The organism is Pseudomonas endophytica (assembly GCF_001411475.1).
GTDB lineage: Bacteria > Pseudomonadota > Gammaproteobacteria > Pseudomonadales > Pseudomonadaceae > Aquipseudomonas > Aquipseudomonas endophytica.
Genome location: NZ_LLWH01000112.1, coordinates 114,529 through 164,699, shown reverse-complemented (window position 1 = coordinate 164,699; position 50,171 = coordinate 114,529). Strand labels below are relative to the sequence as shown.

Annotated in this window: 44 protein-coding genes and 4 tRNA genes (1 of these 48 running past the window's edge); 26 read left to right on the top strand and 22 right to left on the bottom strand. The window is 53.4% G+C overall.

Going from position 1 to position 50,171, the window contains the following annotated elements; translation table 11 throughout:
* Positions 1–425, top strand: a 425-nt coding sequence (locus AQS70_RS09120) for a DUF1289 domain-containing protein (protein ID WP_055102485.1), incomplete at its 5' end; no start/stop codon positions are given.
* Positions 426–477: 52 nt separating this feature from the next.
* On the opposite strand, the gene AQS70_RS09115 is transcribed toward AQS70_RS09120, so the two are convergent.
* Positions 478–1,341 (bottom strand): universal stress protein, encoded by an 864-nt coding sequence (locus tag AQS70_RS09115; RefSeq protein ID WP_055102484.1) that lies wholly within the window; start codon positions 1,339–1,341, stop codon positions 478–480.
* Between the two features lie 220 nt (positions 1,342–1,561).
* On the opposite strand from AQS70_RS09115, the gene AQS70_RS09110 reads away from it, so the two are divergent.
* The 5 genes from AQS70_RS09110 to AQS70_RS09090 all read left to right on the top strand — a co-directional run bounded on the left by AQS70_RS09110 (position 1,562) and on the right by AQS70_RS09090 (position 7,116).
* A complete protein-coding gene (locus tag AQS70_RS09110; RefSeq protein ID WP_055102483.1) occupies positions 1,562–2,170 on the top strand; it encodes a MiaE family protein in 609 nt (202 codons plus the stop codon).
* 192 nt (positions 2,171–2,362) lie between these two features.
* On the top strand, positions 2,363–2,836 hold the full coding sequence (locus tag AQS70_RS09105; RefSeq protein ID WP_055102482.1) for a MarR family winged helix-turn-helix transcriptional regulator: 474 nt from the start codon (positions 2,363–2,365) through the stop codon (positions 2,834–2,836).
* Entirely contained in the window at positions 2,833–4,302 is a 1,470-nt protein-coding gene (locus tag AQS70_RS09100) for an efflux transporter outer membrane subunit (protein WP_055102481.1), read from the top strand. The genes AQS70_RS09105 and AQS70_RS09100 overlap by 4 nt, the downstream gene beginning before the upstream one ends.
* 15 nt (positions 4,303–4,317) lie before the next feature.
* A complete protein-coding gene (locus AQS70_RS09095) occupies positions 4,318–5,523 on the top strand; it encodes an HlyD/EmrA/EmrK family protein (RefSeq protein ID WP_055102480.1) in 1,206 nt (401 codons plus the stop codon).
* A gap of 63 nt (positions 5,524–5,586) precedes the next feature.
* Positions 5,587–7,116: a DHA2 family efflux MFS transporter permease subunit gene (locus AQS70_RS09090; RefSeq protein WP_055102479.1), complete on the top strand. Its 1,530-nt coding sequence runs from the start codon at positions 5,587–5,589 to the stop codon at positions 7,114–7,116.
* A gap of 125 nt (positions 7,117–7,241) precedes the next feature.
* Here AQS70_RS09090 and lpxH read toward each other — a convergent pair whose 3' ends face one another.
* Together lpxH and AQS70_RS09080 are read right to left on the bottom strand one after the other, a co-directional pair.
* Positions 7,242–7,997 (bottom strand): UDP-2,3-diacylglucosamine diphosphatase, encoded by a 756-nt coding sequence (lpxH, locus tag AQS70_RS09085; RefSeq protein ID WP_055102478.1) that lies wholly within the window; start codon positions 7,995–7,997, stop codon positions 7,242–7,244.
* Entirely contained in the window at positions 7,994–8,497 is a 504-nt protein-coding gene (locus tag AQS70_RS09080; protein WP_055102477.1) for a peptidylprolyl isomerase, read from the bottom strand. Before AQS70_RS09080 ends, lpxH begins: the two co-directional genes overlap by 4 nt.
* Positions 8,498–8,771: 274 nt before the next feature.
* Between AQS70_RS09080 and AQS70_RS09075 the strand changes: the two genes are divergently transcribed.
* Positions 8,772–10,469 (top strand): glutamine--tRNA ligase/YqeY domain fusion protein, encoded by a 1,698-nt coding sequence (locus AQS70_RS09075; RefSeq protein ID WP_055102476.1) that lies wholly within the window; start codon positions 8,772–8,774, stop codon positions 10,467–10,469.
* A gap of 21 nt (positions 10,470–10,490) precedes the next feature.
* A complete protein-coding gene (gene cysS, locus AQS70_RS09070) occupies positions 10,491–11,873 on the top strand; it encodes a cysteine--tRNA ligase (protein WP_055102475.1) in 1,383 nt (460 codons plus the stop codon).
* Between the two features lie 115 nt (positions 11,874–11,988).
* Here cysS and folD read toward each other — a convergent pair whose 3' ends face one another.
* Complete coding sequence (folD, locus tag AQS70_RS09065) at positions 11,989–12,843, bottom strand: bifunctional methylenetetrahydrofolate dehydrogenase/methenyltetrahydrofolate cyclohydrolase FolD (RefSeq protein WP_055102474.1); 855 nt, start codon at positions 12,841–12,843, stop codon at positions 11,989–11,991.
* Positions 12,844–13,123: 280 nt separating this feature from the next.
* Between folD and AQS70_RS09060 the strand changes: the two genes are divergently transcribed.
* The 10 genes from AQS70_RS09060 to AQS70_RS09015 all read left to right on the top strand — a co-directional run bounded on the left by AQS70_RS09060 (position 13,124) and on the right by AQS70_RS09015 (position 22,772).
* A tRNA-Arg gene (locus AQS70_RS09060) sits at positions 13,124–13,200 on the top strand.
* A gap of 41 nt (positions 13,201–13,241) precedes the next feature.
* Positions 13,242–13,317, top strand: a tRNA-His gene (locus AQS70_RS09055).
* A gap of 55 nt (positions 13,318–13,372) precedes the next feature.
* Positions 13,373–13,457 (top strand) — tRNA-Leu (locus AQS70_RS09050).
* 224 nt (positions 13,458–13,681) lie between these two features.
* Positions 13,682–13,757: transfer RNA gene (locus AQS70_RS09045), tRNA-His, on the top strand.
* 501 nt (positions 13,758–14,258) lie between these two features.
* On the top strand, positions 14,259–15,569 hold the full coding sequence (gene tig, locus AQS70_RS09040) for a trigger factor (protein ID WP_055102473.1): 1,311 nt from the start codon (positions 14,259–14,261) through the stop codon (positions 15,567–15,569).
* A gap of 91 nt (positions 15,570–15,660) precedes the next feature.
* Positions 15,661–16,302: an ATP-dependent Clp endopeptidase proteolytic subunit ClpP gene (gene clpP / locus AQS70_RS09035; protein WP_055102472.1), complete on the top strand. Its 642-nt coding sequence runs from the start codon at positions 15,661–15,663 to the stop codon at positions 16,300–16,302.
* Positions 16,303–16,408: 106 nt separating this feature from the next.
* The gene (gene clpX / locus AQS70_RS09030; protein ID WP_048373032.1) at positions 16,409–17,692 is read left to right on the top strand and encodes an ATP-dependent Clp protease ATP-binding subunit ClpX; all 1,284 of its coding nucleotides are present in this window, start codon (positions 16,409–16,411) and stop codon (positions 17,690–17,692) included.
* A 163-nt stretch (positions 17,693–17,855) separates the two neighbouring features.
* Complete coding sequence (gene lon, locus AQS70_RS09025) at positions 17,856–20,252, top strand: endopeptidase La (RefSeq protein ID WP_055102471.1); 2,397 nt, start codon at positions 17,856–17,858, stop codon at positions 20,250–20,252.
* A gap of 146 nt (positions 20,253–20,398) precedes the next feature.
* A complete protein-coding gene (locus AQS70_RS09020; protein ID WP_003183171.1) occupies positions 20,399–20,671 on the top strand; it encodes an HU family DNA-binding protein in 273 nt (90 codons plus the stop codon).
* Between the two features lie 229 nt (positions 20,672–20,900).
* Positions 20,901–22,772, top strand: a complete 1,872-nt coding sequence (locus AQS70_RS09015) for a SurA N-terminal domain-containing protein (RefSeq protein ID WP_055102470.1) — start codon at positions 20,901–20,903, stop codon at positions 22,770–22,772.
* Between the two features lie 197 nt (positions 22,773–22,969).
* Here AQS70_RS09015 and fabI read toward each other — a convergent pair whose 3' ends face one another.
* The 8 genes from fabI to gloB form a co-directional block, all read right to left on the bottom strand.
* Entirely contained in the window at positions 22,970–23,764 is a 795-nt protein-coding gene (fabI, locus tag AQS70_RS09010; RefSeq protein ID WP_055102469.1) for an enoyl-ACP reductase FabI, read from the bottom strand.
* 19 nt (positions 23,765–23,783) lie between these two features.
* Positions 23,784–25,394 carry an ABC transporter ATP-binding protein gene (locus tag AQS70_RS09005; RefSeq protein WP_055102468.1) on the bottom strand — a complete coding sequence of 537 codons (1,611 nt, stop codon included), beginning with the start codon at positions 25,392–25,394 and terminating at the stop codon, positions 23,784–23,786.
* 1 nt (position 25,395) lies between these two features.
* Positions 25,396–26,415 (bottom strand): ABC transporter permease, encoded by a 1,020-nt coding sequence (locus AQS70_RS09000; protein ID WP_055102467.1) that lies wholly within the window; start codon positions 26,413–26,415, stop codon positions 25,396–25,398.
* 1 nt (position 26,416) lies between these two features.
* Entirely contained in the window at positions 26,417–27,490 is a 1,074-nt protein-coding gene (locus AQS70_RS08995; protein WP_055102466.1) for a microcin C ABC transporter permease YejB, read from the bottom strand.
* On the bottom strand, positions 27,491–29,332 hold the full coding sequence (locus AQS70_RS08990; protein WP_055102465.1) for an extracellular solute-binding protein: 1,842 nt from the start codon (positions 29,330–29,332) through the stop codon (positions 27,491–27,493).
* Positions 29,329–31,158 (bottom strand): extracellular solute-binding protein, encoded by a 1,830-nt coding sequence (locus AQS70_RS08985; RefSeq protein ID WP_055102464.1) that lies wholly within the window; start codon positions 31,156–31,158, stop codon positions 29,329–29,331. The genes AQS70_RS08990 and AQS70_RS08985 overlap by 4 nt, the downstream gene beginning before the upstream one ends.
* A 155-nt stretch (positions 31,159–31,313) precedes the next feature.
* Complete coding sequence (locus AQS70_RS08980) at positions 31,314–32,714, bottom strand: lytic transglycosylase domain-containing protein (protein ID WP_055102463.1); 1,401 nt, start codon at positions 32,712–32,714, stop codon at positions 31,314–31,316.
* A gap of 99 nt (positions 32,715–32,813) precedes the next feature.
* A complete protein-coding gene (gene gloB, locus AQS70_RS08975; protein WP_055102462.1) occupies positions 32,814–33,593 on the bottom strand; it encodes a hydroxyacylglutathione hydrolase in 780 nt (259 codons plus the stop codon).
* Between the two features lie 124 nt (positions 33,594–33,717).
* On the opposite strand from gloB, the gene AQS70_RS08970 reads away from it, so the two are divergent.
* The 4 genes from AQS70_RS08970 to AQS70_RS08955 all read left to right on the top strand — a co-directional run bounded on the left by AQS70_RS08970 (position 33,718) and on the right by AQS70_RS08955 (position 36,416).
* The gene (locus tag AQS70_RS08970; protein WP_055102461.1) at positions 33,718–34,476 is read left to right on the top strand and encodes a class I SAM-dependent methyltransferase; all 759 of its coding nucleotides are present in this window, start codon (positions 33,718–33,720) and stop codon (positions 34,474–34,476) included.
* Between the two features lie 88 nt (positions 34,477–34,564).
* On the top strand, positions 34,565–35,017 hold the full coding sequence (rnhA, locus tag AQS70_RS08965) for a ribonuclease HI (RefSeq protein ID WP_055102460.1): 453 nt from the start codon (positions 34,565–34,567) through the stop codon (positions 35,015–35,017).
* A complete protein-coding gene (gene dnaQ / locus AQS70_RS08960) occupies positions 35,010–35,759 on the top strand; it encodes a DNA polymerase III subunit epsilon (RefSeq protein WP_055102459.1) in 750 nt (249 codons plus the stop codon). The genes rnhA and dnaQ overlap by 8 nt, the downstream gene beginning before the upstream one ends.
* Before the next feature lie 84 nt (positions 35,760–35,843).
* Positions 35,844–36,416: a GNAT family N-acetyltransferase gene (locus AQS70_RS08955; RefSeq protein ID WP_055102458.1), complete on the top strand. Its 573-nt coding sequence runs from the start codon at positions 35,844–35,846 to the stop codon at positions 36,414–36,416.
* 69 nt (positions 36,417–36,485) lie between these two features.
* Here the strand turns inward: AQS70_RS08955 and AQS70_RS08950 are convergent, their stop codons facing one another.
* Positions 36,486–37,397, bottom strand: a complete 912-nt coding sequence (locus AQS70_RS08950) for a LysR substrate-binding domain-containing protein (RefSeq protein ID WP_055102457.1) — start codon at positions 37,395–37,397, stop codon at positions 36,486–36,488.
* Positions 37,398–37,490: 93 nt separating this feature from the next.
* A complete protein-coding gene (locus tag AQS70_RS08945; RefSeq protein WP_055102456.1) occupies positions 37,491–37,733 on the bottom strand; it encodes a hypothetical protein in 243 nt (80 codons plus the stop codon).
* A 196-nt stretch (positions 37,734–37,929) separates the two neighbouring features.
* Between AQS70_RS08945 and AQS70_RS08940 the strand changes: the two genes are divergently transcribed.
* Positions 37,930–38,490 (top strand): NADPH-dependent FMN reductase, encoded by a 561-nt coding sequence (locus AQS70_RS08940; RefSeq protein ID WP_055102455.1) that lies wholly within the window; start codon positions 37,930–37,932, stop codon positions 38,488–38,490.
* Positions 38,491–38,589: 99 nt separating this feature from the next.
* On the opposite strand, the gene phnX is transcribed toward AQS70_RS08940, so the two are convergent.
* Positions 38,590–39,417 carry a phosphonoacetaldehyde hydrolase gene (gene phnX, locus AQS70_RS08935; RefSeq protein WP_055102454.1) on the bottom strand — a complete coding sequence of 276 codons (828 nt, stop codon included), beginning with the start codon at positions 39,415–39,417 and terminating at the stop codon, positions 38,590–38,592.
* A 68-nt stretch (positions 39,418–39,485) separates the two neighbouring features.
* Positions 39,486–40,595 carry a 2-aminoethylphosphonate--pyruvate transaminase gene (locus tag AQS70_RS08930; RefSeq protein ID WP_055102453.1) on the bottom strand — a complete coding sequence of 370 codons (1,110 nt, stop codon included), beginning with the start codon at positions 40,593–40,595 and terminating at the stop codon, positions 39,486–39,488.
* A 115-nt stretch (positions 40,596–40,710) separates the two neighbouring features.
* Here AQS70_RS08930 and AQS70_RS08925 point away from each other — a divergent pair, with 115 nt between their 5' ends.
* Together AQS70_RS08925 and AQS70_RS08920 are read left to right on the top strand one after the other, a co-directional pair.
* Entirely contained in the window at positions 40,711–41,568 is an 858-nt protein-coding gene (locus AQS70_RS08925; protein WP_055102452.1) for a LysR substrate-binding domain-containing protein, read from the top strand.
* A gap of 97 nt (positions 41,569–41,665) precedes the next feature.
* On the top strand, positions 41,666–42,370 hold the full coding sequence (locus tag AQS70_RS08920) for a YebC/PmpR family DNA-binding transcriptional regulator (protein ID WP_055102451.1): 705 nt from the start codon (positions 41,666–41,668) through the stop codon (positions 42,368–42,370).
* A 90-nt stretch (positions 42,371–42,460) separates the two neighbouring features.
* Here the strand turns inward: AQS70_RS08920 and AQS70_RS08915 are convergent, their stop codons facing one another.
* The 3 genes from AQS70_RS08915 to AQS70_RS08905 all read right to left on the bottom strand — a co-directional run bounded on the left by AQS70_RS08915 (position 42,461) and on the right by AQS70_RS08905 (position 45,900).
* Positions 42,461–43,780, bottom strand: coding sequence for a protein kinase (locus AQS70_RS08915; RefSeq protein ID WP_055102450.1), 1,320 nt, complete (start codon positions 43,778–43,780; stop codon positions 42,461–42,463).
* Positions 43,781–43,833: 53 nt separating this feature from the next.
* On the bottom strand, positions 43,834–44,985 hold the full coding sequence (locus tag AQS70_RS08910; RefSeq protein WP_055102449.1) for a M14 family metallopeptidase: 1,152 nt from the start codon (positions 44,983–44,985) through the stop codon (positions 43,834–43,836).
* A gap of 567 nt (positions 44,986–45,552) precedes the next feature.
* A complete protein-coding gene (locus tag AQS70_RS08905; protein WP_055102448.1) occupies positions 45,553–45,900 on the bottom strand; it encodes a DUF6124 family protein in 348 nt (115 codons plus the stop codon).
* Between the two features lie 130 nt (positions 45,901–46,030).
* On the opposite strand from AQS70_RS08905, the gene AQS70_RS08900 reads away from it, so the two are divergent.
* On the top strand, positions 46,031–46,687 hold the full coding sequence (locus tag AQS70_RS08900; RefSeq protein ID WP_055102488.1) for a LexA family protein: 657 nt from the start codon (positions 46,031–46,033) through the stop codon (positions 46,685–46,687).
* A gap of 47 nt (positions 46,688–46,734) precedes the next feature.
* Here AQS70_RS08900 and AQS70_RS08895 read toward each other — a convergent pair whose 3' ends face one another.
* The 3 genes in view from AQS70_RS08895 to AQS70_RS08885 are tightly spaced (at most 22 nt apart) and all read right to left on the bottom strand, a layout consistent with a single transcriptional unit that may run on beyond the window.
* A complete protein-coding gene (locus AQS70_RS08895) occupies positions 46,735–48,675 on the bottom strand; it encodes an acetyl/propionyl/methylcrotonyl-CoA carboxylase subunit alpha (RefSeq protein WP_055102447.1) in 1,941 nt (646 codons plus the stop codon).
* On the bottom strand, positions 48,672–49,490 hold the full coding sequence (locus AQS70_RS08890) for a gamma-carboxygeranoyl-CoA hydratase (protein ID WP_055102446.1): 819 nt from the start codon (positions 49,488–49,490) through the stop codon (positions 48,672–48,674). The genes AQS70_RS08895 and AQS70_RS08890 overlap by 4 nt, the downstream gene beginning before the upstream one ends.
* Before the next feature lie 22 nt (positions 49,491–49,512).
* Positions 49,513–50,171, bottom strand: partial view of a carboxyl transferase domain-containing protein gene (locus tag AQS70_RS08885; RefSeq protein WP_055102445.1) — the final stretch only. Its footprint extends 946 nt past the window's final position; the window shows 659 of its 1,605 coding nt (coding positions 947–1,605); its start codon lies off the right edge, out of view; it ends in the stop codon at positions 49,513–49,515.

Sequence of the window (50,171 nt, the reverse complement as noted above, 5' to 3'; positions counted from 1 at the left end):
AGGTTTACGGTGAGCGCGTGTGCCGTGGCTGCAAGCGGTTTCATCACGAAGGGATTCACTGGAACGGTTACAACGAGGATGAAAAGCGGGCTGTCTGGCTGCGGCTTGAGCAGCTTTTAGTGCAAGTTATGGCCGCCAAGGTTGAGGTCTTTGACCCTCAAGCATTGCGTAATCAGTTAGTGACGCGAAAAATTCGCTTTGTGCCGCAACAGTCTGAATATTGCTGGGCATACCAGCTGATTGCCCGCGGCGCACGAGTGATCAACCAACTGGACATGTACGGCATGGTGCTTTTACCTGAGTTTCGCGATTGGGAGCTGCCAGAGCTGCGCGACGCCATTGATCGGGAATTCTTCCTTTTGTCCGAAGCCCATTATGAGCGGTATATCGCGCCGGGTTTTCTTAAGGATGTGATGGGGCGCTAGCGACGACGCACTAAAACGCTGTCGCCGCCGCTTGAGGCGGCGGCAGTCAGGTTTATGCATCAGCCGCCTTTTGCTCAAGCTGCTCAACAATGTCATCGGGCTTGAGGACCAAAATGTCGCATTCAAGCTTGTCGATCAGGATCTCAGCAGTGTTGCCGATCAAGGCGGCGGATAGCCCTGTACGTGCCACCGTGCCAATGATGGTGACTGTTGCGCCGAGCTTTTTTGCCACGTGTTGAATGATGATGTCAGCCGGGCCCTCTTTGACGTGCATGCGCTCATCGCTGATGTCAAATCGGCTCTGAAACTCTTTGCTGGCTGCTATATAACTGGCTTCGTACTCTGTCTCTATTGGGTAAGTCGCATCCATCACCGCCAGTGTGGGTGCTGGATGCGCACTGACCACATGCAACTCTCCGTGAGTCAGGCTGGTAATACGCAATCCCCGATCAATGATTTTTTTGTGCAGCGCCATGTGGGCTTCTTCGCCGTTGCCTACGTCGATGGCCGCGAGTGCGACGCTGTTCTTCCACGTCTGAGAGGTTCTGACTAGCAAGACCGGCGCTGGGCAGTCACGTAGCAGTTTCCAGTCTTCGGGCGTGAGCAGTATTTTTCGTAGGGTGGAGTCATCAACGTGCTGTTTGATTACCAGCCCACATCCTTTGATTTGTTGTTCCTTGATGATGGTGGTGTGCAGGTTTTCGTGCCAGGCCTGGCGCGAGGTGACGCTGTAGCCCTCGTTTTTGAGGGTGCCCGTTAACACATCAAGTAAGGCTGTGTGATCGTGTTCTTTGTCGCTAATCAGTAAATGCAAATGTGCTTGGGTGATGCTGGCGATTTCCTTGGCCCGCTTGAGGGCGAGGCTTTCCATCAACTGGGGTTCGATAACGACCAAATAGCTACGAATGGTTTGCATGACCGTTCACTCCATGTACGACTAAGGCGGATGCAACCACTATAGTTGCTCATCCGCCACCTTGGCGTTGATGCAAATCAGCCTGCGCGGTTGGTGCTGTAGCATGGGGCCCGTATAATCGACGCCTTTCGCCTCGTCCAGTCTTTGTGAGCCTCATGTCAGCGATTTGTCAAAACACGTTCGGCCCGTTGTGCAACCTCCAGTGTTCGGGAGCGCGTGCATGAACCTTCCTGAAATCCATGAGTTCTTGGGTTGCCGTACGCCTGACGGTTGGATTGCAGCGGCATTGGCCGATCAGGAAACCCTACTGATCGACCACAAAAACTGTGAGTTCAAAGCGGCCAGCACCGCGTTGAGCTTGATCGCTAAGTACCACTCGCATGTTGACTTGATCAATATGATGTCGCGCTTGGCCCGTGAAGAGTTGGTGCATCACGAGCAGGTTATGCGCTTGATGAAAAAGCGTAAGGTCGAACTGCGTCAGCTATCAGCAGGCCGTTATGCTTCAGGTTTGCGCAAAGTAGTGCGTAACCACGAACCGGTAAAACTAGTCGATACGTTGGTGGTGGGGGCGTTCATCGAGGCGCGTAGTTGTGAGCGTTTCGAGGCGCTGGTGCCACATTTAGACGAAGAACTGGGCAAGTTCTATTTCGGTTTGCTCAAGAGCGAGGCGCGTCACTTTCAGGGCTACTTGAAATTGGCTTATCAATACGGAGATGCCAAAGACATTGCTCAAGTCATTGAGCGGGTGCGCGCAGCCGAGCAAGACCTTATTGAGTCACCTGATACTGAGTTTCGCTTTCATAGCGGTGTCCCCGCGCAGTCTTAAACCCCAGTAAAGCCTAAGCGCTACCGCATATGGGATGACCTGATCTCAATGATCTGAGCGCCGCAGCAGGCGCTCAGCCATTCACCGAATGCATCGTCGATATAGTTAGCTAGCTAATTATAATCTTGACATTAGCTGCCTAAGCAGTAGTATTTGGTTACATTACTGCTTAGGCAGCTTTTCGGTGCCCCGATGAAACACTTCCATCCCGATACCTTTCAAAACTGCACCCTGGGCTTACTTTTGGGGCGTGCGAATATGCTTAAAGATCGCATCCTCGACAGCCATATGGAGCCCTACGGCATTACTGCTGCGCAGTTCAAAGTGCTGATTATCATGGCCCAGTTCGCGGTTGATACGCCCGCCGAGTTGTGCCGGCACCTGTCCTTGGACAGCGGTTCGATGACGCGCATGTTGGATCGTTTGGAGCAGAAGGCTCTTTTGATTCGTCAACGTTCAGAAGCAGACAGGCGCCAAGTCCGTTTGATGCTGACCGCTGACGGGCGTGCTTTGGCCGATCAGTTACCCAGCATTGGTGCCAATGCAATGAACCAACTGGCTGGCGTCATCAGCTCGCAAGAGCTGCAAGCACTGGAAGAGATTCTTAAAAAAATACTGTTGGCGGCCGGGGATCCGATCACCATCATGCGCTTGGGTGAAAAATGAGCAACAAAACGCTACGAACAGGCTTGAGCCTGATGTGTGTGGCCTTGGCGTTGGCTGGGTGCGCAAATTACAGCGGCTTAGTGACCGACGGCACGCGTCTGGATGCCAAAAGCCTCAAGGCGGCTCAAACCCTGAATGGCCTCAGTGTGACACCTGCTGCGTGGCCAGAAAAAATGTGGTGGAAGCGCTTGGGCGATACACAGCTAAATGGACTAATCGACGAAGCGCTGCGTGATAGCCCAGATATGCAAATAGCCAGTGCTCGTGTGCATCAGGCGACGGCAGCAGCAAGGGCTGCCAATGCGGCACGTATGCCGACCTTGAATGCAGAAGCTGATGTGACCCGGTCGCGCCTGTCTCGCTCCCAAGATCCGACAGGCTCGGGCGGTCGTTACGATACATTGCGTAACATCGGTATGACGTTTAATTACACCTTCGACCTGTGGGGCGGCCAGCGCGATGCGTGGGAAGCTGCATTGGGTGAGGCGCGTGCTGCGGAAGTGGACGGCCATGCCGCAAGCCTGACTCTGGCCGCTGATGTGGCAAAGGCTTACAGCAACCTTGGGCATGCCTACAGCGTTCTAGATCTGTCCAAAGATGACCTCCAGCGCACCCGCAAAATGCTTGATTTGAGCAAGCAGCGCTTGCAAGCCGGAATCGACAGCCACTACCAGTATCAGCAAACCGAAAGCCTTGAAGCCAGTTCTCAGGAACAGGTGATCAATGCCCAAAAGCAAGTCAAAAGTGCCCATATCGCCTTGGCGGTGTTGCTGGGCAAAGGCCCGGATCGTGGGTTTGAGATTGTTAGGCCGAAAATGTTAACGCCTGCGGCAGTCGCAGTCCCGAATACGTTGCCAGCCGAGTTGCTGGGGCGTCGTCCCGATATCGTAGCGGCCCGTTGGCGGGTTGAGGCCGCGAGTAAAAATATCGCAGCCGCCAAAACGCGCTTTTATCCCAACCTCAACCTGACCGCTGCAGCGGGAACTCAGTCATTGCTGGGTGATGCGCTGTTTGGTTCAGCCAGCCGCTTTATGAATATTGCGCCTGCGATTTCTCTGCCGATTTTTGATGGCGGGCGTTTGCGCGCCGGGCTGGATGCCGAAGACGCCAATTTCGATTTAGCCGTCGCGCAATACAACAAGACGCTGGTGGCGGCTCTTGGTGATGTCAGCGATACCCTCGAGCAATTGGATGCCATGGGCGAGCAGGTCAGTACTCAGCAGCGCGCCGCCGATATTGCTCAGCAATCGTATGCCTCTGGATTGCAGCGCTACGAATCGGGCATTGGCAGTTATCTAGATGTGCTGAGCATTGAGCAGCAATTGCTGCAGGCACAGCGCCAGTTGGCTGACCTGAATGCTGAACAGATCAATCTCTCGATTCAATTGATGCAAGCCTTGGGCGGTGGCTTTGAGCTCGGCAATACGGCTGCGGCCGCTCCCGTTCAAGCCTCCTTGGCAGAATAAATTTAGGTAATCGTCATGGCTACTGCACAAACACCGAATGAAGCACAACACGATCAGGATGCTGCGAGCCAGCGTAAACGCAAACTTTGGCTAAGTGGCTTAGCCATCTTGGTCATCTTAGTTGGCCTTGGTGTCTGGGGCTGGCACGAGTTATATGGTCGCTGGAGCGAAAGCACCGACGATGCTTACGTCAATGGGAACGTCGTTGAAATCACTCCGCTGGTAGCGGGTACGGTCGTCAGCATCGGCGCCGATGATGGCGATCTAGTTCATGAAGGGCAGGTGCTGCTCAACTTTGATCCGAGCGATTCGTTGGTCGGCTTGCAGAGTGCCGAGGCTAACTTGGCCCGCACGGTACGTCAGGTGCGCGGTCTTTTTAGCAACGTGAGTGGGACTAAAGCGCAAGTCGCTGCGCAAAAAATCTCCGTACAAAAAGCCCAAGACAACTACAACCGTCGGAAAAATCTGGCCGCCAGTGGGGCTATCTCGCAAGAAGAACTGTCTCATGCGCGGGATGACCTAGCCTCTGCGCAAAGTGCATTGCGTAACACTGAGCAACAACTCGATACCACCAGCGCGCTGGTCGATAACACCGCAATCGCGAATCACCCGGATGTATTGGCCGCCGCCGCTCAGTTGCGTCAAGCCTACTTGGAACACGCTCGCACGACGTTAATCGCTCCGGTCACCGGTTATGTGGCCAAGCGTACTGTGCAATTAGGGCAGCGCGTTCAGCCGGGAACCGCATTGATGGCAGTTATTCCGCTCAATCAATTGTGGATCGACGCGAACTTCAAAGAAACCCAGTTGAATAAAATGCGCATCGGCCAGCCGGTGGACATTGAGTCAGACCTTTATGGCAGCGACGTGAAGTACAGCGGCACGGTTGACAGTATTGGAGCGGGCACAGGTAGCGCCTTTGCGCTGCTGCCCGCGCAAAACGCCACCGGTAACTGGATCAAAATCGTTCAGCGCGTTCCGGTGCGTATTCACATTAATGCTGACGAGTTGGCTAAGCACCCGCTACGCATAGGTCTGTCGACCACCGTGGAGGTGAACCTGCATGACCAGAGCGGCCCGGTGCTGGCGCAACAGCCGCCACAACAAGCGATGTTCACGACCAATGTCTATGAGCAACAGTTGGCTGAAGCGGATTCTCTGATTACCCGCTTGATTGAAAGCAACAGCGCTGTAGCGGGTACGCCCGCTGTTAAACGCTGATTCGCTAATCCATAAGCCCCGCCGCATTGTCGGGGCTGCACGCCTAGCTTTAAAGGATTTGCGATGAGCACTAACGCGTCTTTCACCCCGCCCAGCCTGTTGTTCGCCACCATTGGCCTATCGCTAGCAACCTTTATGCAGGTGCTCGACACCACCATTGCGAACGTTGCACTGCCGACCATTTCCGGCAACTTGGGGGTGAGTTCGGAGCAGGGCACGTGGGTTATTACTTCTTTTGCGGTCAGTAACGCGATTGCTTTGCCATTGACCGGTTGGTTGAGCCGTCGGTTTGGTGAAGTGAAGCTGTTTTTATGGGCAACAATGCTGTTTGTGTTGGCTTCATTCTTGTGCGGTATTTCAACGTCAATGCCAGAGTTGGTGGGCTTTCGCGTGCTGCAAGGTCTGGTCGCCGGCCCGCTGTATCCCATGACGCAAACCTTGTTGATTGCGGTGTACCCTCCAGCGAAAAGGGGGATGGCATTGGCACTGCTGGCAATGGTCACGGTGGTCGCCCCGATTGCCGGGCCGATTTTGGGTGGCTGGATTACAGATAGTTACAGTTGGCCCTGGATCTTCTTTATTAACATCCCGATTGGTATTTTTGCGGTACTGGTGGTTCGTCAGCAGCTCAAGGCGCGCCCGGTGGTCATTACGCGTCAGCCAATGGACTACGTGGGGCTTATCACGCTAATTATCGGTGTGGGTGCGCTGCAGATTGTGCTCGACAAGGGTAACGATTTGGACTGGTTTGAATCCAACTTCATTCTGCTGGGCACGGCGCTGTCAGTGGTAGCGTTGGCAGCCTTTGTGATTTGGGAAATGACTGACAAACACCCGATTGTGAACCTACGTCTGTTTGCCTATCGCAATTTCCGTATTGGCACCATCGTATTGGTGTTGGGCTACGCCGGATTTTTCGGTATCAACTTGATCTTGCCGCAGTGGTTACAAACCCAAATGGGCTATACCGCAACGTGGGCAGGGTTGGCGGTGGCGCCGATTGGTATTCTGCCGGTATTGATGTCGCCTTTTGTGGGCAAGTATTCGAATAAATTCGACTTGCGCCTATTGGCGGGGCTCGCCTTTTTGGCCATTGGCCTGAGCTGCTTTATGCGTGCCGACTTCACCAGCCAAGTGGATTTTCAGCACGTCGCACTGGTGCAGTTGTTTATGGGGATTGGCGTGGCGCTGTTCTTTATGCCGACTTTGAGCATTTTGATGTCGGACCTCCCGCCAAGCCAGATCGCTGACGGTGCAGGGCTTGCGACGTTCCTGCGGACATTGGGCGGCAGTTTTGCCGCGTCCCTGACGACCTGGATTTGGATCCGTCGTGCGGATCAGCATCATGCCTACATGAGTGAAAGCATGAGCACCTACGATCCGATCACTCGGCATGCCTTGGATGGCTTAGGCGGGGCGAGTACCCAAGCGTATGCCCAGCTCGATCAGGTGCTGACGAGCCAAGCCTACATGCTTTCGACTGTGGACTATTTCACGTTGATGGGGTGGATGTTCATGGGCTTGATCTTGCTGGTATGGCTCGCCAAACCGCCTTTTAACGCCAAGCCGGGGCCTGAAGCAAGCGGTCACTAGGGCTTGGTATGTAACCCGTTTCGTAGGAGTTGACGCAGGCTACGATCTTTCGATCTTCAAACGCAAAAGATCGCAGCCTGCGGCAGCTCCGTGGTCAACCAAAAGATCGCGAGATCAGTTCACGCCTAAAGTGGCGTGCCGGGTAAGACTAACTGCGGTGTGACAAAGTCAAATGCCGCCAACTGCATGCCGTGTTCATCCACCTGCAGTGCCCAGCCTTGTTTGTCCCAATCTCCCAGTACGATGCGCTTGGCCGCGAGGTCGCCAATTTGCAATTTATGTATCGCGGGGCGATGGGTGTGGCCGTGGATCAGTGTCTTTACGCCAAAGTGCTCCATGATCCGAGGCACTTCGTCGGGCGTCACGTCGACAATATCGTTGGCTTTCATACGGGTTTGCGCCCGGCTTTCGCTGCGCAGCTTGCGCGCTAGGGCGTGGCGCGTGCTCAGTGGCAAGTGCCGTAAAACCCACAATGTCACTGGGTTACGCAAGTAGCGTCGTAGGCGCATGTAGGCTTCGTCGCGAGTGCACAGGCTATCGCCATGCATCAGTAAAACCGGCTCGCCGTAAAAATCAATAACGCTCGGGTCTTTAAGCAGGGTGCAGCCAGCGGCCTTACAAAAGGCTTGGCCGATCAGGAAATCGCGATTGCCATGCATCAGAAACACGTCTGTGCCGCTGTCACTTAATTCGCGTAGCGCTTCGCAGATGGAGCGCTGGTAGGGCGTCATTGCATCGTCGCCAACCCAGGCTTCAAAAAAATCCCCCAAAATGTACAGCGCCTGTGCCGAGCGCGCGCGCTGGGACAGGAAATCCAGAAACGCCCGGGTTATGTCCGGGCGCTCCTCTTCCAGATGCAAATCTGAAATCAGTAGTATCACTCAATGATCTCGGCTTTCTCGATGATCACGTCTTCTGCTGGGACGTCTTGGTGGCCCGCTTTAGAAGTGGTCGAAACACCTTTGATCTTGTCGACAACGTCCTGGCCTTCGGTCACTTTACCGAATACGGCGTAGCCCCAACCTTGGACGTTTTTACCGCTGTGGTTCAGGAAGCTGTTGTCAGCGACGTTGATGAAGAACTGCGCAGAAGCCGAATGCGGCTCCATCGTACGTGCCATAGCGACGGTGTACTTGTCGTTCGACAGGCCGTTATCCGCCTCATTCTGGATGCTTGGGCGCTTGTCTTTCTTTTCTTTCATGCCAGGTTCAAAGCCGCCGCCCTGAATCATGAAATTTCCGATTACACGGTGGAAAACAGTGTTTTCGTAGTGACCGGCTTTTACGTATTCAATGAAGTTGGCGACAGTAATCGGCGCCTTTTCAGCGTTCAGTTCAATCACGATGTCGCCGTGGTTGGTAGTCAGTTTTACGTGTGACATGGTCGTTATCGCTCTATCAGTGAATTCGTTAGGCTAGGGAAATCTGTTTGACACCGTCAGCCCAGGCGGGCTGGGTAGATATAGCCGCGGGCAGAGTTTAGCGTGCCCGCACTGCATTTCGACGGTGTTTTTGCGATATGGGGATTAAAAGCCATCATTTCAAATGCTTTGATTGACCGCCTGCTCTGTCAGTGGCTTGACGGCATCGGCTATGATAGGCGCTTTGATTTAGTCGGTCGTTACAGGCCACGCACCCGTTACGTTCAAGGATCCTATGAGCAAGCCCACTGTTGACCCCACTCTGAATCCAAAGGCTGGCCCGGCTGTACCGGCCAATTTTCTGCGCCCAATCGTGCAGGCAGACCTTGACTCGGGTAAATGCCAGCAGATCGTGACCCGCTTCCCGCCTGAGCCTAATGGCTATTTGCACATTGGCCATGCCAAATCTATTTGCGTGAATTTTGGGCTGGCCGAGGAGTTTGGCGGCGTCACGCATTTGCGTTTTGACGACACCAATCCGGCTAAAGAAGACCAAGAATACATCGACGCGATTGAAAGCGATGTGAAGTGGCTGGGTTTCCAATGGTCTGGTGAGGTGCGCTATGCCTCGCAATATTTCGATCAGTTGCACGACTGGGCGGTTTACTTGATCAAGGAAGGTAAGGCGTATGTCTGCGACCTGACCCCAGAGCAAGCTAAAGAATACCGTGGCAATTTAACTGAACCGGGCAAAAACAGCCCCTTCCGTGATCGCAGCGTTGAAGAAAACCTCGATTTGTTTGCACGCATGAAAGCGGGCGAGTTCGAAGACGGCAAGCGTGTACTGCGAGCAAAGATCGACATGTCTTCGCCGAACATGAACCTGCGCGATCCGATCCTGTATCGCATTCGTCACGCGCACCACCATCAAACTGGTGATAAATGGTGCATTTACCCGAACTATGACTTCACTCATGGTCAATCGGATGCGATCGAAGGTATTACCCATTCGATCTGCACGTTGGAGTTCGAGGGTCATCGCCCTTTGTACGAGTGGTTCCTCGACAGTCTGCCTGTGCCGAGCAAGCCGCGTCAGTACGAATTCTCGCGTCTGAATCTGAACTACACCATCACCAGCAAGCGCAAGCTCAAGCTGTTGGTGGATGAAAAGCACGTGAATGGCTGGGATGATCCACGGATGTCGACACTGTCGGGCTTCCGTCGTCGTGGTTATACGCCTAAGTCGATCCGCAACTTCTGCGACATGGTGGGCACCAACCGTTCGGATGGTGTGGTGGACTTCGGCATGCTGGAATTCAGTATTCGCGACGACCTTGATCACAGTGCGCCCCGTGCTATGTGCGTATTGCGCCCATTGAAAGTGATCATCACCAATTACCCTGAAGACAAGGTCGAGAATCTTGAGCTGCCTTGTCACCCTAAAGAAGACATGGGTGTGCGCGTGCTGCCGTTTGCGCGTGAGATCTACATTGATCGTGACGACTACATGGAAGAGCCGCCTAAAGGTTACAAGCGTCTTGAGCCTGCCGGTGAAGTGCGTCTGCGCGGTAGCTACGTGATTCGTGCCGATGAAGCAATCAAAGACGCTGATGGCAACATTATTGAGCTGCACTGCTCGTACGACCCTGAAACTCTCGGTAAAAATCCTGAAGGTCGCAAGGTCAAAGGGGTTGTGCATTGGGTGCCTGCGGCGGTCAGCGTCGAGTGTGAGGTCCGCCTATATGATCGCCTGTTCCGTTCGCCGAACCCTGAAAAGGCTGAGGACGGCGCTAGCTTCCTGGAAAACATCAACCCTGACTCACTGCAAGTGCTGACCGGTTGTCGTGCTGAGCCTTCGCTCGGTAACGCAAAGCCGGAAGACCGCTTCCAGTTCGAGCGCGAAGGTTACTTCTGCGCAGATATCAAGGACTCGAAGCCAGGTCGTCCGGTATTCAACCGTACCGTGACTCTGCGTGATTCGTGGGGCCAGTGATCAAGTTTTAAGGAAGAAGTCGTGTTAACGATCTACAACACGCTCACCAAGAGCAAAGAAGTTTTCAAGCCTTTGGATGGCAATAAGGTGCGCATGTACGTGTGCGGTATGACCGTGTACGACTACTGCCACCTGGGTCATGGCCGCAGTATGGTGGCCTTCGACCTAGTAACGCGCTGGTTGCGTTTCAGCGGTTACGATTTGACCTATGTGCGCAACATCACCGATATCGACGACAAGATCATCAATCGTGCCCGTGAGAACGGTGAGACGTTTGAGGCGCTGACTGAGCGCATGATCGCTGCCATGCATGAGGATGAGGCGCGACTCAATATCCGCAAGCCGGACATGGAGCCGCGTGCTACCGATCACATTGCTGGCATGCACGCGATGATCCAGACCTTGATCGACAAAGGTTATGCCTATGCGCCGGGCAATGGGGACGTGTATTACCGCGTCGCCAAGTTCATGGGCTACGGTAAGTTATCGCGTAAGAAGATCGAAGATTTGCGCATTGGTGCTCGCATTGAGGTTGACGAGGCCAAAGACGATCCGCTGGACTTCGTGCTCTGGAAAGGCGTCAAACCGGGTGAGCCGAGCTGGGAGTCGCCGTGGGGCCCGGGGCGTCCTGGCTGGCATATTGAGTGCTCGGTGATGTCGACCTGCTGTTTGGGTGAGACGTTTGATATTCATGGTGGAGGCAGCGATCTTGAGTTTCCGCACCATGAGAACGAAATCGCCCAAAGCGAGGCGGCGACGGGTAAAACCTACGCCAATGCCTGGATGCACTGCGGGATGATTCGCATCAACGGCGAGAAGATGTCCAAATCCTTGAACAACTTCTTTACCATTCGCGACGTTCTGGAGAAATATCATCCAGAAGTAGTGCGTTACTTGTTGGTGTCCAGTCATTACCGGAGTTCGATCAACTACTCCGAAGACAATCTTAAGGACGCAAAAGCGGCCCTTGAGCGGTTCTATCATGCACTCAAAGGCTTGCCGAAAGTGGCTCCTGCCGGTGGTGAGGCGTTTGTTGAGCGCTTTACTCAAGTGATGAACGATGACTTCGGTACGCCAGAAGCCTGTGCGGTTTTGTTCGAGATGGTTCGCGAGATCAATCGTTTGCGCGAAACCGATGTGCAGGTTGCTGCCGGTTTAGCGTCGCGCCTTAAAGAATTGGCGGATGTGCTGGGTGTATTGCAGCTTGAAGCAGATGACTTTCTGCAGGCGGGCGCTGAGGGGCGGGTGGATGCAGCGCAAGTAGATGCGCTGATTGCTGCCCGCTTAGCTGCGCGTGCAGGCAAGGATTGGGCTGAGTCGGACCGTATTCGCGATCAACTCACCGCAATGGGCGTTGTGTTGGAAGACGGCAAAGGCGGTACTACCTGGCGCTTGGTCGACTAGGCTGATCCCGCACCCTCTGTAGGGGCGAGAGCGCTCGCTTCTATGCGGGTAGATACTTGTTGGGCAATAAAAAACGGCACCTGAGGGTGCCGTTTTGCCGATGAGTCACGGCTACTTAGTCGTGCAGCGCTTCTGCTGCGTACAAGGTGTTCTCTAGCAGACAGGCGCGTGTCATAGGGCCTACACCGCCTGGAACCGGGGTGATCCAACCCGCGCGGGGCAGGGCTGTCTCGTAGATTACGTCGCCGACTAACTTGCCATCAGCCTGACGGTTGATGCCAACGTCGATCACGATGGCGCCTTCTTTGATCCATTCACCTTTGACCAGGCCGGGTTTGCCTGCGGCTACCACCACTAAGTCAGCGCGGCCAACATGGCCCGCCAAGTCCTTGGTAAAGCGATGCGTTACGGTTACGGTGCAGCCAGCCAGCAGCAGTTCCATGGCCATCGGACGGCCAACAATGTTAGAGGCGCCGACAATAACAGCGTCCATCCCGTATAGATCCTGACCAGTGCTTTCTAGCAGGGTCATGATCCCTTTGGGTGTGCAAGGGCGCAGCAGTGGAATGCGCTGAGCCAAGCGGCCGACGTTGTAGGGGTGGAAACCGTCGACGTCTTTGTCTGGGCGGATGCGTTCCAGCAATTTGGAGGCGTCCAGATGTTCAGGCAGCGGCAGTTGCAGCAGGATACCGTCGATGTTTGCGTCTTCATTAAGACGATCAATCAGATCGGTCAGTGCTTGTTGAGTGGTATCGGACGGTAGGTCATAAGCCTGTGAAAGAAAACCTACTTCTTCGCAGTCTTTACGCTTGTGCGAAACATAAACCTGAGAGGCAGGATCGCTGCCGACCAGAATCACTGCCAGACCGGGAGTGCGCAGGTCTTGCTCGTGACGCTCGGCGACGCGTTTGGCAATCTGCTGGCGCAGGTTGGCGGCAATCGCCTTGCCGTCGATTAGTTGTGCAGTCATTACGCGTGATTAACCATCGTAAAGGGTGGAAAAAGGGCGTGCATTCTCGCATGCCGGGGCGTAAGGGCAAAGGCGCTTAGTCTGCTTATTCCCCTAACTCCTTTATATTTCTAAACTTTTTTTAAAAAAGAGTTGACGACTTTCAGGGGCGCCTATAACATTCGTCGCACTTGTCGGGCACAGCCTAGCACTGGTTGAGAAGGTAGAGCGAAGTTGTTGTCCAGCTTGGTGATACTGAAAGCAATTAGTTTGTAATCGTCACAGAGTACAGATTAATAAGGCGCCCGTAGCTCAGCTGGATAGAGCATCCGCCTTCTAAGCGGATGGTCGCAGGTTCGAGTCCTGCCGGGTGCGCCATTAGGCAGCATTGGCACAAGTAAAGCGGTAAAGGCAATATGGTGGGCGTAGCTCAGTTGGTAGAGCACGGGATTGTGACTCCCGTTGTCGAGGGTTCGATCCCCTTCGTCCACCCCATATTTAGAAAGCCGCCAGATCACAAATCTGGCGTCTTTGCTTCAAGCGTTAAAATGCGGATGTGGTGGAATTGGTAGACACACTGGATTTAGGTTCCAGCGCCGAAAGGTGTGAGAGTTCGAGTCTCTCCGTCCGCACCAATTAAAGTTTCGCAATGTATCGCTATATTTTGCGGAGCTATTGAAGAGGCTGCCTTGTGCGGCCTTTTTATTTTGTAGTAGCGCGCTTTATTTAGAGGCGCACTGAATAGGTCTAATGCATTGTTGTCCCATCGTTTGTTAGATGGCGCCTCAATACACTAGTCTTCCCGCTGATAAAGCATGCCTAGGGTGATGCTGATACAGCGGGTGCTAGATGCACTATGGTGGGCGTAGCTCAGTTGGTAGAGCACGGGATTGTGACTCCCGTTGTCGAGGGTTCGATCCCCTTCGTCCACCCCATATTTTTAAAACGCCAGATTAACCGTCTGGCGTTTTTGTTTCGATGTTTCACGTGCTCATGCAGTGAGCGGGTCGGGTTAATATCATGTCGTCATAAGACATTGATGTTTAAGCCAATTCGTTGCCTCAGGCTGAGTGGCTTTACCGTTAATCCAAAAAAAGCGCAGAACCTGTAAAGGAGTGCGCTTTTTTTTGGTTTAAAAGTCGTGCTTTCAGTGAGGAAGGCATTGTATTGCTAAATGATGCTTCGATTTTGGTTGCTTGGCGAGTGGCGGTGCTGCCTGTGCCTGCACCTATATAGAAGGCTCTGAGCTGGCACTGATTAAAGGTTTGTGTGTGCCGAGCGGGCTAAGCAAATCAATGCTTGTGCTTAATAATGTACCGGCTGTTTCTATGTGCGTTTTCGGTAGGGTGACTTCTTGAGTTTGACCCACTAGAATGCATGCCCTTGATTATGGGGTCGGAAACGGCCGGCTAATGTCTGTGCAACGAGGAATATCCATGCAAGTTTCTGTTGAAAATACTTCCGCTCTTGAGCGTCGCATGACCATTGGCGTGCCAGCTGAGCGTATTGAGGCTGAAGTCAACAAGCGTCTGCAACAGACTGCCCAGAAGGCCAAAATCCCGGGCTTCCGTCCAGGCAAAGTGCCAATGAGCGTGATCCGTCAGCGCTATGAAGCTGATGCGCGTCAAGAAGCGCTGGGCAACGTGATCCAGGCTTCTTTCTATGAAGCAGTGGTTGAGCAAAAGCTGAACCCGGCTGGTGCACCGTCGGTTGAGCCTAAAGTCTTTGAAAAAGGCAAAGATCTGGAATACATCGCTACTTTCGAAGTATTCCCTGAATTCGAAGTAACAGGTCTGGATACTATCGCCGTCGAGCGCCTGAGCGCTGAAGTGGCTGAGGCTGATCTGGACAAAATGCTGGACGTGCTGCGTAAACAAAACACCCGCTTTGAAGTAACTGAGCGTACAGCTCAGAACGAAGATCAACTGAACATCGACTTCGTTGGCAAAGTTGATGGTGAAGTCTTTGCAGGCGGTTCCGCCCAAGGTACTCAACTGGTTCTAGGTTCGGGTCGTATGATTCCGGGCTTTGAAGACGGTCTGGTTGGCGCTAAAGCAGGCGAAGAGCGTGTTCTGACCCTGACTTTCCCAGAGGACTATCAGAACCTGGACCTAGCCGGTAAAGCGGCTGAGTTCACTGTAAAAGTGAACACTGTATCTGAGCCTAAGCTGCCAGAACTGAACGAAGAGTTCTTCGCTCAATTCGGTATTAAGGAAACAGGTATTGAAGGTTTCCGCACCGAAGTTCGTAAGAATATGGAGCGTGAGCTGCGTCAGGCCATCAAGTCCAAAGTTAAGAACCAAGTAATGGATGGCCTGTTGGCTGCCAACCCAATCGAAGTTCCAAAAGCATTGCTGTCCAACGAAGTTGATCGTCTGCGCGTTCAGGCTGTTCAGCAATTCGGTGGCAACATCAAACCAGACCAACTGCCTGCTGAGCTCTTCGAAGAGCAAGCCAAGCGCCGCGTTGTACTGGGTCTGATCGTAGCTGAAGTGGTCAAGCAGTTCGACCTCAAGCCTGATGAAGATCGCGTTCGCGAGATGATTCAGGAAATGGCCTCCGCTTACCAAGAGCCGGAGCAGGTTGTAGCTTGGTACTACAAAAATGATCAGCAATTGAACGAGGTTCGTTCGGTTGTGCTCGAAGAGCAAGTTGTGGATACTGTTCTGCAGAAGGCTAAGGTGACCGATAACGCGGTCTCTTACGAAGAAGCTGTCAAGCCGGTAGAAGCTCCACAAGCCGACTGATTTTTGACTCGTTAGAAAACACAACCATAAGCCAGCCTCGAGCTGGCTTATGCGTATTCCAGACAAGACTATTTGGGAGTGACTGCCGGACATGTCCCGCAATTCTTATATTCAGCAGAACTCTGACATCCATGCCGCTGGCGGCTTGGTCCCGATGGTTGTTGAGCAATCTGCCCGTGGCGAGCGCTCCTACGACATTTATTCGCGCCTTTTGAAGGAGCGAATCATCTTTCTGGTAGGCCCTGTCGAAGACTACATGGCCAACCTAGTAGCTGCGCAGCTGCTTTTCCTTGAGGCCGAAAACCCGGACAAGGACATCCATCTGTACATAAACTCTCCAGGTGGCTCTGTGACTGCTGGCATGTCGATCTACGACACCATGCAGTTCATCAAGCCAGATGTGTCGACTATCTGCATTGGTCAGGCCTGTAGTATGGGGGCTTTCCTGCTGGCAGGTGGTGCGCCGGGCAAGCGTCATTGCTTGCCAAACTCGCGCATGATGATTCACCAGCCATTGGGTGGTTTCCAAGGCCAGGCGTCTGATATCGACATTCATGCTAAAGAAATCCTCAATATTCGTCATCGTTTGAACTCGTTGTTAGCCCACCACACGGGGCAGCCTCTTGAGACCATCGAGCGTGATACTGAGCGTGACAACTTCATGAGCGCTGAGCGTGCAGCCGAATACGGTTTGATCGACTCTGTGTTCAGCAAGCGTCAAATGCCCGCTTAAGCAGCCCAAATGTAGAGGGTTTGGTTAACCAACCATTTGTGGGCTTGAAAAAGCCCGCAGTTGCCTTCATCTTGTGTTGCAAGCCTATCGGATTTGGATCGATCGAATGACTGACACCCGCAACGGCGAGGACAACGGCAAATTGCTCTATTGCTCCTTCTGTGGCAAAAGCCAGCATGAAGTGCGCAAATTGATTGCCGGCCCCTCGGTGTTTATCTGCGACGAATGCGTCGACTTGTGCAACGACATCATCCGTGAGGAGGTGCAGGAAGCCCAAGCCGAAAGCAGCGCGCATAAACTCCCTTCGCCTAAAGAAATTAGCGGCATCCTTGATCAATACGTTATTGGTCAGGAACGTGCCAAAAAGGTTTTGGCAGTAGCGGTGTATAACCACTACAAGCGCCTGAACCAGCGTGACAAAAAGAACGACGACGTCGAGCTCGGCAAAAGTAACATCTTGCTGATTGGGCCTACTGGCTCGGGTAAAACCCTGCTGGCCGAAACCTTGGCTCGTTTGCTGAACGTACCTTTCACCATCGCTGATGCAACCACGCTTACTGAAGCCGGTTATGTGGGCGAAGATGTTGAAAATATCATTCAGAAACTGCTCCAGAAATGCGATTACGATGTAGAAAAAGCTCAAATGGGTATTGTCTACATCGACGAAATCGACAAGATTTCGCGCAAATCTGATAACCCTTCGATTACCCGTGATGTTTCCGGCGAAGGCGTGCAGCAAGCGTTGCTGAAACTGATCGAAGGCACTGTGGCTTCCGTACCCCCTCAAGGTGGACGCAAGCATCCTCAGCAAGAGTTCTTGCAGGTTGATACCCGCAATATCTTGTTCATCTGCGGTGGTGCCTTCTCGGGCCTTGAGAAGGTTGTTCAGGCTCGCTCTACTCGCGGCGGCATCGGCTTTAGTGCTGAAGTACGCAGTAAGGAAGAGGGCAAAAAGGTTGGCGAGTCTCTGCGTGAGGTTGAGCCAGACGATCTGGTCAAGTTTGGCTTGATTCCTGAGTTTGTTGGTCGTCTGCCGGTTCTGGCAACACTTGATGAGCTGGACGAAGCAGCATTAATCCAGATTTTGACCGAGCCTAAGAACGCGCTGACGAAGCAATACGGTAAGTTGTTCGAGATGGAAGGTGTTGATCTTGAGTTCCGTGCTGACGCCCTGAAAGCAGTGGCCAAGCGCGCACTTGAGCGTAAGACCGGTGCGCGTGGTCTGCGCTCTATCCTCGAAAGCGTACTGCTCGATACCATGTACGAAATTCCCTCGCAGTCAGAGGTGAGTAAAGTCGTGATCGACGAAAGCGTTATAGAAGGTAAGTCCCAGCCGTTGTTCATTTATGAAAGTAATGAAGTAGCTGCTAAGGCTGCACCTGACGCTTAAATGTATTGCTGCATGTGACATATTGCGCGTTAAAGAAGGGGCCTTCGGGCCCCTTTGTTTTTCCTGTCGCTCAGCGCTTGTTTTTTTTCAAGACAGCCCCCATCTTGGCTTCAAGCTTACTTCCAACTGATTACGGCCTTATGGCCGCCGTAGAGGCGAAATCATGAAGACAACCATCGAATTGCCTCTCCTGCCATTGCGCGACGTCGTTGTTTATCCGCACATGGTTATTCCACTGTTCGTGGGACGTGAGAAATCGATCGAAGCCCTTGAGGCTGCGATGACGGGCGACAAGCAGATTCTGCTGTTGGCTCAAAAAAATCCTGCTGACGATGATCCGGGTGAAGACGCGCTCTATCGTGTAGGCACTATCGCGACTGTACTGCAGTTACTAAAACTTCCTGATGGTACGGTTAAAGTCTTGGTTGAGGGCGAGCAGCGCGGTGCTGTGGAGCATTTTGGCCAAGCGAATGGCTACTTGAATGCCGAAGTCTCCTTGATTGATGAGGTGGCTGTTCCAGAACGTGAATCCGAAGTTTTCGTACGCAGTCTGCTCTCGCAGTTTGAGCAGTATGTCCAATTAGGCAAAAAGGTTCCGGCTGAAGTGCTTTCATCGCTTAACAGCATTGATGAGCCTAGCCGTCTGGTCGACACCATGTCTGCTCATATGGCCCTGAAGATCGAGCAGAAGCAGGAAATTCTTGAAATTATCAACCTGCAAGATCGGGTTGAGCATGTTTTAGCGCTGCTGGACGCTGAAATCGACTTGCTGCAAGTTGAGAAGCGTATTCGCGGCCGTGTGAAAAAACAGATGGAGCGCAGCCAGCGCGAGTACTACCTGAATGAGCAAATGAAAGCCATTCAGAAAGAGCTGGGTGACGGTGACGAAGGTCACAATGAAATCGAAGAGTTAAAAAAGCGCATTGATGAAGCAGGCTTGCCTAAAGATGCGATGGCCAAGGCACAGGCTGAGCTGAACAAGCTTAAGCAAATGTCGCCGATGTCTGCGGAAGCGACAGTCGTTCGTTCCTACATCGACTGGCTAGTGCAAGTGCCTTGGAAGGCCCAAAGCAAGGTGCGTCTGGATCTTAAGCGTGCAGAAGACATTTTGGATGCTGACCACTACGGCTTAGAGGAAGTTAAAGAGCGGATTCTCGAATATCTTGCTGTGCAAAAACGCGTGAAGAAAATTCGTGGTCCTGTTTTGTGCCTGGTCGGGCCTCCTGGTGTGGGTAAAACTTCGCTTGCAGAGTCCATTGCTAACGCCACAAACCGTAAGTTCGTACGTATGGCTTTAGGTGGCGTACGTGATGAAGCTGAGATTCGCGGTCACCGCCGGACTTACATAGGCTCTATGCCGGGTCGATTGATTCAAAAAATGACCAAGGTAGGGGTGCGGAATCCGCTCTTCTTGCTCGATGAAATCGACAAGATGGGCAGTGACATGCGTGGCGATCCGGCGTCTGCACTGCTAGAGGTACTGGACCCGGAGCAAAACCATAACTTCAATGACCATTACCTTGAAGTTGATTACGACCTGTCCGATGTGATGTTCTTGTGCACCTCGAACTCCATGAACATCCCGCCAGCGTTGCTGGACCGGATGGAAGTGATTCGTCTGCCTGGCTACACCGAAGATGAAAAAATCAACATCGCGGTCAAATACCTCGCGCCGAAACAAATTGAAGCGAATGGTCTGAAGAAAGGTGAGCTGGCATTCGACAATTCAGCCATCCGCGACATCATTCGTTTTTATACCCGTGAGGCCGGTGTTCGGGGGCTTGAGCGTCAAATAGCGAAGATTTGCCGTAAGGCCGTGAAGGAGCATGCGCTCGAAAAACGCTTCTCTGTCACGGTGACGCCTGAGCTTTTAGAGCACTTCTTGGGTGTAAGAAAATTCAGTTATGGCTTGGCAGAACAGGAAGATCAAGTCGGTCAAGTGACGGGCTTGGCTTGGACCCAAGTTGGCGGCGAATTGCTGACTATTGAGTCCGCTGTCGTGCCTGGCAAGGGCCAGTTGATCAAGACAGGTTCGCTTGGCGATGTCATGGTTGAGTCGATCACCGCCGCATTGACAGTCGTCCGCAGCCGCGCCAAGAGCCTCGGTATCCCATTGGATTTCCACGAGAAACGTGACATTCACATTCACATGCCTGAAGGCGCTACACCTAAAGATGGTCCAAGCGCTGGTGTAGGAATGTGTACTGCGTTGGTGTCGGCACTTACACTTATTCCTGTGCGTGCTGATGTTGCAATGACAGGTGAGATTACCTTGCGTGGTCAGGTACTGGCCATTGGTGGACTTAAGGAAAAACTACTTGCGGCGCATCGCGGTGGGATCAAAACGGTAATTATTCCTGAAGAAAATGTCCGCGATCTGAAGGAAATTCCCGACAACATCAAGCAGGATCTTCAGATTAAACCGGTTAAATGGATTGACGAGGTCCTGCAAATTGCGCTGCAATACGCCCCGGAGCCCTTGCCAGATGTGGCTCCTGAGATTGTTGCCAAGGAAGAGAAGCGCGAGTCTGACTCAAAGGAACGAATCAGCACGCATTAATACTGTTTTGCCTGAGGGGCTTTCTTGACGCTGTTTAGAGCCCTTGTTATAAAGCGGCTCTATAAGTGTCCGCGGTACTCAGGCAAACGTTTAGCTTTACCAAAAAACTTTAGAAACATACTCAAATAGATATAAGGGGACTTAGAGTGAACAAGTCGGAACTGATTGATGCTATCGCTGCATCTGCTGATATCCCGAAAGCTGCAGCTGGCCGTGCGCTGGACGCAGTAATCGAATCCGTCACTGGCGCTCTTAAGGCCGGCGACTCTGTGGTACTGGTTGGTTTTGGTACTTTTTCTGTAACCGATCGCCCGGCTCGCACTGGTCGTAACCCACAGACTGGTAAAACGCTAGAAATTCCTGCCGCTAAAAAACCAGGCTTCAAAGCCGGCAAAGCGCTGAAAGAAGCGGTTAACTAAGTTTCTGTAACACTCTCTACCCAACCGGGTCAGGCGCACGCCAGGCTTGGCAGCGGAGCGGTTGTAGCGTCGATGCTTGCATTGACGCATTACGCCGAGGGTCACGGGTTCGAGCCCGGTCCGCTCCGCCAGTTACGAGAAGGCGCATCCTCGGATGCGCCTTTCTTCTATCCGGACTCTACCCACGCTCCACGGTTGCTCATTGTGCAAGACCGTTTCTGGGGGAAGCATGCTGCAAAATATCAGGGACAATTCACAAGGCTGGATTGCCAAGACCATCATCGGAGTCATCGTCGCGTTAATGGCGTTGACGGGTTTCGATGCGATTTTTCAAGCCACCTCTCACAGCAAGGATGCGGCCAAAGTAAACGGTGAAGAAATCACCCAGGTTGAGCTTAGCCAAGCTGTCGACATGCAACGTCGCCAGTTGATGCAACAACTGGGCAAAGATTTCGATCCTTCGTTGCTAGATGAAAAAATGCTGCACGATGCAGCTCTTAAAGGATTGATCGACCGCAAGCTGTTGCTACAAGGCGCTAATCAGGCCAAGTTCTCGTTCTCTGAAGCTGCTTTGGACCAAGTTATCCTGCAAACGCCAGAGTTCCAGGAAAACGGCCAATTCAGCCCGGCGCGCTTCGACCAAGTGATTCGTCAACTGGGTTATGGCCGTCTGCAGTTCCGCGAGATGTTAGGCGAAGAAATGTTGATCGGTCAGCTGCGTGCCGGTTTGGCTGGTAGTGGTTTTGTCACCGATGAGCAAGTGAACGCTTTTGCTCGTCTTGAAAAGCAAACCCGCGATTTCGCTAGCCTAAACATCAAAGCTGATTCAGCTGCGGTGAAAGTCAGTGAAGACGAGGTTAAGGCTTACTACGACGCGCACGTTAAAGAGTTCATGACGCCTGATCAGGTGGTCATTGACTACATCGAATTGAAGAAGTCTGCCTTCTTTGATCAAGTGGCAGTCAAAGATGACGAGTTGCAGGCGCTTTATCAGACAGAAATCGCCAACTTGGCAGAACAGCGTCGTGCTGCTCACATCCTGATTGAGGTCAACGACAAAGTCAGCGATGCGCAAGCTAAGGCCAAGATTGAAGAGATTCAACAACGTCTGGCCAAAGGTGAAAGCTTTGAAGCCCTGGCTAAAGAGTTTTCTCAAGATCTAGGCTCAGCTGCCAACGGTGGTGATCTCGGTTATGCAGGCCCTGGTGCCTATGACTCAACCTTTGATAGCGCTCTCTATGCGTTGAAAAAAGATCAAGTGTCAGAGCCGGTTCGCACCACCTTCGGTTATCACCTGATCAAGCTACTGGGCGTAGAGGCGCCTGAAGTACCGAGTTTTGCCAGCTTGAAAGATAAGCTGACACGCGACTTGAAAACCCAGCAGGTGGAACGTCGTTTCGTGGATGCAACCAAGCAATTGGAAGACTCGGCTTTCGAGGCCTCTGACTTAGCTCAGCCAGCGCAAGAGCTGAACCTGACTGTTCACACCTCTGCACCGTTTGGTCGTGAAGGGGGTGAAGGTATTGCAGCCAATCGCGCTGTAGTGCAAGCAGCCTTCAGCAGCGAAGTAATGGATGACGGGGCTAACAGCACCGCACTCGAGCTTGACCCTGAAACCGTTGTTGTTCTGCGTGTTAAAGAACACCGTAAGCCTGAGCAACTGCCTCTGGAAGCGGTTGCCTCCAACATCCATGAACACTTGGTTAAAGAGCAGGCTGGGGCCGCCGCTAAAACTAAAGCTGATGAAATCATTAAAGGTCTGCGCGATGGCAAGTTGCCGTTGAATCAGCCGATTGATGGTCAGTCGTGGAAAGTCGACGAAGCGGTCAGCCGTGGTCAAGACGGTATTGATCCCGCTGTGCTGCAAGCGGTGTTCCGCATGCCGAAGCCAGAGTCCAAGGACAAACCGACCTTTGGCAGCGTGAGCTTGGCAGATGGCACCGTTGTGGTACTGCGCTTGAATGGCGTTAACGACGATGCGAAGCCAACAGACGAAGAGAAAGCTTCTTATCGTCGCTACCTGGCCTCGCGTATCGGCCAGCAAGACTTTGATGCTTACCGCAAGCAGTTACAAAGCGAAGCGAAGGTTGAGCGCTACTAAGCGGTCTTCATCGCTGGATTAAAAATGGCCGCTCACTGAGCGGCCATTTTTTTGGGCGATAACTTTCCAGCGGTAAAACCTGCTATTGGCTCCTAGCACTGACGGTTTGCAAAGCGTGCAGCAGAGCTAGGTCTTAAACGCAAAGCGCCCGGGCATTGACTGCGCCGGGCGTTTTTATTGGCAGTTGCGAAGAAGGTTTACTCTTCGAGGCTGCCCATTGCGGTGGTGTTGAAGCCGCCGTCTACGTACATGATTTCGCCGCTGATGCCCGATGCCAGATCAGAGCACAGGAAGGCGCCGGCATTGCCGACTTCGTCGATGGTCACGTTACGGCGCAGTGGGGTTTGCGCTTCGTTAGCAGCCAGCATTTTACGGAAGTTTTTGATGCCCGAGGCCGCGAGGGTGCGGATTGGACCTGCCGACACGCAGTTAACGCGCGTGCCTTCTGGGCCCAAGCTGCCTGCCAGATAACGTACACCGGCTTCAAGGCTGGCCTTGGCCATGCCCATTACGTTGTAGTTAGGCATGGTGCGCTCAGCACCCAAGTAGGACAGGGTCAACAGGCTACCATTGCGACCTTTCATCATTGGGCGACCCGCTTTGGCCAGGGCCACGAAGCTGTAGGCGCTGATGTCGTGAGCGATACGGAAGCCTTCGCGGGTTGTAGCGTCTGTGAAGTCGCCGTCCAGTTGATCGCCAGGCGCGTAGCCTACGGAGTGCACGATGCAGTCCAAGCCGTCCCATTGCTTGCTCAGGTCTTCGAAAACCTTGGCAATTTCATCATCGCTGGCGACGTCGCAAGGGAAGCACAATTCTGGACCAGAGCCCCAGCCAGCTGCGAACTCTTCAACGCGGCCCTTGAGCTTTTCGTTCTGATAAGTGAAAGCAAGTTCAGCGCCTTCACGGTGCATGGCGGCAGCAATGCCAGAAGCGATGGACAATTTGCTAGCGACACCGACGATCAGGACGCGCTTACCGGCGAGAAAACCCATGTGTTGTTCCTCTATCAGGTTAATCGACAGCCACTGGAGCCAAAAAGGCGGCTTCCAGAAGCTGTTGTGTATATGGATGTTGCGGTGATGCAAAAATACCGTGTGCATCACCCTGTTCGACCACTTGGCCATGCTTGACCACCATCAGTTGGTGGCTAAGCGCTTTGACTACCGCCAGGTCATGGCTGATAAACAAATAGGTCAGGTTGTATTTGGTTTGCAGCGAGCGTAACAACTCGACCACTTGGCGCTGTACTGTGCGGTCCAACGCAGAGGTCGGCTCGTCCAGCAGAATCAACGCCGGTTTTAATACCAGTGCTCGGGCAATGGCGATACGTTGCCGTTGCCCGCCCGAAAACTCGTGAGGGTAGCGGTGTCGCGTTTGCGGATCCAGACCTACTTCTCTCAAAGCTTCAATAATTTCTTTTTCTTGCTCTTCAGGTGAGCCCATGCGGTGAATACGTAGCCCTTCACCGACGATCTCGCTGACACTCATGCGTGGGCTGAGGCTGCCGAACGGATCCTGGAACACCACCTGCATTTCCCGTCGCAGTGGCCTTACTTCTTGGCGCGACATGCAGTCTAACCGTTTGCCCTCGAAACGGATCAAGCCTTCGCTGGCAATCAATCGCAAAATCGCCAAGCCCAGTGTCGATTTTCCTGATCCGCTTTCTCCCACAATGCCTAAAGTCTGACCCTGAGGCAGACTGAAGTTAATGCCGTCAACCGCCTTCACATAATCAACGGTCTTACGTAACAACCCTTTTTTGATCGGGAACCAGACTTTTAGGGCCTCGACCTCCAGCAATGGCGGCCCTGCATCGGTATTGGCCGGGCCTCCGCTGGGCTCCGCACTGAGCAGCTCTTGGGTGTAGGGGTGCTCTGGCGAAGTGAACAGCTGTTCGCACGATGCTTGTTCGACGATGCAACCGCGCTGCATGACACATACCCGATGCGCAATTCTTCGAACAAGATTCAAATCGTGACTGATCAGTAACAATGACATACCCAGTCGGGCCTGCAATTGCTTCAACAAATCCAGAATTTTTAGTTGGACTGTTACGTCAAGTGCGGTGGTGGGTTCGTCGGCAATTAAGAGTTCGGGTTCGTTCGCCAAGGCCATGGCGATCATCACTCGTTGGCGCTGACCGCCAGACAGTTCATGTGGCAGCGCTTTAAGACGCTTGATAGGGTCAGGGATCCCGACCAAATCAAGCAGCTCCAAGGTTCGCAGTGTAGCCTCTTTGCCGGTTAAACCTTTGTGGATGCCCAGCACTTCATTGATTTGTTTTTCAATGGTGTGCAGCGGGTTTAGCGAGGTCATGGGCTCCTGGAAAATCATGGCTATTCGATTGCCACGAATATGTCGGAGTTTTTTCTCATCCAATTGCAGCAGGTCTTGCCCTGCATAGTGAATGCTGCCGCTCGGATGGCGCGCGTTAGGGTAGGGCAGCAGACGCAAAATTGAGTGTGCAGTCACGGACTTGCCCGAGCCACTTTCGCCAACCAAGGCCAAGGTTTCCCCGCGCTTTATTTCAAAGTTGATCCCTTGCACCACACGGTGTGAGTGTTCACCCGTGACAAACTCAACGGAAAGATCACGCACTTCGATCAAAATATCCTGCGTCATCTTATTTCCTCGGATCGAAGGCATCGCGAGCGGACTCGCCGATAAACACCAGCAAGCTCAGCATGATGGCCAGCACGGCAAAGGCACTGATACCCAGCCACGGTGCTTGCAGGTTGGATTTGCCTTGCGCCACTAATTCGCCCAACGAAGGTGCGCCCGGTGGAAGGCCAAAGCCCAGAAAGTCCAGTGCGGTGAGTGTGCCAATGGCGCCAGTTAAGATAAATGGCATAAAGGTCATGGTCGACACCATGGCATTGGGCAGAATATGCCGGTACATGATGGCCATGTCCTGCATACCGAGCGCTCGAGCTGCGCGCACATATTCCAGATTGCGCCCACGTAAGAACTCAGCCCGGACCACATCGACGAGGCTCATCCATGAAAACAGCAGCATGATCCCCAGTAGCCACCAGAAGTTGGGTTGCACGAAACTGGCCAGAATAATCAACAGATAAAGCACCGGTAGGCCGGACCATATTTCCAGAAAACGTTGCCCTGCTAGATCCACCCATCCGCCATAAAAACCCTGAAGGGCGCCTGCGATAACGCCAATAATCGAACTCAAAATGGTCAATGTTAGGGCAAAAAGTACTGAAATCCTGAAGCCGTAGATCACCCGCGCCAATACGTCGCGTCCTTGATCGTCGGTGCCTAGCCAGTTTTCCATGGAGGGCGGGGCCGGAGCCGGGACTTTCAGGTCATAGTTAATGCTCTGATAGCTGTAAGGGATCGGTGGCCACACAACCAAAGCGTCTTTCTTGGCCAGCAGCTCGCGGATATACGGGCTTTTATAATTGGCCTCGAGTGGGAACTCACCGCCGAAGTCTGTCTCTGGGTAGCGCTTGAGTGCCGGGAAATACCATTCACCGTCGTAATTGATTACGAGCGGTTTGTCGTTAGCGATCAATTCGGCGCCGAGACTAAGCCCGAACAAAACCACGAAAATCCACAGCGACCACCAACCCCGTTTGTTGGCTTTAAAACGTTCGAAACGTCGTCGATTGAGAGGGGATAATTTCATCTCAATGCTCCCGGCTTTCAAAGTCGATGCGCGGATCAACCAACGTGTATGAGAGGTCGCCGATCAATTTCACCAGCAACCCTACCAACGTGAAGATAAACAGGGTGCCAAACACTACGGGGTAATCGCGATTGATTGCAGCTTCAAAGCTCATCAACCCCAAGCCGTCGAGAGAGAAGATCACCTCAACCAGCAGCGAACCGGTGAAGAAGATGCCAATAAAGGCCGATGGGAAGCCGGCGATGACCAGCAACATGGCGTTGCGAAAGACGTGTCCATAAAGTACGCGGTGATTGGTTAACCCTTTGGCCTTGGCCGTGACCACGTATTGCTTGTTGATCTCATCAAGAAAGCTGTTCTTGGTCAGTAAGGTCATGGTGGCAAAGTTGCCTATGACTAAGGCGGTGATGGGGAGTGCCAAGTGCCAGAAATAATCGAGGATCTTGCCGCCTAAACTGAGCTCATCGAAATTGTTAGAGGTCAGCCCGCGCAGCGGGAACCAATCCAGGTAACTGCCCCCGGCAAAAACCACGATCAGCAGGATGGCGAACAAAAAAGCTGGGATGGCATAACCGACGATGATTGCCGAGCTGGTCCAGACGTCAAAGTGGCTGCCATGGCGCGTTGCTTTGGCGATGCCCAGCGGGATCGACACCAAATACATAATCAACGTGCTCCACAGCCCCAGCGAGATCGAGACTGGCATCTTTTCTTTGATCAGGTCGATGACCTTGGCGTCACGGAAAAAACTCTCACCGAAGTCCAGTTGGGCGTAGTTTTTGATCATGATCCACAAGCGTTCGGGGGCTGACTTGTCGAAACCGTACATCTTTTCGATTTCCTGAATCAGCGCCGGGTCCAAGCCTTGCGCACCCCTATAACTGGAGCCCGCCACTGAGACTTCCGAGCCACCGCCAGCAATGCGGCTGGTCGCGCCGTCAAAGCCTTCAAGCTTGGCGATCATCTGATCAACCGGGCCTCCTGGAGCGGCCTGAATGATGATGAAGTTAATCAGCAAGATCCCGAATAGAGTCGGAATAATTAGCAGCAGTCGCCTGAAGATATACGCCAGCATTTAAGGCTCCAGGCTTTCGCTTGTGGTTTTAGTTGGAGTGACCGACTCGGCATCAGGTTTTGCCCACCACGTGTCGATCCCGATGTCATACAGAGGAGTGACCGCCGGATGGCCTATGTGGTTTGAGTAGGCGACACGCCAGGTTTTAATATGCCAGTTAGGGACGACATAGAAGCCCCATTGCAGTACGCGATCTAAGGCGCGGGCGTGGTCGATCAGGCTTTGCCGGGAGTCGGCGTGAATCAGTTGTTCTGTTAATTGATCTATGGCTGGGTCTTTAAGCCCAATAAAATTACGGCTGCCAGGTTTGTCGTAGCTTTGCGATTCCCAGTACTCACGTTGCTCACTGCCTGGAGAGTTAGATTGCGGGAAGCTGCCGACAATCATGTCGAAGTCCCTTGAACGCAGGCGATTCAGGTACTGAGAGGTGTCGACACGACGAATTTGCAAGTCGATACCTAAGTCGCTGAGGTTGCGTTTGTAAGGCAGTAAAATTCGCTCGAATTCAGTTTGTGCCAACAAGAACTCAATCGTTACCGGTTTACCTTGAGCGTCGACCATCTTGTCGTCGACGATGCGCCAGCCAGCTTCTTGCAGCAGTTGATAGGCCCGGCGTTGCTGGTCGCGGATCATTCCGCTGGCATCAGTAACGTTTAGCTTGAATACGTCGGTGAACACTTTGTCGGGAATCTGGCCGCGCAGAGGTTCTAAAATTGCCAGCTCTGCTTCGCTCGGTGGCGCTTTGGCAGCCATTTCTGAGTTCTCAAAATAACTACCAGTGCGTGAGTAGGCTCCGCTGAACAGCTGCTTATTCGCCCATTCAAAGTCGAACAGCAGACTCAACGCCTCACGAATCCGGACATCTTGAAACATGGGTTTACGCAAATTGAAGATAAAACCTTGCATGCCAGTCGGGTTGTGATTGCGGATTTCTTCTTTTTTCAACCGCCCCTGAGTGAATGCTGGCGCGTTATAAGCGCTGGCCCAGTTTTTGGCGCTGATCTCAAACCAATAGTCAAACTGCCCGGCCTTGAGGGCCTCAAACGCAACGTTATTGTCGCGAAAGTAATCCACGGTGATTGCGTCAAAGTTGTACAGACCCTTGTTAATTGGGAGGTCTTTACCCCAATAATCTTTGTTGCGCTCATAGCGAATTGAGCGGCCAGGTTTGATGTCGGTGATGGTGTAGGGCCCGCTGCCTACAGGGATCTCAAGGTTACCTTTGCCGAAATCTCGGGTTTCCCACCAGTGCTTAGGCAGTACTGGCAATTGACCCAGAATCAATGGTAGTTCGCGGTTTTTATTGTGTTTAAAGGTGAATTTCACCACAAGCGGGTTTTCAGCAATGGCTTGGTCAACATCGCTGTAATAACCTTTGTACAGCGGAGAGCCGTTTTTCATCAGCGTATCGAAGGTGAACACCACATCTTCAGCACGGATCGGGTGACCATCGTTAAATTTGGCTTCGGGTCGCAGGTAAAAACGTACCCAGCTGTTATCGGGGGCTTTTTCGATTTTTTGTGCAATCAAGCCATAAGATGTAAACGGCTCGTCCAATGTCTGACGCGTCAGGGTGTCGAAGGTCATTTCAATACCCTCGGCCGGTACGCCTTTGTTGATAAACGGATTGAGACTGTCAAAGCTACCCACAGACGATTTGCGGAACGTGCCGCCCTTAGGCGCGTCTGGGTTTACGTAATCGACATGCTTGAAGTTGGCCGGGTATTTCGGCGGCTCATCGTAAAGCGTCAGTGCATGTTGCGGGGCGGCGAGTGCCGCGCAGGTCACACCGGCTAACAACAGACCTGCCAGCGGTTTTATCCACGTACGCAAAGGCATCATTGGGTTTTCTCCGAAGGCTTAAGCCACCACGCGCTTAGACCCAAGGTGTAAGGCGGCGTAGTCACAAAGGCGAACCGATTGCGGTACGCCAAGCGGTGATAATTCAGATACCAGTTAGGAATGATGTAGTGCTGCCAGAGTAAAACGCGATCTAGAGCTCGGCCGGCAGCTAGTTGCTCTTCGCGGGTTTGTGCGGCGAGCAGTTTTTCTAGCAACTGATCAACGATAGGGCTGGTGACCCCCGCATAGTTTTTACTGCCCTTAACGTTGGCTTGACTGGAGTGGAAGTACTGCCATTGCTCCAGACCCGGGCTTAGGGTTTGGTCGAGAGTCATCAGGATCATGTCGAAATCGAATTGATCCAGCCGTTGCTTATATTGCGCACGATCCACAGTGCGCAGGCGGGCCTCGATGCCGATGCTGGCTAGGTTCTCCACGTAAGGTTGCAGAATGCGCTCAAGGTTGGGGTTTACCAAGAGTATTTCGAAGGTCAGCGGTTTGCCTTCGCTGTTAAGCAAACGTTGGCCTGAGAGCTTCCATCCGCCTTGCTCCAGCAATTGCAGCGCGTGGCGCAGGGTTTCTCGAGGGATACCTCGGCCTTCGGTTTTTGGCAGGCCAAAAGCCTGGCTGAAGAGTTCTGGTGGTAGCTGACTGCGCCAAGGGGAGAGCATCAACCATTCGTGGCCTTGCGGGATGCCGCTGGCCGAGAACTCACTGTTGGGGTAAAAGCTTTCGGCACGCTGGTACGCGTCATTGAATAAGGCGCGATTAGTCCACTCAAAGTCGAACATTTGCCCCAATGCTTCGCGAACGCCGGCTTGCGCGAAGGTACTGCGGCGACTGTTCATAAACAGCCCTTGAGTCTGGGTCGGGATCTGGTGGGTGATTTCGGCCTTGATCACATCGCCGCGTCGTACCGCCGGAAATCGGTAGCCATTTGCCCAGTTCTTAGCTTGATGCTCGATATAAATATCGAACTCTCCCGCTTTAAACGCTTCGAAGGCAACGTTACTGTCACGATAAAACTCCACCTCAACGCGATCGAAATTGTACTTGCCGCGATTCACTGGCAGGTTGGCACCCCACCAGTTCTTTTCGCGCTCAAACACCAATTGGCGGCCAGGAGTCACTTTAGTGATGCGATAAGGGCCGCTGCCCAGCGGAGGCTCGAAGGTAGTGGCTTTAAAATCGCGCTTTGCCCAATAGTGCTGCGGTAGAACGGGCAGTTCGCCCAAACGCAGAATGAGTAACGGGTTACCTGTTCGTTTGAAAACAAAACGAATGCGTTTGGGCCCAAGAATATCAACGCGCTGAACCTCTTGAAGGTTGGTCCGATATTGAGGGTGGCCTTCTTTAAGTAGCAAGTTGTATGAGAACGCCACGTCGTAGGCGGTGATGGGTTTGCCGTCATGAAAGCGGGCTTCAGGACGTAAGTTAAAGACTACCCAGCTGCGGTCTTCGTTGTACTCCACCGATTGGGCAATCAAGCCATAACTGGACGTGGACTCATCACCTGAAGGGGCATATTGGCCCGTGCCGGCCATCAGGGTTTCGTTGAGTTCGTTGACCCCGTACTGCAAGAAATTAGCGGTCGATACCGGGCTCGTGCCCTTAAAGGTATACGGATTGAGCGTGTCAAATGTGCCGAATGCCATGACCCGCAATGTCCCGCCCTTGGGCGCGTCGGGGTTTACCCAGTCGAAATGAGTAAACGTTGCCGGATATTTGAGTGTGCCGAACTGCGCATAACCGTGGCTTTCGCTTAGGGTTGCGCTCGCAGGAAAGCTCAAGGCCAGATTGATAAGCACTAAAAGGAGGGGACGCATTAAGTCAGGTGTTCGATCCGGGCATTGGGCTGAAGATTTCCGTACAGTAACAGCTTGTATCTGTAGGAAAAAGAGCACAACAGAAAGCACTACGGGCAAGCAACTTCCTACACTTTAGTAGGAGGTTGCTTGCCCGCATGAGCGTACTAACTAAATCAGTGTGGCTTGTACACCGTCAGGACTTGACCGGGCTTGAGCGCCTTAGATGATTTTGGATTCCAGCGCTTAAGATGTTGCATTCCTACATTGAAACGCTTTGCAACAATGTATAGAGAGTCGCCTTTTTTCACGGTGTAGGTCGTGGCTTTTTTAGTGATTGGCTTACGGGTATCCCGCATAACTAGCGTTTGGCCAGCCTTGAGATTGTGTCCGCTAAGTTTGTTCCAGCGTTGTAAGTCCTTAACAGCAACTTTGTTAGCTTTAGCGATCAGTGTCAGGTTGTCACCACGTTTAACCCGATACTTACGTGCAGGTCGAGCAGGTGTGGTGCTCGCGACATTATCGAACACGGCTTTGTTCGGACGCAGGCTCACCAGCTCTTCGGGCTTAAGATTCGACAAACTGGTTGTCAACAACATGGCTTTAGAGGTGGGCACCAGCAATGTATGCGGGCCATCCAAGGTGGCTCGCTGCTTATAGGCCGGGTTCAACTGAAACATTTCGTCTTCGTCGATATCAGCCAGAGCTGCCACGCGTGACAGATCCATAGACTGCTTGATTTCGACCGTCTCGAAATAAGGTTCGTTGGCAATTGGGTTCAGGTTGATCCCATAGGCTTCAGGGGTCATGACGACTTGCGACAGTGCGAGCAGCTTGGGCACGTAGTCTTTGGTTTCCTGCGGCAGAGGCAGGTTCCAGTAGTCGGTAGGTAATCCGAGCTTTTCGTTGCGCTCAATGGCCCGGCTCACGGTACCCTCGCCGGCGTTGTAAGCAGCCAGCGCCAGTAGCCAGTCTCCATTGAACATGTCATGCAGACGCGTCAGGTAGTTCATGGCAGCAAGGGTCGAGGCGGTAATATCGCGACGCCCATCGTAAGCGCGAGTTTGACGTAAATTGAAATAGCGCCCGGTCGACGGAATGAACTGCCAGAGCCCAACCGCATTCGCGTGGGAGTACGCCATTGGGTTGTAAGCACTTTCGATTACAGGTAACAAAGCCAGCTCGAGTGGCATGTGCCGCTCTTCAAGCCGTTCAACAATGTAATGAATATAAAGACTGCCACGTTCGCCCGCGCCCTCTAAAAAAGACGGGTTGCTGGCAAACCATAAGCGTTGTTGTTCAATACGTGGATTGACCCCCACGCCTTCCTGCAATTGAAAGCCCTGACGCATGCGCTCCCAGACATCTTGCGGGGCAGCAGGCAGAGGTTTTTCTTTGAGCCAGAGTGGCTCTTGAGGGATTCGTTTGGTTAGTTTCAGACTGGGACGTTCGACCGTCTGGGTCGATTGATCGAAGCTTTGGCAACCCGCTAGAGTGGCGGACACAACCACGGCGATTGCTTTAACAAAGCGCGTCAATGCGTCTGAATTGATGGAGTTACCTTTTATGGACGACATTGGCTGAAAGATAGTTTCGGGCAAAAATGTCGGGCGATTCTAGAAAGCAGGTGGGGCGCGGTCAACCATTCAGAATTTTTATGGCAACCGCGGCCCAGATTAGAAGTTATCTTTCCACTTGCGCAGGCAGGCAAAGACCGCCACGGGCGAGTCATTGTCTTGGTTGCTCCACTCGTCAGCTTTTTCTTTAACAGATATTTCATTGGCCCTTAGAAAGGGATTAGTGCGCAGTTCGAGCGCAATAGTTGATGGCAAACTGATCTTGCCTTCAGCGCGCCAAGTCTCAACTTGTACAACTCTCTGAGCAATAGCGGGGTTGTTTGGCTCTACCGCTTGAGCAAAGCGCAAGTTGCTTTGCGTGTATTCGTGAGTGCAGTACACCGCGGTGTGTGCGGGTAAAGTTGCTAGTCGGCTCAGTGAGTGGTGCATTTGCTCGGGAGTCCCTTCAAACAACCGCCCGCAACCGGCCGCAAACAGGGTGTCGCCGCAGAACAACAGAGGTGCTGAATCATCGGCGTGGTAATAAGCGATATGGCCCAATGTATGGCCGGGTACCAGAAATACGCTGAGTTCAATGCCCAGAACGTTGATCTGGTCGTTATCGTTAAGTGCCACTTGCCGTGCCGGTATATTTTCCAGGGCGGGGCCCCAGACCTTGGCACCTGTGAGATGGTGCAATTTCTCAACGCCACCGACATGATCAAGGTGGTGATGGGTGACCAAAATATCGCTGAGTACCCAGTCTGGATGTTGGTCGAGCCACTTCAGGACGGGGGCGTCGTCACCTGGATCAACCACAGCACAGCGCTTATGGGTCCAATCCTGTAACAACCAAATGTAGTTGTCGCTGAAGGCGGGCAGAGCGTCGATCTGTAACATGGTGCAATTCCCAAGTGCGAAACAATGGCGCATCTTAGGGGCTGTTGGCGTTTGATTGCGAGCCGCATTGACGCGCTAGCCAAGCGTTAGTCTTGTAAAAGGTTGAAGGCGAGGTGGAGGAGCAATGACCGATAAACCATTGGCTCAGGCTGATCCTGAGTGGCTGGCACTGATTAGTTCGGCCCGCGAATGGCTGTCTGGTCCCCTTGGCCAGTTGTTGCTAGAAGATGAGCAACGGGTGCTTGAGGACGAGCTCGGACGCTATTTTGGCGGGTATTTGGTGCACTACGGTCCAGGTGCTGAGACGCCGCCGAAGGCCGCGCAAGTTCAGCGCAATGTCCGCTTGGGCGCGCCCTTGCCAGGGGTTGAAATTATCTGCGAGGAGCAGTCCTGGCCCTTATGTGAGCACGCGGCCGATGTGGTTGTTTTACAGCACGGTCTAGATTTTTGCCTTTCACCTCACGGTTTGTTGCGTGAAGCGGCCAGCAGTGTCCGCCCCGGTGGGCATTTGTTGATCGTCGGTATTAACCCTTGGAGCAGTTGGGGCCTTCGGCATGTTTTCGCCAAAGATGGCCTGCGTAAGGCGCGCTGTATTTCGCCTTCACGTGTCGCCGACTGGCTGAATCTACTGGGCTTTGCGCTGGAGAAACGCCGCTTCGGGTGCTATCGTCCGCCGCTTGCTTCCAAGGCGTGGCAAGGCCGTTTGTCGGGTTGGGAGCGCAAGGCCGGAAGCTGGCAATTGGCCGGCGGTGGCTTCTACGTTTTGGTGGCTCGCAAAATGGTTGTAGGTTTGCGACCCGTCATGCCGCTGCGTCGAGCACTAAAGGGCAAGTTAATCCCTTTGCAGATGGCCAAGGTCAACCGACCTGATATAAAACCCTAATCTAATGCCGGTCGGGTTTGCCCGGCCTCAGGCGCTGCCATCACGACTTGATTGGTAGGCCGTAGTGGCTTTTTCTGGATAGTTTGCAATGAGCGATAGCGTAGAAATATTCACCGATGGTGCCTGCAAGGGTAACCCTGGTCCTGGAGGGTGGGGAGCTTTGTTAGTCTGCCAAGGTGTTGAAAAAGAACTTTGGGGTGGCGAGCCCAACACCACCAATAACCGCATGGAATTAATGGCAGCCATTCGCGGGCTTGAAGAGCTCAAGCGCCCGTGTGAAGTGTTGTTGGTCACCGATTCGCAGTACGTGATGAAAGGTATCACCGAGTGGATGGTTAACTGGAAAAAGCGTGGATGGAAGACCGCTTCCAAAGAGCCTGTAAAAAATGCCGATCTCTGGAAGCTGCTTGATGAGCAAGTCAGCCGCCACACCGTGAAATGGCAATGGGTGCGCGGGCACATTGGCCATCACGGCAACGAGCGTGCAGACCAGTTGGCCAACCGTGGGGTTGAGGACATGAGGGGCAGTCAGCATGCGTAGTGTGGTACTTGATACTGAAACCACCGGCATGCCCGTCACCGACGGTCATCGGGTGATCGAGATCGGTTGCGTTGAGTTAATGGGGCGCCGTCTCACTGGTCGTCATTTTCATGTGTACTTGCAACCTGATCGTGAAAGTGACGAAGGCGCTATTGGTGTTCACGGTATCACCAACGAATTTCTGGTCGGCAAACCGCGTTTCGGTGAAGTAGCGGACGAGTTTTTTGAGTTCATAACCGGCGCGCAGTTAATCATTCATAACGCGGCGTTTGACGTTGGCTTTCTGAATAACGAATTTGCCTTGATTGGGCAGACCGACCGCGCTGATATCACCCAGCACTGCTCCATTCTCGACACCCTAATGATGGCGCGGGCCCGCCACCCTGGGCAGCGCAACAGCTTGGATGCTTTGTGCAAACGGTATGGCGTCGACAACTCGGGCCGTGAATTACACGGCGCCTTGCTCGACTCCGAGATTCTGGCGGATGTTTATCTGGCCATGACCGGCGGGCAAACCAGCTTGTCGCTGGCCGGTAATGCTTCGGATGGTCATGAGTCAGGCGACAGTTCTGGCAGCCAAGCCACTGAAATTCGCCGTTTGTCAGCGGACAGACCCTCTGGCCGGATTATTCGTGCAAGTGAAAGTGACTTGGCCGAACATGCGGCGCGCCTACAGGCAATTGCCAAATCAGCAGGTGGCCCGTCGTTGTGGGCACAACTTCTCGACGCTCAAACCCACTAGCAGATCTATGGTTATTGTTGTCGCCGTGACATTGTGTGAAATCGAGTTGCAGGGGTATTTCACCGCAAGAAAGAGGGATTTTTCATGCATTTGGTTTTGAACCCCAATGACCCCGTTGTTTCGGTCCGTTTGGCTGATGAAGGGTTTGCACCCTACGTGTGGGGCAACGATTTCAGTTTTGAAGTTAATGCTTATGCCCGTGCTGACCGTCATAAAAAGGTCGAGCACTGGCCTCTGGACATGATCACGCCTTACCGCAAATGCTATGGCATAGATCCGGATGAATTTGCCAGTTTCATTGGCGGGCCAGACACTGCGATTTTCATGGCTTACCTAGATGATCAGCCGGTGGGCCATGTGGTGGTCAGCACTAACTGGAATGGTTTTGCCCATGTCGACGAACTGGCCGTAGCAGTCTGTGGCCGCCGTCATGGTGTGGCCAAATCATTGCTGGATGTGGTCAAGTTCTGGAGCCACAAAAAAAAACTGCAAGGCATCACGCTCGAAACCCAAAACAACAACATCGGCGCCTGTCGCTTGTATGAACGTTGCGGGTATCAAGTAGGCGGTATCGACTACTTGCGCTATCGCGGGATAGACCCTCAGACCTGCGAGGTGGCGATCTTTTGGTATCTATTGTTTGAGAACCGAACGTAAGAGTGTGTGGCTGATCAGTCAAATGATCACGAAGCAGTCTGCTACGCCAGCAGTGTGTGATTCAGTGCGCTAAAGCGTCATTACGCCTTGGTCTGCCAGTAAGGCTTCTGCTTTTTCACGAACGATGCCCAATAAGGATCTGAGCGCAGCACACGGCTCTGTGTCTTTACGCATGAGCGCATAGAGCGTTACTGGAATCGCCGGTGACACTGGGCACACATCAAGCCCGCTGCTTTTAGCGCCAATTGCTGTAAACGGATCAACCAATGCCAGCCCTTCGCCAGCTTCTACCATGCTGCGCATCATCTGATAGTTTTGAACCGCGATGTGAACCACCGGTGCTGGGCGCAATGTGAGCAACTTGCTGTCTAGGGCACGGCTCAGCGGGTCGTGCTGGGACAGGCCAATCATTACCTGCCCTGCCAAGTCTTGCAGGGCAATGTATTTTTGCTTGGGTGAGAGCCAGCCGTGAGGTGCGAGGAGTTGTACCTTGCCTTGGGTCAACTTCAGGCAATCAATGCCTAACTGCTCTGTAGGCTGCAAACTCAAGCCGACGTCGCACTCATCCATCAGCACACTGCGTACTATTTCAGTCAACGGCTGGCTGCTTAAGGTTGTTGGCGTGTCTGGGAATCGACGTCTGAGCATTGCAATGCTGGCTGGCAGCAGTGGCTGGGCCAATGTCTCACTGCAGATCACGCGTAAGGTGGGCTCATGATGTTGGCGCAGGCCCTCACTCAGTCTGTGAAGTGGTTCTGCATCTGCATACAGCTGATTGATCAGCGGTTGCAGCAGCAGCGTTTCGCGGGTGGCTTTGAGGCGTCCGCGCACGCTGGCAAATAGCATGAAGCCGAGCTGTTGCTCGGCTTCATGCAGTGTGGAATCGAGTGTGGATACAGGCAGTTGCAGTAGCTCGGACGCATGGTTGAGGCTGCCGGTTTGCAAGATGGCCTGGATCACTTCGATGTGACGTAAACGCATGCTGAAATCCATATTCCGCGGATCAAGTTGAACCTCGCCAAGCTTGATCCCAGTCTCTTCCTGTGACTTCAGTGATGTGCCGGTAGCAGCGTTTTATTCCGGTGTCACTAGGGCATCAGGCTTTTTAGTCGCTGAGGTTTCCGAGTCGCGAGTCAGTTGAATGTCTGACTGGACCAACAGGAACTCATTCTCATTGATCTTTGTGACGCGATCGCCAATAGCCAGCTTATAAGTGGTCACAGCCTGACCCTCTACCTCTGTTTCAAATTCATGCACTGAGTAGACACGGCCTTCCGCGTCTCTTGCATGAAATTGCCCAACTAGAACTGCCGCCATTTGTAGAGAACCTCTGGAGATAAACACCCAATTTGCGGTTCTGTAGACCGTTGATCAGTAGGGGAAGTTTAACGATAGGGAAAAAATAGTCTGGCTACTTTACAGGCTTGCAGGAAATTAAGGTGAACCTCTCTGCAAGAAAGCTGTTTGATCATCTATAACTACTCTTCCTACAGCCACAGACTCGGAGTTTTCTATGAGCAAGGTCTACAACGTTGCAGTGCTAGTCGGTAGTTTGAGAAAAGAATCACTCAATCGCAAAGTGGCCCATGCTTTGGCTGATCTAGCTCCGGCTAACCTGAAGTTGAACATCGTCGAGATAGGCGACTTACCGCTGTACAACGAAGACATTGAAACCTCAACGCCGCCAGCCTCCTACAGTGCTTTTCGAGATCAGGTGCGAGCCGCCGATGCAGTGCTGTTTGTAACCCCGGAATACAATCGCTCGGTTCCGGCTGCGCTTAAAAACGCCCTCGACGTAGGATCACGTCCCTATGGTAAAAGCGTCTGGGGTGGCAAGCCGGGTGCCGTTATTAGCGTTTCGCCGGGTGCCATTGGTGGTTTTGGTGCCAACCATCACTTGCGTCAATCGCTGGTATTCCTGAATGTTCCTTGTATGCAACAGCCAGAAGCCTACCTAGGTGGGGCGGGTAGCGTTTTTGATGAGTCTGGAACCGTGTCAGAAAAAACCCGACCGTTTTTGCAGACATTTATTGATGCTTACAGCCAGTGGGTTGAGCAGTTAAACAAAAACTGATGCCTGTCTGCATCGCAGTTCATGCCCTGTGTCGAGCCAGAATCATGCAGGTGAACCGATAGACGACTAAGCCGCGCCCAGTCGTCTGCCTGTTCTTATTTAGCTGCTTTGCGGCATTTCGCCCTGTGCCAGTCGCTTGTTGATGTCGGCAATAACTTCGGGAAGGTCGTTGATGGTGTCGATCAGGTAATGCGGGCGTGAACCTTCGAACAGGGCGTGAATGCGTTTGCGCTCTGTGGCCAAGGTGGCGGAGTCCAGCGCGCGGTATTGCTCGTAAGTCAGGCCCAGCGCATTACCGGAGCACACCAGTGCCACTGTCCACATGCCCGCCCGTCGACCTTCAAGGATGCCGGGTACGGTATCGTCAATTTTGACGCATGCACCGACATCATCAACGCCCATTGCAATCACGTTGGCCAAGGCTTGAGCAGGCCACGGACGGCCATTGGGCACCTCATCAGTCGCCACCACGTGGTCAGCGACGTAGCCGCTGGTGGCGGCCAGTTCGACGACTTTGGCCATGACCTGCGCGGGATAACCCGAACACGAGCCGATTTTTATGCCTTGCTCACGCAGGTTGGCGATGGCCTGCAGTGCGCCAGGAATCAGCGCCGAGTGCTCGGCGATTTTTTCGATTTGCAGTGGCATGAAGCGCTGGTAAATCGCGGTCACATCGTCGTCGCTCGGTGTACGGCCAAATGCTTTTTTGTAGCGTTCGCTGATCTGTGGCTGATCGCAAAGGGTGCGTATGTGATCCCATTTCCCCATGCCCATGGGGCCGCGTGCCTCATCTATGGACATCTGCACGCCGAATTCGGCAAAGGCTTCAACAAAGATCTGAGTCGGGGCGAAGGAGCCAAAGTCGACCACAGTACCGGCCCAGTCGAAAATCGCTGCCTGAAGTGTGCTTGGGTTGCTGTAGTTCATGTCTGTACATCCTGTATGAGCAGCCTCGGCTGCGCGAGGTAAAGGGGTGTTGTGAGGTGGGAGCTGAATCAAATATCCAGCACTTCCATTTCGCGCAGCACGTCGGCGATGGCTTTGACCGCGGCGTGCATGTCGATGGTATTGACCTGTCCGATACAACCGACGCGGAACGTTTCGACTTGGGTCAACTTACCGGGATACAGAATGAAACCCTTGGCCTTAACCCGCTCGTAGAAGGTTTTGAACTGATAGCGCGGATCTTTCGGAGCGTGGAAGGTCACGATAATTGGCGCCTGGATCGCCTCAGGCAAGAAGCTGCGCAGCCCCAAGCGAGCCATGCCATTGAGTAGGGTCTGGCAATTGTTTGCGTAACGTTTATGACGTGCAGGTAAACCGCCTTCTTCCTTGTATTGCAGCAAGGCTTCGTGCAGTGCCGCGACCACATGAGTGGGGGGCGTGAAGCGCCATTGTCCGGTCTTGGACATGTAGGCGTATTGGTCTTGCAGGTCCATTGCTAGCGAGTGGCAATTACCCTGGGCATTGGCCAGTGATTCTTTACGGGCGAACACAAAGCCTAAACCCGGGACGCCCTCAAGGCATTTGCCTGAGGCGGCGATCAACGCGTCAAACGGTACGTGCTGTGCGTCTACAGGCAGGGCGCCAAATGAACTCATGGCGTCGATAATCAGGCGTTTGCCATGCTGGGCGATCACCGCCGCTATGTCGGACAGTGGGTTCAAGATGCCGGTGCTGGTTTCGCAGTGGATTAAAGCCACATGGCTGATGCGCGGATCAGCGTTCAACAAGCGATCAACATCGGCGGCGGTAGTCGGCTGGTTTTCGGCTGTTTCAAAGGTGCTAAAGCGACGGCCTATCACTTTGCAGATTTTCGCTAGCCGTTTGCCGTAGGCGCCGTTGATCAATACCAGCACATGCCCGTTGCGAGGCACCAAGGTGCCAATTGCGGCTTCGACTGCGAAAGTACCGCTGCCCTGTATTGGCACGCAGTGGTGGGTGTTGGCGGCGTTGATGATCGCGAGTAATTGCTCGCATAGGCTGGCGGTCAACTGGTTGAAGCTGTCATCCCAAGAGCCCCAGTCGAGCATCATTGCCTGACGGGTGCGCGCAGAAGTGGTCAAAGGGCCTGGGGTCAGTAGGATTGGCGCAGCAGGGGGCATTCTGAATTCCTCACACGCTTGGGATAGCAATTGAATACAGGGCATACGTTGCAGTTTGTGCTGGTATCAATCAAATTGTTTGTTGTTATCTCAGCTATCGGCCAGAGTTATACCTATGAATTTATTTCAGCTTCGCGCCTTTGATGCCGTGGCCCGCGAAGGCAGCTTTACGCGGGCCGCCGCCAGGTTGTTTATCAGCCAACCCGCCGTAACCGGACATATCAAGGCTTTGGAGGAGCATTACCAAATTACCTTGCTGCGACGTACAGCGCGTCGTGTAGAACTGACTGAGGAGGGCATGAAGTTGGCCTCTATCACGCGGGCCATGTTTGGTTTGGTGGATGAGGCGCAGGTGTTGCTGGAGGCTAATCGCCAGCTCCTCACCGGGCGGCTGGAGGTCGCTGCCGATGGCCCGCACAGGGTGATGCCGATGTTGGCGAGTCTGCGCGAGCGGTTTCCGGGCGTTACTGTTAATTTGCGTCTGGGTAACGCTCAAGAAACCTTGGCCGCGCTGCTGTCCGAGCACGTTGATGTGGCCGTGTTAACTGAAGTCGAACCGCGTAAAGGGCTGACGTTGCGCGCACTGCAAACGTCGCGAATTTGCGCGTTGGTGCCCGCCAGCCATCCATGGTTGGCGCTGGCGCAGGGCGTCGATATTGCCCAACTGCACGACATCATCATGGTCTTGCGAGAGCCGAACTCGATTACGCGGCGTACTTTTGATGGAGCGTGTGATAACGCCGGAGTGAAACCTCGTGTGTTGTTGGAGCTGGACAGCCGCGAGGCTGTAACAGAAGCCGTGGCGGCGCAGTTGGGCGTGGGCATCGTGTCGTCGGCTGAGGTCAGCTACGACCCACGGGTCGGCGCCGTGCCGATCAACGGATCAGGGCTGATTAACCAACATATGCTCGGTTGCTTAGAGCGGCGTGCTGAGCTGCGACTGATCAAAGCGTTTATGGAGCTGGCGCTGTAATTTAGATTTTTTGGTCGATTGACGACTTTCAGCCGTATAAACTTGCGCCCATTCGACGGCCAAACTGCCGCGACACACCTGATTGAGAGAATGAGTTATGGGCGCACAGTGGAAGGTTAAACACAAAGCGGACGCCGCCAACAGCCGCGGGAAAATTTTTGGCAAATTGGCCAAGGAGCTGACCGTTGCAGCCCGCAACGGCGCAGACCCGGACATGAACTCACATTTGCGTCTGGTCTATGAGCAGGCTAAAAAAGCGTCGATGCCCGCTGACACCATCAAGCGTGCGATCAACAAAGGTGCGGGTATCGGTACTGAAGCGGTGCAATATCACCGCGTGACCTATGAAGGCTTTGCTCCGCACCAGGTGCCGTTAATCATTGAGTGCCTGACCGATAACATCAACCGTACCGTTGCCGAGATCCGCGTAGCATTTCGTAAAGGCCAATTGGGCGCTTCGGGGTCGGTGGCGTGGGACTTCAACCATGTGGGGTTGATCGAAGCTAAACCCGACACGCCGGATGCGGATCCTGAAATGGCCGCTATCGAAGCTGGCGCTCAGGATTTTGAGGAAGGTGAGGAAGAAGGTACGACTTTGTTTATCACTGAAACTACCGATTTGGATGCAGTACAAAAAGCGTTGCCAGAGCAAGGTTTCACTGTGCTGTCGGCCAAACTGGGCTATCTGCCGAAAAACCCGGTGACCGGTCTGAGCGACGAGCAAATGGCTGAGGTTCAGGAGTTTTTGGCCAAGCTGGAAGAGCAGGACGATGTGCAGGAAATGTTCGTCGCGCTGGCGTAGTAATGACCCTTACGATTGACCTGTAGCCCTCCCTGTAGGCGCTCGTCTCGCGATCTGTTGAAGATCAAAAGATCGCGAGCAAGCTCGCTTCTACAGGGGGGAGGCCAACGCTTTGTTGATCGCGGTGAAATCTGGCCGTGCCAATACGTCTGGCTGTGTGCAAATCTGCACTAAGTCTTGCCACAGCGCGCTTTGTTGATCGCTTAGGTCTGAGTCGAGCCGCTCCAGTAGCTCCCCCAGCAAAACCCCGAAAGCTCGGACTTCAATACGTTGTAGTGCGCGGCTTTGCGGGCTGTTGTCGCGAGCGTAGAAGCACGCCGCACCAAAATCGCCGAGCAGGCAGTCACCGTCATCGCGGTACAAAATATTATGTGCGTACAAATCACCGTGGCAGATGCCTTGAGCATGCAAATGCTTGGCTGCCGAAGCAATACCGCGGGCAATGCGTAAGGCACTGTCGTAGGTGAAGCGGGTATGGGCGGCGTAGACGTCACGACTGCACGTATCAAAGCTGGGCAGGGCGCCAAGGTTGATAAAAGAAGGGTCGATCAACTCCATGACCAGGCCCGCCGTGTCTTCGGGGTGACCTGCAACACGGCCTAATACGTTGATCAGATTCGGATGCTGACCCGCCGCAATGCAGGCATTCATTTCATTGAGCGGCGAACCATCGCTAGTGATAGTGCCTTTGTAAAGTTTGACGGCGACGGACCGGGCTGGTTTGTCAGGTGCGCACCATTGCGCCTGATAAATGATCCCCGAAGCACCTTCGCCTAGCTTTTGTTCAAACGTCAGTTGCGACCAGTCGATGTTAGGTGTGTTGTCTGGCTCTTGAAGCGCGCTGGCGTCTTCGCGCAGCGGATTCCCGGCATACGCCAGCCAACACAAACTCGGCAGCGCCAGTACGCTATTAGGCAGTTCGGTGAATTGATTGGCCGCCAAGCGGATTAGTTCCAGACGCTTGCATTCGGTCAAGCGTTCAGGCAACGCGTGCAAGTGATTACCCGCCAGCATCAGTTTTTGCAGCAGTGGCCGCTGGCCCAACGCCTCGGGCAGGTGGCGAATGCGGTTGTCAGTCAGGATTAACCAGCGCAACTGCGGTGGCAGTGCAGCACTAGGAACGCTTTCGATCTGATTGGCCTTGAAGCCGATCATGCTCAATTGCGCGCATTGCCCTAAGCAGGCGGGCAACTCGGTGAACGCGTTGTCCGAGCAAAACAGAATGCGTAAGTGGCTCAGTCTGTGTAGGTCGTGGGGCAAGCTGCTAAGTGCGTTACTACTCAGATTGAGGATCTCAAGGGTGTCAGCTAGTTGGAAAATCTCTTGTGGGAACTCAGTCAGCCCGCACGATAAATCCAGACGTTTAGCACCAGCCAATTGGCCAGCGCGCAATTTAGCGAGGGTATCCATAAGCAGGCAGTGGAACTCATATACGTAAAAGAAAGTGCGCGGTTGGCAGCGCGTCAACGGAGCTCGCGAACCATACTCGATAAGGTACTCAGTACATCTTTACCCAACTGTATGGAGCGCTTGCCGGACCAGCCGGTCAATGCGTCGGGCGCATCATTGTTGTCCTTAAAGGGCATTTCAAGCGTCAGTGATAGACAGTCAAACTGCTCACCGACGCTGTTGCAGGCCAAGGTCATGTTCGCGTGGCCTGCCTCGTCACGCGGGTAGCCATACTCGGTTTGGAAGTCGCGGGTCAGTTGGCTGAGGTGGCTGCGAAAACGCTCCTCTAAGGTTGCCAGACGTTGGGTATAGCCGGGGTTACCTTCACAGCCTGCGGTAAATACGTAGGGGATTTCTTCATCGCCGTGAATGTCTAGAAAGAGGTCGACACCGTACTTGAGCATCTGCTCCTTAGCGAAAAACACTTCAGGGCTGGCAAGAGGGTCGGTGTTTTGCCAAGCGCGGTTCAGGTCTTGGCCATTGGCGTTAGTCCGCAAATGCCCATGGAAGGCGCCATCGGGATTCATATTGGGGATCAGGTATAGATCGGCGTGATCCAGCAACTTACGCAGTTGTGGGTCGCTGCCTTGCTCCAAACGTTTAAGAACACCCTGCATAAACCATTCGGCCATATGTTCGCCTGGGTGCTGTTGAGCAATGATCCAGATCTTGTGTTTGCGGCTGGCACCAGTGCCTTTGCGCAATAAAGGTATGTCGCGACCTTCGACGCTTTTACCGACGGCCACTACCTCGCAACCAGACCATTGCAGTGCGTTTTTGATCAGCTCATCGTGACGAGCGCGGCTATAGGGCTCGAAGTAGGCGAACCAGACCTGAGGTTGTTCAGCCTCAAGGCTAAAGTTTAAAGCGGTGCCATCGAATTCTGAAGGGACGCGAAACCACTTCTCGTGATCGTAGGATGCAACCGCGTGATAGCCATACCAAGCCTTGTTGTAGGAAGACTGGCTGGCGTTGCTCAGCTCAAAGCGGTGGGTCTGACCCACGCACAAGCCCTGGACATTGAAGTGAAACCATTGAAAGTGTGGGCTTTTGGCGTCAGGTTTTATCGCTAGACGCACGTGCAGCGGGTTGCTGGCATCCAATACCTGAATGTTACCGCTGTCAAAGTCACTGCTGATATGAAGTGCGGAAGGCGCCACGATCATCGCCAAATCCTAGAATCAGATAATTGTGGGCGTTACTTTACATCGCAAGCGCAATGAGCCAATACGCAATTTTGAAGAGGGGAGAATGAAGGATAACGAGGGGGGCGTCATCCTTGACGCGGCGCGAGGATAACGTTTTTGAGAGTGATTCTCAAGTTCAAAATCGCGATAAAGCCCAGGGTATAGGGTATTAGACTTCCGTTGGTCGATGTTCTTTTGCTATCATCGCCAGCATCGTAGCGGTCACTGAAAAAAACCGATCGCACACAAGACTTCATTAGCCTGAAGCACGCTGAGCCAGATAACTGGCCGCAAAAAAAAGACCCGGCAATAAGCCGGGTCAAATAACCGTGATTAGCCTGATGAGGAGATTATTCGAAAGACCGACCTAAGGTCCTTTGAATGATCGGCTGATCTCGCGACCAGCTGCCTGCAATAGTAATCATTATCATTTGCAAGTCAAATGATTTTCTGCACTTTCTCTAAGTTTTTTTCTCCATCTCCCTTCGAAGGCTCTAGCTCGATACTGACAGCAAGATCCTTGTGAGCTATGAATGGCTGCTCGCTTCACTGAGTAGGCAATTTCTGCATATCCAGCGCGCGGTCTAGCAGTTGCTTGGCGGACTCGACAATAAAAGCGACGGCCAGAAATTGATCGCGGTGAGCACCCCCATGGGTTTCTGCGGTGCCATACATCATGCTGATGCCGCACCTCAAATAATCACTGGCTGTGACCAACGCTTCTTCTTGGCTCACGTCGTCACCTACAACAAACACTTTCTTCTCGACAGGCGGCTGCGAAACAGCTGGTTTCAAATAATAGTCAAGGGCGCGCTGGGTAGCGGCGTTGTCTTTTAGCGCTTCAATCTCACTATCGAGCTCAATCGCTGAGGTGATTTTTGTTATGGAGGGCATGATTTACCTGCGTTTCTAAGATTAATAGGATCGTCCAAATCCAGATTAGTACAATAGGTATTTTTTATATGGATTTAAATAATACGGAATGTGTATTGTTGGCTCATTTTCAATCCGTATTGTTCCGCAGATGGATAAATGGATCGCTTTAGTCAGAACAAAATTGCGCGAGCAAAAACTCACGCAAGAGAAACTAGCCGAGCGCGTTGGGGCTTCCCAAGGGGGCGTTGGGCATTGGCTCAATAAACGCCGTCAGCCCGATTTGCCCACGATGAACAAAGTGCTACAGGCATTAGGTCTGGAACACTTGGAAGTCGCTTTGGTGATTCGTGATCGCAATCACGCCGCTAATGAGTCGGGTGTCGATGAGATCACTTACGACATAACGTCTGCCTTCCGTTATCCAGTTAGCGACTGGTCGGTCGCGGACCAAATCAACGAGAAGGTACTGCTAGGCTATGAGCCGGCCGCGATGTTTGAGGTCAGTGACTATTACGCTAAAGGGGCGGCATTTTGGTTACAGGTAATGGGCGATGCGATGACGGCTCCAATGGGCGTCAGCGTTCCGCAAGGCATGATGATTCTGGTAGATCCTGACATTGAGCCCGAACCAGGCAAAATGGTGATTGCTCGCACGCCTGACTCCACAGAGGCGACCTTCAGGCAGTTGAGTGAAGAGAGCGGTCAGCTTTATCTCAAGCCACTCAACCCGACTTACCCTAAAGTTTTGTTTGACAAGCAGTGCTCAATTATCGGCGTGGTTGTGCAAGCCATTACCAAGTTCTGAGCACGGCGCCAGAAAAAAAGCGGATACCGTTGTCGGTATCCGTTTTTTTATTCCATCTCGATCAGTGCCGTTCCCTCGCTGACCATTTCACCTTCTCCACAGAACAAGGCTTTTACTACTCCAGCATGGGGCGCTCGCAGGCTGTGTTCCATTTTCATCGCCTCCAACACCACTAACTGTGCCCCCGCGTCGACTGCTTGACCTACGTCTACCAGCACTCGCACCACGCTGCCATTCATTGGGGCAGTCAAACCGCCTTGTTGCCCGTGGTTGGCACTCGCAGCGGCTATCGGGTCGTAGAGGCTGACGCTGTGTACGTCCCCCTCCCAGCGTAAATAGAGGGTGTCGGCGCGACGTATCGCGAGGTGTTGACGGCGTACACCGTTGTGTTCGGTCATCAACTGTTCGTTGTGCAATGTCGTATTGGTTTCACCGAGGCTGACCTTGTGGCATTGATCATTGGCACTCAAGACGAGCAAAGTCTTGGCGGGCAGGCCATTGCGAAAGCCCAAGCGTGATGCCCACGGTGAAGTCGGGTCATCGTTGCGCTGCTGAGGTGTCAGGCTTTGCTGGAATGCTTGAGCGGCAGCTTCCCAAAAGGCCGGTGGTAATGGCTGGGTAGGCGGCAGTAATTGCGTCTGATAGCGAGGGATAAATCCTGTATCCAGTTCGGCGGCCGCGAAGGCTGGATGCCCAATGATGCGCCGCAGGAAGCTCAGGTTGGTTTTCAAGCCACCAATAGCACATTCATCGAGCATCGCCAGCAACCGCAGGCGGGCTTGTTCGCGATCTTCCCCCCAAGCAATCAACTTGCCGAGCATCGGGTCGTAAAAGGGTGAAATTTCATCGCCCTCACTCACGCCGCTATCAACCCGGCACCCTGGCCCGGCCGCAGGCTCGCGATAGACCTCAAGCCGTCCGGTTTGGGGCAAAAAGTCGTTGCTGGGGTCTTCGGCGTACAAGCGCACTTCAATTGCGTGCCCGTGCAAAGGCACTTGCGCCTGAGTGATGGGTAGGGCTTCGCCGCGGGCTACACGGATTTGCCAATCCACTAGGTCCAAGCCAGTGATGGCTTCGGTCACAGGGTGTTCAACTTGCAGACGGGTGTTCATCTCCATAAAGAAGAACTCGCCACGCGCATCCAGCAAAAATTCCACGGTGCCTGCACCGACATAGCCAATGGCTTGGGCAGCGCGTACGGCTGCCTCACCCATTGCGCGGCGCTGCTCTGTGCTCAGACCGGGCGCTGGGGCCTCTTCAACCACTTTTTGGTGACGGCGCTGGATCGAGCAGTCGCGCTCGTTGAGGTACAGGCAGTTGCCGTGTTGATCGGCAAAAATCTGGATTTCTACGTGACGAGGTTTGAGGACGTATTTCTCGACCAGCATTCGCTCGTCGCCGAACGAAGACAGCGCTTCACGCTGAGCCGAGGCCAAGGCGTCAGCCAGCTGGCTAACATCGTCGACTACTTTCATGCCTTTGCCACCGCCACCTGCTGTGGCTTTGAGCAATACCGGGTAGCCGATACGTTCAGCGCTAAGGAGAAAAGTCTCAACATCTTGCGCTTCGCCGTGATAGCCCGGCACCAAGGGGACTCCGGCAGTTTCCATCAAGGCTTTGGCCGCGGACTTACTGCCCATGGCATCAATGGCTGTGGCGGGAGGCCCGAGAAAAATCAGCCCTGCCGCTTCAACTGCACGCGCAAAACCGGCGTTCTCAGATAAAAAGCCATAACCCGGGTGAATTGCCTGTGCACCGCTGGCCTGAGCCGCGGCAATAATCTTGTCGATTTTAAGGTAGCTGTCGGCGGCCTTGCTGCCCCCCAGATCCACACAGATATCGGCCTCGCGACAATGCCGAGCATCGCGATCAGTGTTGCTGTGTACCGCAACGGTGGTGAGGCCAAGCGCCTTGGCGGTGCGCATCACCCGGCAGGCTATTTCGCCGCGATTGGCCACCAATACAGAGGTAATAAGAGGGGCGCTCATGAACGCGGCTCCAGAATGGAAGGGCTGGTTTGCCAACGCGGATTACGTTTTTGCAGAAATGCACGTAAGCCTTCTTGGCCTTCGGGGCTGACTCGAATCCGTGCAATGGCATTTTCGCAGTAGCGGCGAATTGCCGGGGTTGGCGCCCCATGGCTGACTTCACGGAGCAAGTCTTTGCAGGCGCGCATGGCTTGCGGGCTGTTGAGTAAAAGGTTGTCGACCCAATGAGCGATGTGTTGTTCAAGCTCTGCCACGGGGTAACACTCTGAAAGCAGCCCCAGCTCGCGCGCGCGTTGACCGCTGAAGCGCTCTGCGGTCAGGGCGAAACGTCGTGCAGCGCGCTCGCCAATCGCTTGCACCACAAACGGGCTAATCACTGCGGGGGCCAGACCAATACGAACTTCGGACAAACAGAACTGCGCATTATCGGTACCAATCGCCATGTCACAGGCACTGATTAGGCCCAGCGCACCGCCATACGCTGCACCTTGCACCACCGCCAAGGTTGGGATCTTCAGCCTAGCCAAGGAGTACATCAGTTCGGCCAAATGCCGTGCGTCGTCCAAGTTGGTGTTGTAATCGAGCTCGGCTGATTGCTGCATCCAGGCTAGATCGGCGCCCGCGCTAAAGTGTTTGCCGCGCCCGCGTAAGAGGAGGAAACGCAAGCTGTCATCGCTCTGAACCTTACCAAGCGCAACGATCAACTCTTGGATCATCTCGGCGTTAAAGGCGTTGTTCTTGTGCTCACGGCTCAACCACAAGGTCGCGAAACCTCGGGGATCGGTCTGCAGTTCAAGGGTATTAAAGTCGTTCATGTCCGTAGTCCTTTCAGTGGCCTTACATGCGGAACACGCCAAAACGCGTGGCTTCGATGGGGGCGTTCAATGCTGCCGACAAGCCCAGCGCCAAGACCTCACGGGTTTGGGCTGGATCAATAACGCCGTCATCCCACAAACGGGCGCTGGAATAGTAAGGGTGGCCCTGATGCTCGTATTGATCGAGGATCGGTTGTTTGATCTCGGCTTCGTCTTCGCGACTGAATGGCAAGCCGTTGCGCTCAGCCTGCTCGCGCTTAACTTGCACCAGAACTCCGGCGGCTTGCTCCGCGCCCATCACCCCGATCCGGGCGTTAGGCCACATCCAGAGAAAACGCGGGTCGTAAGCGCGCCCACACATCCCGTAATTACCTGCGCCGAAACTGCCGCCGATGATCACGGTGAACTTGGGCACTTTGGCGCAAGCCACCGCAGTGACTAGCTTGGCGCCGTGCTTAGCGATGCCGCCTGCCTCATATTTTTGTCCGACCATAAAGCCTGTGATGTTTTGCAAAAACACCAGGGCAATGCCGCGCTGGCAGGCCAGTTCAATAAAGTGCGCGCCTTTTTGTGCGGCTTCTGCAAACAAAATCCCGTTGTTGGCCAGAATCGCCACTGGGTAGCCGTGCAAATGCGCAAAGCCACAGACCAGCGTGGTGCCGAATAATGCTTTGAACTCAT

What these genes read in the sequence shown, in the direction of transcription:
- AQS70_RS09115 (WP_055102484.1), bottom strand. Translation starts at nt 1,341, where the DNA reads ATGCAAACCATTCGTAGCTATTTGGTCGTTATCGAACCCCAGTTGATG.
- AQS70_RS09110 (WP_055102483.1), top strand. Translation starts at nt 1,562, where the DNA reads ATGAACCTTCCTGAAATCCATGAGTTCTTGGGTTGCCGTACGCCTGAC.
- AQS70_RS09105 (WP_055102482.1), top strand. Translation starts at nt 2,363, where the DNA reads ATGAAACACTTCCATCCCGATACCTTTCAAAACTGCACCCTGGGCTTA.
- AQS70_RS09100 (WP_055102481.1), top strand. Translation starts at nt 2,833, where the DNA reads ATGAGCAACAAAACGCTACGAACAGGCTTGAGCCTGATGTGTGTGGCC.
- AQS70_RS09095 (WP_055102480.1), top strand. Translation starts at nt 4,318, where the DNA reads ATGGCTACTGCACAAACACCGAATGAAGCACAACACGATCAGGATGCT.
- AQS70_RS09090 (WP_055102479.1), top strand. Translation starts at nt 5,587, where the DNA reads ATGAGCACTAACGCGTCTTTCACCCCGCCCAGCCTGTTGTTCGCCACC.
- AQS70_RS09080 (WP_055102477.1), bottom strand. Translation starts at nt 8,497, where the DNA reads ATGTCACACGTAAAACTGACTACCAACCACGGCGACATCGTGATTGAA.
- AQS70_RS09075 (WP_055102476.1), top strand. Translation starts at nt 8,772, where the DNA reads ATGAGCAAGCCCACTGTTGACCCCACTCTGAATCCAAAGGCTGGCCCG.
- folD (WP_055102474.1), bottom strand. Translation starts at nt 12,843, where the DNA reads ATGACTGCACAACTAATCGACGGCAAGGCGATTGCCGCCAACCTGCGC.
- tig (WP_055102473.1), top strand. Translation starts at nt 14,259, where the DNA reads ATGCAAGTTTCTGTTGAAAATACTTCCGCTCTTGAGCGTCGCATGACC.
- clpP (WP_055102472.1), top strand. Translation starts at nt 15,661, where the DNA reads ATGTCCCGCAATTCTTATATTCAGCAGAACTCTGACATCCATGCCGCT.
- clpX (WP_048373032.1), top strand. Translation starts at nt 16,409, where the DNA reads ATGACTGACACCCGCAACGGCGAGGACAACGGCAAATTGCTCTATTGC.
- lon (WP_055102471.1), top strand. Translation starts at nt 17,856, where the DNA reads ATGAAGACAACCATCGAATTGCCTCTCCTGCCATTGCGCGACGTCGTT.
- AQS70_RS09015 (WP_055102470.1), top strand. Translation starts at nt 20,901, where the DNA reads ATGCTGCAAAATATCAGGGACAATTCACAAGGCTGGATTGCCAAGACC.
- fabI (WP_055102469.1), bottom strand. Translation starts at nt 23,764, where the DNA reads ATGGGTTTTCTCGCCGGTAAGCGCGTCCTGATCGTCGGTGTCGCTAGC.
- AQS70_RS09005 (WP_055102468.1), bottom strand. Translation starts at nt 25,394, where the DNA reads ATGACGCAGGATATTTTGATCGAAGTGCGTGATCTTTCCGTTGAGTTT.
- AQS70_RS09000 (WP_055102467.1), bottom strand. Translation starts at nt 26,415, where the DNA reads ATGAAATTATCCCCTCTCAATCGACGACGTTTCGAACGTTTTAAAGCC.
- AQS70_RS08995 (WP_055102466.1), bottom strand. Translation starts at nt 27,490, where the DNA reads ATGCTGGCGTATATCTTCAGGCGACTGCTGCTAATTATTCCGACTCTA.
- AQS70_RS08990 (WP_055102465.1), bottom strand. Translation starts at nt 29,332, where the DNA reads ATGATGCCTTTGCGTACGTGGATAAAACCGCTGGCAGGTCTGTTGTTA.
- AQS70_RS08985 (WP_055102464.1), bottom strand. Translation starts at nt 31,158, where the DNA reads ATGCGTCCCCTCCTTTTAGTGCTTATCAATCTGGCCTTGAGCTTTCCT.
- AQS70_RS08980 (WP_055102463.1), bottom strand. Translation starts at nt 32,714, where the DNA reads ATGTCGTCCATAAAAGGTAACTCCATCAATTCAGACGCATTGACGCGC.
- gloB (WP_055102462.1), bottom strand. Translation starts at nt 33,593, where the DNA reads ATGTTACAGATCGACGCTCTGCCCGCCTTCAGCGACAACTACATTTGG.
- AQS70_RS08970 (WP_055102461.1), top strand. Translation starts at nt 33,718, where the DNA reads ATGACCGATAAACCATTGGCTCAGGCTGATCCTGAGTGGCTGGCACTG.
- rnhA (WP_055102460.1), top strand. Translation starts at nt 34,565, where the DNA reads ATGAGCGATAGCGTAGAAATATTCACCGATGGTGCCTGCAAGGGTAAC.
- dnaQ (WP_055102459.1), top strand. Translation starts at nt 35,010, where the DNA reads ATGCGTAGTGTGGTACTTGATACTGAAACCACCGGCATGCCCGTCACC.
- AQS70_RS08955 (WP_055102458.1), top strand. Translation starts at nt 35,844, where the DNA reads ATGCATTTGGTTTTGAACCCCAATGACCCCGTTGTTTCGGTCCGTTTG.
- AQS70_RS08950 (WP_055102457.1), bottom strand. Translation starts at nt 37,397, where the DNA reads ATGCGTTTACGTCACATCGAAGTGATCCAGGCCATCTTGCAAACCGGC.
- AQS70_RS08945 (WP_055102456.1), bottom strand. Translation starts at nt 37,733, where the DNA reads ATGGCGGCAGTTCTAGTTGGGCAATTTCATGCAAGAGACGCGGAAGGC.
- AQS70_RS08940 (WP_055102455.1), top strand. Translation starts at nt 37,930, where the DNA reads ATGAGCAAGGTCTACAACGTTGCAGTGCTAGTCGGTAGTTTGAGAAAA.
- phnX (WP_055102454.1), bottom strand. Translation starts at nt 39,417, where the DNA reads ATGAACTACAGCAACCCAAGCACACTTCAGGCAGCGATTTTCGACTGG.
- AQS70_RS08930 (WP_055102453.1), bottom strand. Translation starts at nt 40,595, where the DNA reads ATGCCCCCTGCTGCGCCAATCCTACTGACCCCAGGCCCTTTGACCACT.
- AQS70_RS08925 (WP_055102452.1), top strand. Translation starts at nt 40,711, where the DNA reads ATGAATTTATTTCAGCTTCGCGCCTTTGATGCCGTGGCCCGCGAAGGC.
- AQS70_RS08920 (WP_055102451.1), top strand. Translation starts at nt 41,666, where the DNA reads ATGGGCGCACAGTGGAAGGTTAAACACAAAGCGGACGCCGCCAACAGC.
- AQS70_RS08915 (WP_055102450.1), bottom strand. Translation starts at nt 43,780, where the DNA reads ATGGATACCCTCGCTAAATTGCGCGCTGGCCAATTGGCTGGTGCTAAA.
- AQS70_RS08910 (WP_055102449.1), bottom strand. Translation starts at nt 44,985, where the DNA reads ATGATCGTGGCGCCTTCCGCACTTCATATCAGCAGTGACTTTGACAGC.
- AQS70_RS08905 (WP_055102448.1), bottom strand. Translation starts at nt 45,900, where the DNA reads ATGCCCTCCATAACAAAAATCACCTCAGCGATTGAGCTCGATAGTGAG.
- AQS70_RS08900 (WP_055102488.1), top strand. Translation starts at nt 46,031, where the DNA reads ATGGATAAATGGATCGCTTTAGTCAGAACAAAATTGCGCGAGCAAAAA.
- AQS70_RS08895 (WP_055102447.1), bottom strand. Translation starts at nt 48,675, where the DNA reads ATGAGCGCCCCTCTTATTACCTCTGTATTGGTGGCCAATCGCGGCGAA.
- AQS70_RS08890 (WP_055102446.1), bottom strand. Translation starts at nt 49,490, where the DNA reads ATGAACGACTTTAATACCCTTGAACTGCAGACCGATCCCCGAGGTTTC.